Here is a 57,671-nt window from a genome sequence, read left to right as displayed (position 1 = left end):
TTTCACTCGGCACAGCTTCTGATGCGGCACAGCTTCGCTAGGCAAAAGAATAGACGACGTCGGACACAGACTTACGCAGGCCCGTCGCGTCATCCCCGTCCCGGCTGGGGTGCACGCGGTTAGACACTAGCGCAATCGCTACGTTTTTGTTCTTGTCCACCAACAATGAGGTGCCGGTAAATCCGCCGTGCCCGCGGGCTTGCGAGCCTAGGGCGCCCATCCACCGCTGCTGGTTGATGCGCAGCCCCAGTCCCTGGCCAAAACCGGGCTCGACGGGGTTGAAGTGAGAGCCCAACATGTCAGGTAACTGGTCTCGCCACATCTCTGCCGCAAGGGCGGGGGAGAGGATCCCCGGCAAGCCCGCGAGTACAGCGGCGCCAAAAACTCGCAGCCCGTCGGCGGTGGCGAACATCCCGGCGTTGCCGCTGAGACCACCCAACGACCACGCGGCCTCGTCATGGACAATCCCTTGCACCACCCCACGGCCCAGACCCGGCGCGAATTCGGTAGGGGCACACTGCTCAAGGCGGGGACTTCCCGTGATGTCATGCGTGGCCAGTCGTTCCAACACCCAGTACTGCACCAGTTCCGCCCACGGCGTGCCAGTGACGTGCTCGGCCAGAGCCATAACCGTGTTGAATCCCGCGCAAGAATACTCAAAGTGAGTCCCCGGGGCGGCGTCCAAATCCAGTGTCAGCAGATCGGCGACCAACTCTGTGCGTTGGAAGTCGCGCCCCTGCGACAAGCTCTCCTGCCAGCCTCTCCACTCCGACGGCAGCCCAGACGTGTGCGTGAGCAGATGCCGTAGCGTCACAGCGGACTTCTCCCCGCGGGAGTAAGAACGCAAGTGCCGCCCAAGAGGTGCATCCAGTGCAAGTACCCCGCTGTCCACCAGCGCCAACGCCGTGACGGTGGTGAAGAGTTTCGTGATCGAGGCAAGATCAAAGAAGGTATCCGGCCCGGCCGTTCCAGCCGTGAGGACAGGCAGGTCACTGCCGCCAAGCACGACGGCGCAGCTCACGGCAGGTGCAATACCGTCAGTGAGCGCCTCATCCAGCAGGCGCTGAAGAGCATCGCGCAACTGTGTCCGTGAGGAGAGCGTAGGAGCCAGCGTGGAAGAAAGGTGAGGGGAGCTCATGAGGGGAGATCCGTCGTCGTACTAGTGGGTGTCATGTTATTCGGTGCTGGCGTCAATGGCCACCGGGAGGAAGCCAGCTTTCTCGGCGAGCAGGGTGGCTGCCTGGTCGGCGGGAAGGCCGGTCATGATGGCGAGGATGGCAGTCTTGACGTGCCCGCCGGCTGCGGTGAGAGCAGTGGTGGCGGAGGCGGCGTCGCAGCCGGTGACGCGCATGAGGGTGCGTTCGCTGCGTGCGTGGAGTTTGGCGTTGGTGGCGCGCAGATCGACCATGACGTTTTTGTAGGTTTTGCCGAGGCGGACCATGGTGATGGTGCTGATCATGTTCAAGACCAGCTTTTGGCAGGTGCCGGATTTGAGGCGGGTGGAGCCGGAGAGGAATTCGGGGCCCACCTCGATCTCCAGTGCGGTGTCAGCTGCGGCGCCAAGGAGTGAGTTCGTGTTGCAGGAGAAGCCAACGGTGTAGGCGCCCTGTGAGCGGGCGGCCTTAATGGCGGCGATCACGTAGGGGGTGCGGCCGGAAGCGGCCATGCCTACCACGGAATCGTTGGCGCTCAGAGTGAGAGCGGCCATGTCTGCGGCACCGGCTTCCTCGCTGTCCTCGGCGTTTTCTACCGCTTGGTTCACGGCTGCTTGGCCGCCGGCGATCACGCCGACCACTAGGGACGGGTCGGTTCCAAAAGTGGGTGGGCATTCGCTGGCGTCCAAGATGCCCATGCGACCTGGAGTTCCGGCACCCACATAGATGAGGCGGCCGCCGCGTTGCATGCGGGCTGCGATCTGATCGATGATGGCGGCGATGGTTTCTTGGGCGCGTTCAATCGCGGCAGGGACCAGCGTGTCCTCGCTATTCATCCCGGCAACGAGCTCCTGCGTGGATAGGGCCGCGAGATCCGGATACTTTGGGTTGGCGGCCTCGGTGACGAGCGTGCCAATCTCGGCGCGGACGGAGTCGATGGTGGTTTCAGAGTTCTTGGGGGTGTTCATGGGATTCCTTCTGGACGCAGGTGGGGCGTGCATGTGGGGCGTGCATGTGGGGCGTTGGGCCGGGTCGGGACCTTGCTAGCTGGATTCCAGCACGCGGACCACGGCCTGGGCGGTGACGCGGCTGAATCCGTGAGCGTGAATGGTGGGGAAACGGGTGGGCGTGGATCCTGGTACCAGACCAGCGTTGATGCACACCGCCTGGGGTGCGGTGGCAAGGATCAGCTCAAGGGTTTCCAGCTGATCAGCCGAAGCCAACGAGTCAACTAAAACCAGCACCGCGCTGCTGCCAGCAGGGTTGGCCTGGGCCTGCATCAGGGCCACCTCAAGCTCGGCGCTGGAGAGCTCTGAGGCCTGCAGCTCCTCCACACCGTAGTTGTTCAACGCACGAGTCAAATAGTTTTCGGTGGGGCCGGCTGCCATATTATGACCGGTGCGAGCATCCACCAAGGTGACGGACCCAGCACCGGTGAGCACAGGCTTTTTGCCCGGCGTGTCAACGCGGCAGGCGCGCGCCGCAACCGAAACCCAATCGACGTCGTCGGACGCTTCAGTGACCTCCAAAGCTTCGGTAACTTCCTCCGCAGTCCACCGCGCCAGCGCCTGCACCCGAGCTGCGGCGCGGCGCAACGTCTCCACCGGCAGCCGGCCGGAGATGGCGGCAGCGAAGAGAGCATCGTACACCTCGGTATAGCAGGACTCGTCATCGCGGCCCGTGGTGTACGCGTTCAGTGGATTGCCCACGCAGAGCAGATCGTTGCCGGCCAAGAGCGCCAGCACACCGCCCTCGCCGGGGCCGACCGTTGCGCGCACGGCAGCCATGTCCAGCGCGTCGGTGATGAGCACGCCGTCGTAACCCATGGTGCGCAGCAGCGCGCTCGCAGCCGGGTTGAGGGTGGCGGGCGCCTCGCCGAGTTCGGGGATGATGATGTGCGCGCTCATCATGGCGGCCACCCCGGCGTCCACGGCTGCCTGAAACGGAGGGAGATGGAACTGGCGCATCTGCGCCATGGTCAGATCCACGCGGGCGGTGTCCATGTGGGAATCGGCAACGGTATCGCCGTGACCGGGGAAGTGCTTGGCGCAGGCGGCCACGCGCAGACTCTGGATGCCGGCGACCGCAGCTGCGGTGTGGGCGCTGACCAGCGCGGTGTCGGCGCCGAAAGCCCGCACCCCGATCACCGGGTTGAGCGGATTGGTGTTGACGTCGGCCACCGGGGCGATGGTCAAGTTGATCCCGGCACCGCGGCACAGCTGGCCAATGGCGCGGCCGGCGGCCTCGGTAGTGTCCAACTCATTCAAAGCACCCAGCGCTGCGGCACCGGGAATGGTGGAGCCGTCGCGAGACTGCAAACGCGTGACGTTGCCGCCTTCTTCATCGACCCCAATGACGGCGCTGGGGTTGGCGGCGCGGATGGCTGCGGAGAGCGCAGAGACCTGCTCCGGCGCGTCCGGGTCAATGTTGTGAGAGAAATAGACGACGCCGGCCAGCCCGTTCTCGAGGGCCGCTTCCAGCCACTGTGGCACAGTTGTGCCAAAAAAACCGGGAAGGATGACCGAATTGATCAGGCGGGGGAGATCTGCGGGAAGGGTTGCCTCTTTAGCTGGCGTCGCCGGATCCTCCGCGTAAGGTTCACGCGAAACTGCGGGGGAGCCGCTTTGGGCAGCGAAGGGCGCGTGGCGTAGATCACGGGATGTCATAAGGGAGATCATACCGGCGCTCTCGTGGCATAAACTTATGAGCGTCGCCACCATCAAGCCACCCTTGGAGATTTTCTGTGACCAGCGTTCCCGTTAACCGCGTTCCCCTTCGCCGAGCTTTGATCTCGGTCTACGACAAGACCGGTTTGGAGGAGTTGGCCACGGGCCTGCACGCCGCCGGTGTTGCCATTGTTTCCACCGGGTCTACCGCCGCCAAGATCGCCGCAGCGGGCATCCCGGTAACCGAAGTATCTGAGGTGACTGGTTTTCAGGAGTGCCTCGACGGCCGCGTGAAGACACTGCACCCGCTGATCCACGCAGGCATCCTGGCTGACCGCCGCCTGCCGGACCACGTGCACCAGCTCGAAGAAATGCACGTTGAGCCCTTCGATCTCGTAGTGGTGAACCTGTACCCGTTCGTTGACACCGTCAATTCCGGCGCCAGCCAGGACGCTGTTGTTGAACAGATCGATATTGGCGGCCCCTCCATGGTCCGCGCCGCAGCCAAGAACCACCCGTCCGTAGCGGTTGTTGTTGACCCGGCCAAGTACGGCTCCGTCATTGCCGCCGCTACCGAAGGCGGCTTCACACTCGGCGCCCGCCAGCGCTTGGCCGCCGCAGCTTTCGCTCACACCGCCTCGTACGACAACGCCGTGGCAGCCTGGACCGCATCCCAGTTCCGTGACGAAGACGGCGACGGAGTTATCGACTGGCCCGCCTACGCCGGCTACTCGCTGGAACGCTCCGAGGTGCTCCGTTACGGAGAGAACCCCCACCAGCAGGCAGCGCTGTATGTGGACAAGGGTGCGCCGTCGGGCATTGCCCAGGCAGATCAGCTCCACGGCAAGGCCATGAGCTACAACAACTTTGTTGACGCCGACGCCGCCCTGCGCGCAGCCTTCGATTTCGATGAGCCGGCCGTCGCCGTCATCAAGCACGCCAACCCGTGCGGCGTGGCCGTGGCCTCCCCGGATGCCGTGGACGCCATCGCCGACGCGCACGCCAAGGCTCACGCCTGCGATCCGCTCTCCGCCTTTGGTGGCGTCATTGCCGCGAACCGCACCGTCACCGCGGCCATGGCCCGCACAGTTGCCGGCATCTTCACCGAGGTGGTCATCGCCCCGGACTTTGAGCCCGAAGCAGTGGAGATCCTCTCCGCGAAGAAGAACATCCGCTTGCTCGCCCTGCCCGAGGGGTACGGCCGCTACCCGGCCGAGGTTCGCCAGGTTTCCGGCGGCATGCTGGTCCAGATGAGCGACAAGGTTGACGCCGACGGCGACGACACCGCCAACTGGACCCTCGCCGCCGGCGCGCCCGCCGACGCCGCCACTCTGGCGGATCTGAAGTTCGCCTGGACCGCTGTCCGCGCCGCCAAGTCCAACGCCATTCTGCTCGCCAACAACGGTGCCGCAGTGGGCATTGGCATGGGCCAGGTCAACCGCGTTGACTCCTGCAAGCTGGCTGTTGAGCGCGCTAACACGCTCGGCGTCACGGTGGAATCCGATGTTGACGCAGCCGGCGGCGCCTCAGGCACCACCGGTACCTCCGCACAGCGCTCCATCGGCGCCGTGGCTTCCTCGGATGCGTTCTTCCCGTTCGCCGACGGTCTGCAGATCCTGCTCGACGCCGGTGTTCGCGCCGTGGTCCAGCCGGGCGGTTCCGTGCGCGACGCCGAAGTAGTTGAGGCGGCAAACGCAGCCGGCATCACCATGTACTTCACCGGTGCGCGCCACTTCTTCCACTAATATGCGCGATGGGCTGCTGGGGGAGCCCGGCGTGCTCGCCAGGCTGTTCATCGGCGTGGCGATGCTAGCTTTTCTGGCCCTGTTGGTGGGCATCGTGATAGCGATGCGCCGCTAGTTTTTCCCCTGAAGTACGACGGCGGGAGGTCACCTTTTGTGAAAAGGTGACCTCCCGCCGTCGTTGGCTGTTGTTGGCTGTTGTTGGCTGTTGTTGGCTGTTGTGGGCTGTTGTGGGCTGTTGTGGGCTGTTGTGGGCTGTTGTGGGCTGTTGTGGGCTGTTGTGGGCTGTTGTTGGCCATGAGTGGCTGCGAGCTCCCCTCGACGGTGCGAGGGAACCAGCGTAGTCTTGTGAATACACGTATTCACGAAAGGAAACGGCTCATGCCAACCACGGTTCGGCTTCCACCAGAAACTGAAGACCGTCTTGACCGGCTCGCGGCGGCTACAGGACGCCCCAAATCGTTCTACCTGCGAGAGCTCATCACCTCCGGGCTGGATCGTCTCGAATGGGAATATGCGGTTGCCCAGAGGGCCACCGATCTTCGCGCTGGTAAACGTGACACGCTCTCCAGCGCTGAGGTAAGGCAAGAACTTGGCCTGGACGATTGAATATGACCGAGACGCTCTCAAAAGCCTAAAGAAACTAGACCGTCCTATTGCCGCCAAGATCGTCAATTATCTCGATGACGTTGCCGCATCGGATGATCCTCGCGTCCTGGGCAAGGGGCTGACTGGGAATCTTGCTGGTCTGTGGCGGTACAGGATCGGTGACTACAGGGTCATCTGTGATCTCCGCGATAACGAACTCATTATCGTAGCTGTGGATCTGGGCCACAGATCAGGGGTCTACTTTTAGCCCGGCTTCATGCTGCTTTGGCGAAGGTGCCCTCCCGCCGTCGTCCGTTTGGACCATGTTCTACGACTCGCGCCACAGCTTGAAATTCTCCTGCTGAGGCGGTGCCATACTCGAAGAAGAAGCAAAACTATTCAACTTTTTTGGGGTGAAGAATATGACTGATGCGCTGGGTATGACCATCGTGATCGGGGCGTTCGTGCTGATTCTGGTGGCCCTTGTGGTCTTGCTGATCGTGGGCCGTTTCCGCTCCGCAAAGCCTGAAGCGCTGCCGCAAGAACACGTGCCGCACCCCGGCGGCCAGGCCATCCCGCCCACCGGATCGCGCTAGGGGTTGCCGTGGAGGACTTCGAAGAAATTACCGTCACCACATCCAACGGCATGGGGAATTGGCTAGAGAACATGCTTTTCTCTGACACGTTCTTCACTATCTTCTTTGTTGTTGTCTCACTTCTGGTGGTTGCGGGCATTGTGACCACCGTTGTCATGCTGATCCGCGGGAAGAACCGCCGCTACATCCTCATGAGCGTTGATGACGACGGGACCATGCGCCCGGTCTCAACGAAGAATTCCGGTGGGGTGGGCGGGCCGGGCATGCATGCAGGCGATGCAGCCATGCACGCTCACAACGAAGCCCACCAACAGGCCCTGAACCAACAAGTCATAAACCAGCAAAACATTACTCAGCAGGGGCTCAACAACCCATAAAGTTCATAGCCCCAAAAAACGCTCCCGCATATCTGGGGGAGTTAAACGAAACGCTCGCTCATCTAATGAGCGAGCGTTTCGTTTAGCCTCTGGAGCTGAGGCAGAGCTGAGGGGGAGTGTGGCTGGTGAGAGTTACTCGCCGGAGGCGTCGCGGGCGCCGAGCTCGGCATCCAAACGCAACAGACCGTTGCCATCGGCGCCGATCAGCTTCACACGGCCAATAATCTCGCCGACGGAAGCTTCTTCCTCCAACTGCTCCTGGACGAACCAGTTGAGCAGGGGGATGGAGTCAATATCGCCCTCGGCCATGGCCAAGCGGTAAAGGTTACGAATGGACTCGGAAACCTTCTGCTCGTGGGCCAAGGAAGCCTCGAAGGCTTCCAAGACCGAGTTAATGATGACGTTCGGGGCCGTGATGGTGCCAATCTTGGGTGCAGCGTTCCGGTCAGTCATGTGGCTGGTGAATTTCTGTGCGTGCACCAACTCCTCGGCCGACTGGGCCAAGAACCAGCCCGAGATCCCGGGCAAGTCAAGGACTTCCATTTCGATGGCCAGCTGGCGGTAAACCACTGAAGCCTGGATTTCGAGGGTGATTTGGTTGTTGATGGCGTCTGCGAGTTTTCCTTTGAGTTCCATGACTTCTACGCTACGGCGAAACCCTCTCCCTCGCACAGTAAGCAAGGCTAAGTTCACTTCCAGCGTGAGTTGCTCTGTACGTCACCAAACGGCCCGATAGCGGCCAAAACCGCTCTCTCGGGTAAGTTAGAAGGGAAAGAAGATCACCAGATTCATAAGTAATCCACTGAATTTTCGCAGGAAAGAGGCTTCACCCATGGCCAAAATTATTTACACCCTCACAGACGAAGCGCCCATGTTGGCCACGTACTCACTGCTGCCGATTGTTGAGGCCTTCGCCTCCACCGCTGGCGTAGACGTAGAAACCCGTGACATCTCCTTGTCCGGTCGCATCATTTCCGTTTTCGGCGAATACCTCAATGAAGAGCAGCGCGTTTTGGACGCACTGGCCGAATTGGGTGCCCTGGCCAAGAGCCCGGATGCCAACATCATCAAGCTGCCGAACATCAGCGCCTCCATCCCGCAGCTCAAGGCAGCCATTGCCGAACTGCAGGGCCAGGGCTTCGCGCTTCCGGACTACCCGGACGATCCCTCCACCGACGAGGAAAAAGACGTTCGCGCGCGCTACGACAAGATCAAGGGCAGTGCCGTGAACCCGGTCCTGCGCGAAGGCAACTCAGATCGCCGCGCACCCTTGTCCGTCAAGAACTACGCCAAGGCCAACCCGCACAGCATGGGCGCCTGGTCCGCTGACTCCAAGACCAACGTTGCCACCATGGACGACGGCGACTTCCGCCACAACGAGAAGTCCGTTGTCATCGAAGCCGATGACAAGCTGAAGATCCAGTTCGTTGCAGCAGACGGCACCACCACGGTCCTCAAGGAATCCGTGCCGGTGCTGGCCAACGAAATCGTTGACGGCACCGTGATGCGCGCAGCAGCACTTGATGAGTTCCTTGCCGCACAGGTTGCTCGCGCCAAGGACGAGGGCATCTTGCTCTCGGCACACCTGAAGGCCACCATGATGAAGGTTTCAGACCCCATCATTTTCGGTCACGTGGTCAAGGCTTACTTCCCGGAACTGTTTGCCAACTACGGCGACGCACTGGCAGCTGCCGGTTTGAGCCCAGCCAACGGCTTGGCCTCCATCATCAACGGCTTGGGCGAACTGCCCAAGGACGTACGTGCTGGCGTTGAAGCAGCCATCAAGAGCGGCTACGAGAACGGCCCGGCCCTGGCCATGGTTGATTCTGACAAGGGCATCACCAACCTCCACGTCCCCTCCGACGTCATTGTTGATGCTTCCATGCCCGCCATGATCCGCACCTCCGGTCACATGTGGGGTGCTGACGGTGGCGAGCATGACACGCTCGCCGTTCTGCCTGACAGCAGCTACGCCGGTGTCTACCAGGCTACGATCGATGACTGCCGTGCACACGGTGCCTTCGATCCCACCACCATGGGTACCGTTCCCAACGTAGGTCTTATGGCTCAGGCAGCCGAAGAGTACGGCAGCCACGACAAGACCTTCGAGCTCAGCGAAACCGGTACCGTGCAGATCGTCAATGCTGCCGGCACCGTGTTGATCCAGCACGACGTTGAAGCTGGCGACATCTGGCGCGCCTGCCAGGTCAAGGACATCCCCGTTCAGGACTGGGTCAAGCTGGCCGTCACCCGTGCCCGCGCATCCGCCACCCCGGCCGTGTTCTGGCTCGATGAGACTCGCGCCCACGATGCCAACCTCATCGTCAAGGTCAACGAGTACCTCAAGGACCACGACACTGATGGCTTGGACATTCAGATCTTGTCACCGGAGAAGGCAACCGCCTTCACCCTTGAGCGCATCCGTCGCGGTGAAGACACCATCTCCGTCACCGGTAACGTCCTCCGTGATTACTTGACTGACCTGTTCCCGATCCTGGAACTGGGTACCAGTGCCAAGATGCTCTCCATCGTTCCGTTGATTGCAGGCGGTGGCCTCTTCGAGACCGGCGCCGGTGGATCCGCTCCTAAGCACGTGCAGCAGCTCGTGAAGGAAAACCACCTGCGTTGGGACTCATTGGGTGAGTTCCTTGCCCTGGCCGTCAGCTTCGAGCACCTCGCTGTTACTGAGGGCAATGCCCGCGCGCAGATCTTGGCCGATACCTTGGACCGCGCCACCGGAACGTTCCTGTTGCAGGACAAGTCCCCGAAGCGCAAGGTAGGCGAACTCGACAACCGTGGTAGCCACTTCCACCTTGCCAAGTTCTGGGCTCAGGAACTGGCAGCTCAAACTGTGGATGCCGAACTGGCAGCAGCCTTCGCCGCCGTGGCAGAAGAACTGACCAGCAACGAGGACGCAATCGTTGCTGAACTCGCACAGGTCCAGGGCTCTGCCGTTGATCTGGGCGGCTACTACCGCCCCGACGAAGCCAAGGTTGCAGCGATCATGCGCCCGTCGGCTTTGCTGAACAAGACCCTGGCAGCGCTGACCGTATAGTCTGCACAGCACGCCGCAAGAACCCGTCTCCTTCGTGGAGGCGGGTTTTTTGTTGCCTGGAACGCGAACGGGGCGGTTCGAAACAGCAGCTGATGCGTACCGAGAGTTTCGAAACAGCAGCTGATGCGAGGATTTCGGCGTTTTTCTAGCGTTATCTGCGATTTGGATTCCGGGTGGCGAATCCGGGTGGCGAATCCGGGGCGAAGCCGGCCAGGAACCGGGCCAGAATTCCGGGTGCGGGAAATCCCGAAGCTGGCTCGCACGAGGTGAGGGCACATTAAGGGTGAGAATAGGAACCTTGCGCAAGACACGCCGTCGTACGTCCTAGAAGGCAAGATAAATACGCGAATTGGCATCTGTTACCAGATCTTTACGCAAAAAATGTGCTGAGTATCACATACCGCGGAGTAGGGTCGAGATCATGTGAAGCCAGTATCACCCGGAACGACGGCGTTCTGAGGGTATTGGCGCTTACTTTGGAAGGCTAATTAATGACGCGCAAGAGAGTTATGACCACGCTGGCGGCCGCCGCCACTTTTGGGATGCTACTCGCCGGCTGTGCAAACACGGCGGCTCCTGAAGGTGGAAGCAGCTCGGAGGCTGGCGGCAGCAGTAACGCCATTGATATTCCGGCGCTGACCAGCATTGAGACACCTAAGGATGCGGTCCTGCCCGCCGGCGATGGTAAGGCCACCTGTGCCGACACCACCACATTGGCCTACGTTGGTGCACAAACCGGAGCCAACGCCCAGCTCGGTATCAACATCTTCAACGGTGTGCAGCTGGCCATTAACGAGCACAACGCGGCTAACCCCGGTTGCCAGGTGCAGTTCAAGAAGTTTGACACGGAAGGTGACCCCAATAAGGCCACCGGCCCGGTCACTCAGGCCACCAAAGAAGAAGGCATTATTGGCGTTGTAGGCCTACCGTTCTCCGGCGAATCCAAGGCTACGGGCAACATCTTCGAGCAGGTCAAATTGGTGCACGTCACCCCGGCGGCCACTGGCCCGGGTTTGACCGAGAATGGCTGGACAACATTCTTCCGCGGACTGGGCAATGACGCAGTTCAGGGACCGGCAGCAGCAAAGTTCATGACTGAAAAGCTGCAGGCCAAGAAGGTCTACCTCGTCCAGGATGACTCCGAATACGGTATTGGTCTGGGCAAGACCACCGAAGAAGGACTCGGCGATGCATTGGCTGGCATTGACAAGGTCACGCAGGGACAGAAGGACTTCTCGGCCACGATCTCCAAGATCATGAACTCCAAGGCCGACGCCGTCTTCTACTCCGGCTACTACGCAGAAGGTGCACCGTTTGACCAGCAGCTGGTCAACAAGGGCTACACCGGAACGTTCATTGGCCCCGATGGTCTCAAGGATGACCAGTTCATCAAGCAGGCTGGCGATGCTTCCAAGAACGCCTACTTCACTTGCCCGTGCATCCCCGGTGAGCTGATTCCGGAATTCGCCAAGAACTACAAGGCGCTGGCCGGCATTGACCCGGGAACCTACTCCATTGAAGGCTACGACGCCGCAACCGTTCTGCTCTCCGGCATCGATGCTGGAAACCAGGACCGCGCGTCGCTGCTGGAATGGGTCAAGACCTATGACAAGGACGGATTGAGCAAGCACTACAAGTGGGATGAGAAGGGCGAGCTTCAGGCCCCCACCGTTTACGGCTACAAGGTGGTGGACGGCAAGATCGTTCCCATCGGCGCCATCGGGGAGTAATCCACATGGCCAGTAATGCTGTGGGGTTGATTTTCGCCCCACAGCATTGCTGTGCAAGCACCCACCAGCCCACCTTTCAACTTGCTTCGGCCGCCATCATGATCTGCCGGCCGCCGAGCAAGGAAATGGAAACCTCCCATGATTCCAAGCATGCTTCTGGCGGCACCGCCAACCAGCGACTGGATTACGCTGGACTTCGTCGCACTGGGACAGAACTTTTGGTCAGCAACCTTTGACGGCCTGACCTTCGGCTCCATCTATGCACTTGTGGCCCTGGGCTACACGCTTGTTTACGGCGTTTTGAACCTCATTAACTTTGCCCATTCCGAAGTCTTCATCATTGGCTGTTTCGGCGTGTGGTTCACCCTTTCGTTCTTGGGCTTTGGCCCCTCAGCTCCAAACCTCGACGTCGGAGCTATTGTCGTCAACCTTCTGCTGGCACTGATTGTGGGCATCTTAGCCGCGGCCTTGGCAGCGTTTCTGCTGGAACGGCTGGCCTATAAACCACTGCGGAAGCGTAATGCGCCCCGCCTAGTCTTCTTGATCACCGCCATCGGCGCCTCCTTCACCATTCAGTACCTGATCTTCCTGTGGCGAGGACCGGTTCCGGAGCAGGCACTGACCATGTTCCAAACAAAACCGGTATTCGAAGTGTTTGGAACATACATCTACAACGACCAGATCCTGATCGTCACCGCCGCTGTCATTTTGATGGTGATCACCGAACGTTTCATCAGCAAGTCACGCACTGGCCGCGGTATCCGCGCGGTTGCACAGGATCCTGACACCGCAACGTTGATGGGTGTGAACAAGGAAAAGATCATCATCACCACGTTCGTGATTGGCGGCGTGCTCGCAGGTGCGGCCGCGTTGTTCTACACCATGAAAATTCCCTCCGGCGTTGTCTACAACGGCGGGTTTATCCTTGGTATCAAGGCCTTCGCAGCCGCCGTTCTTGGCGGCATCGGCAACGTCCGCGGTGCCCTCCTTGGTGGATTGCTGCTGGGTCTGATTGGCAACTACGGACAGATTCTGCTGGGCAACTCGCAGTGGACCGATGTTGTGGCATTCATGGTGCTGGTACTGGTGCTGTTGTTCCGGCCTCAAGGAATTCTGGGCACCTCGCTTGGAAGGAGCAAGGCATGAGTATGTCAGATGGACAAAAGCCGTTGCAGACCGCAAGATCCGCGCAGAGCACGGCCGCTTCCGATGCCAAGGGCGTGCCCCTTGGCGCCAGCGCCGCCGTTCCCCGCCACAGTATCTTCGGTGGATGGAGCGACCGCTGGCGGGAAATGACCCGTCAGAAGCAGTGGCTGTTTCTGCTCCCCGTGGTGGTTCTCGCGTTCTTCCTCCCGGTCCTGAACATTCCATTCATCACCACAGAACCCGGCAACGACTGGCCACTAGCATGCCAGCTCATGGCCGTTTACGCCCTCGTCGCCGTGGGCCTGAATATTGTGATTGGCTACGCCGGCCTGCTCGACTTGGGCTACATAGCCTTCTTCGCGGTGGGCTCCTACACAGCGGCCATGCTGACCAGCCCGGACTCGGCATTCATCAAGATTCCGTACCTGTGGACGCTGCCGGTAGCCATTGCTATCTCGATGCTTGTGGGCGTTCTGCTGGGCCTGCCCACCCTGCGCCTGCGCGGGGACTACCTGGCTATTGTTACCTTGGGATTCGGCGAAATTGTTCGTATTCTCGCCACCATCATCCCTGCGATGAAGGGGCAGCCCGGCTTCCAGAACGTGGGTCAGCCGCCCGGCGTTGGCGAGGACGGCATCCCCCTCTTCGCCAACTCCAACGGCACCCCATGGTACTGGCTGACCTTGACCATCTTGATCGTCATGCTCTTCCTTGTAGGCAATATGGAGCGCAGCCGCGTAGGCCGTGCATGGATTGCCATCCGCGAGGATGAGGATGCCGCCGAGACCATGGGCGTGCCAACGTTCAAGTACAAGGTCTGGGCGTTCGCGCTCGGCGCCGGTGTTGGCGGTCTGGCCGGTGCCATCATGGGTGGCCAGGTTGGCTTCGTCAATAATCAGAAGTTCGACGTCGTGACGTCCATTTTGTTTGTCGCGGCAGTTGTTCTGGGCGGCTCAGGCAACAAGGTTGGCGCCATCCTAGGTGGCGCGCTTGTGGCCTATATTCCGCTCCGGTTCACAGCCATTGCGGAGTACAAGTTCCTGATCTTTGGCATTGCCCTGATCCTGATCATGATCTACCGTGCTCAGGGTCTGGTCCCTGCCAGGCAGCGACTTCTTGCTTACGGCACCAAAGCCTACGCCGACGTCCGGCGCAGAGTTGCCACACGGCGTGGCGGTCCCGGCGCCCCGACAGGCACCGGTGGTTCAGGATCAGCCTCAACCCTGCCACCATCCGAACCCAACGCTGAGGGGGCAACATCATGAGTGAGGCACTCGACCCGCAAGCCTCGGTAGACACGGCGGCACTGGCCGCTGGCGGTTTTGATCTGGAAGTTGCAGAGGCCGTTGCACCTGAGCGGGAATTCGCTGTTGAGGTGGGCGATGACCTCGTGGAGGTGAAGAACCTGACCATGAAGTTTGGTGGCCTGGTGGCCATGGACGACGTCAGTTTCACCATCAAGCGTGGCGAGATTCTAGGCCTCATTGGCCCCAACGGAGCCGGTAAGACCACCTGTTTTAATGCCATGACAGGGGTTTATAAACCCACCAGCGGACAGGTTCTGCTAGAGGGCAAGCTCCTCAATGGCATGAAGCAACACAAGATCACCCGTGCCGGTCTCGCTCGAACATTCCAGAACATTCGTCTTTTTGGTGAGATGACAGCGCTGGAAAATGTCGTCGTCGGACTTGATGCGCGGCACAAGACCAGTGTTATGGGCGCTCTGTTGCGACTGCCTCGCCACATCCGTGAGGAGAAAAGTGCCATTGAGCGTGGCATGGCGCTGCTGGAATTCGTGGGCATTGCCGACGACGCCGCGACACTGTCCAGGCACTTGTCTTATGGCAGCCAGCGCCGCCTGGAAATTGCGCGCGCGCTGGCCACCGATCCTAAAGTGTTGTGTCTGGATGAGCCGGCAGCAGGCTTCAACCCGGCGGAGAAGGAAGAGCTCATGCAGCTCATCCGCACCGTCCGGGACGATGGCTACACGGTGCTGCTGATCGAGCACGATATGAAACTCGTCATGGGCGTCACGGACAGGATCGTGGTGTTGGAATTCGGCAAAAAGATCGCCGATGGCAAGCCGCACGATATCCGAGATGATCCACGCGTAATTTCCGCCTACCTAGGGGAGCCTGAAGATGACTTTGCTTGAGCTCGATGAAGTCTCCGTCCATTACGGCCGGATCCAGGCGATCCACAACATGTCCTTCACGGTTGATGAGGGGGAGATCGTCTCTCTTATTGGTGCCAATGGTGCTGGGAAAACCACCACCATGAAGACCATCTCCGGCATCCTCAACCCCTCCTCGGGTTCCATTAAGTTCATGGGGGAGGACATCACCAAGATGAAGGCTCATATCCGGGTGGTGCAGGGAATCTCGCAAGCGCCAGAAGGTCGCGGAATTTTCCCGGCTATGACGGTGCTGGAGAACCTGGACATGGGTACTTTTGGCCGCAAGGATCGCAGCGGGGTGTCCCAAGACCTGGAACGGGTATTCACCTTGTTCCCGCGGTTGAAGGAGCGCGAGAAGCAATTCGGTGGCACCATGAGCGGTGGTGAACAGCAGATGCTGGCCATTGGCCGGGCGCTGATGTCACGGCCCAAGTTGTTACTCCTGGATGAGCCATCCATGGGATTGGCACCGCAGTTCATCCGGCAGATCTTCAAGATCATCACGGAGATCAACGGCCAGGGCACCACGGTGCTGCTCGTTGAGCAGAACGCCAACCAGGCGCTGGCGCGTGCGCACCGGGCGTTTGTGCTGGAAACCGGTGCCATCACCCACAGCGGAACGGGCAAGGAACTGCTGGCCAATCCGGCCATCAAGGAGGCCTACCTAGGCGTAGGCTAGCCCGCCCATCCCGACGCTATCGCACGTATGGTGCGTTTTTGATGGACGCTATCCCACTCGAAGCCCTGTGCTTCAGATCGAGTGGGATAGCGTCCATGTTTTTTCAGCCATTGGTGCGATAGCGATGTGGGGGCGGGGGAGGGCGTGGGGGTGAGTGGGTGCGTCGGGTTAGAGATCGGTGCGGGAATCGTTCCAGTAGCTGACGCCGATCTGACGGCGGGTCTCATCGAACAGTTCCATGATGGCCAAGGAATCGGCCAGTGGCATGGTGGTGCTCTCGGTCAGCCCGGCCTGGATGCAGCGGGTTACTTCACGCAGCTGGTAAGTGTAGCCGCGGCCCGGGGACTCAAAGGTCTCGGTGCGCTTTTCGCCGTTGGGACCGGAAATGAAGATCTCACCAGGATTGTTCAGCGAATCCACGGTTTCCAGATAACCCAAGGTTCCCGAAACAGTGGCACGGCTGGGGCCTTGCGAGCCCAGGTAGCTCATCAGCTGGGCTTGTGCGCCGTTGGGGTAGCTCAACGTCAGGGTATTTTGCGCGTCGACTCCAAAGCTTGTGAGCTCACCCGTGGCTGCCAAAGATTCCGGTTTGCCCAACGCACCCCAGGCCCACAGCAGCGGGTAAACGCTCAAGTCCAGAAGGGCTCCGCCTCCGTTATCTGGTGCCCAAATACGCAACGTTTCATCCTTGGGTGCCACGAAGCCGAGATCGGCGCGGACCCACTTCACTTCGCCAATTTCCCCCGAGGCAATGATTTCCAAAGCCCGCTGGTAACCTGGTGCAAAGCGGGCCCAAACAGCCTCCATGAGAAACAGGTTCTTGGCTCGGGCCAACTCGATCAGGACGTGGGTCTCGGCCGCGGTGATGGTCAAAGCCTTTTCGCACAGCACGTGTTTGCCATGCTCCAAAGCGGCCCTGGCAACATCAAAATGCTGCCCATGAGGGGTGGCAATGTAAACCACGTCTACCTCCGGATCGGCCAGCAACTGAAGGTAGCCAGCCGTGGCCGAGCCATCTGTGTCAGCTGCCTCAGCTGGGCCGTCGCTGGGGGAGCCATCAAAATAGTGGCTGACAAAGCCAAACTTTGCAGCGAACTCGGCCGCGCTGCTCTCGTTACGCGAGCTGACCGCCTGCAAAACAGCATCCTCTAAGAGGGTCAGGTCGGCGGTGACGGTGTTGGCAATGCTTCCGGTGGCAATGACGCCCCAGCGCAGGGGTTTTCCTGTGGCTGCGAGGGTTTCGGGGTTGAACGTGGTGTACCAGTCGGGGCGACCGACAAAACGAGGAATAGTCATTCGGATATTCTGCCAGTATCGAAGCGCTTGCGTCCGAACATGACGTCATGCGCACATATGTAGCCACCGCCGGTGTTAGCGCCGAGGTCAGCGTCGATGTCTGAGGGTGCCGATAAGCTAACGGCATCAAGAACAAACAGGAGGTTGCAGTGGCGCAAACAACAGAGACCGTGACAGCGCTCATGGCCGAACTGGCCGCGCTTCAAGACCCCAAAGCTCGGGCCATCAATGAGAAACACGGCGATGATCACGGTGTGAATCTGGGCAAATTACGCGCCATTGGCAAACGGGTAAAAGCGCAGCCCGAACTTGCCCAGGAGCTTTGGGCTACGCGTGACACCGCTGCCAGGTTGCTCTCCTTGCTGATCTGCCGACCCAAGGTGTTTACTGCCTCTGAACTGGATGCCATGCTGCGTGCCGCTACCGTCCCCAAGGTCAATGACTGGCTGATCAACTATGTAGTGAAGAAGAGCGCTCACGCCGAGCAATTGCGGTTGCTTTGGTTCGCCGATCCAGACCCTGTGGTGGCTGCCTCTGGTTGGGCGCTGACCAGCGAACGCATTCTCAAGAACCCCGCAGGCCTAGATCTGCCACGTCTGCTGGAGATCATTGAAGCCAAGATGCGTGATGCCCCGGATCGGCTGCAATGGGCCATGAACAATGTCTTGGCGCAGATTGGGATCGAGAATCCGGATTTGCGGGCCCAGGCTCTCGATATTGGGGAGCGGCTTGAGGTCCTGAAGGATTACCCCACCCCGCCGAATTGCACCTCTCCCTACGCGCCGATCTGGATCAATGAGATAGTGCGCCGTCGGGAAGCCGAGTAATGCTCATGACACCCCCGCAACCTCAGGTTCCCCTGCTGGGAGGCGCGGGGCATGTGAAAAGGCCCCGCCCGGCGTCGTTCTTCTGAGAAGAAGTTCGACGCCGGACGGGGCCTTCGCGCTAGAGCTCAAAACGGTCTAGCTCAAAAACGGGTAGTGGCTACTTGGTCAGCGGGCCAAGCACCTTGTCATTGGCGAACTGCTCTGCAGCGTTGGCCTTGGTGACGATCTGGGGAACCAGCAAGAATGCCGGAACAACCTTGACGCCATTGTTGTAGGAAGTGGGATCGTTGACCTCGGGGGTCTTACCGCCCTGGAGGTCCTTTGCCATCTGGATCGCGTGCTCGACCAGTGCGGTGGTGTCCTTGTTAATGGTGGAGTACTGCTCGCCAGCCATGATGGACTTCACGGACTCAACTTCAGCATCCTGGCCGGTCACCGTGGGGGTGGGCTTGCCGGCGGCTTTCACCGATGTCAAGACGGCGCGGGCAAGGGTGTCATTGGGGGACAAGACGCCGTCGAGCGTGGCGCTGCTGTAGTTTCCAACGAGGAGGGAATCCATACGCTTCTGGGCGTTTTCTGCCTTCCAACCCTGAGTAACAGCCTGTTCGAAGGACTTCTGGCCCGAGACGATCTTGAGAGTTCCGTCGTCGATCTTGGGCTGCAGGACCTTCATGGCGCCGTCAAAGAATACCTTGGCGTTGGCATCGTCGGGGGAACCGGCGAACAGTTCAATGTTGTACGGGCCGGTGGCCTTCTTCGCCGCCATGCCGTCCAGTAGTGCCTGGCCCTGGAGCTCCCCAACCTTGAAATTGTCGTAGGCAACGTAGTAGTCAACGTCGGCTGTGTTCAACAGCAAGCGGTCATAGGCGATGACGGTAGCACCAGCATCTTTGGCCTGCTTGAGTTGTGTGCCTAGCTGGCCGCCGTCGATGGCACCAACAATGATGACCTTGGCGCCCTTGGTCACCATGGCGCTAATTTGGTTCTGCTGCTCGGAAACGCCACCGTTGGCGAACTGAACATCAGCCTTAAAGCCCGCGGTAGCCAAGCCGTCATTGAATAGCTGTTCGGCGAGGACCCAGTTCTCGCTAGTCTTTTGCGGCAAAGCAACACCAATGAGAGAGTCAGCGGCGAAGCCAGCTGCATCACTGCCGCCCTCCGAGGCTGCAGGAGTCTCAGCGCGGCCGCAACCGGTCAGTGCTAGGGACGATACGGCCAAGATAACGGCCATCGACTTGAGTGTTTTGTTGAACTTAAACATTGTAGTTCGCTTTCTGTTGGTAGTGCATAGGTGATGAGAAGGAGAGGAAGGTTAGGGTTCGTTCTTGATGGTGCCCTTGAGGGACTGGGCCGTCTCAAGGTCGGGGTTGGTATTGTCCCCGCCAAACTTCTTCATCATGAAACCGATGAAGGAGGGTTTGCCTTGGGATTTGTTGTAGACGTCGAAGACGACGGCGGCGAGCAGGACCAGTCCCTTGATGATTTGGGTCATGTCCGAACCGACGCCCATGAGCTGTAGTCCGTTGTTCAGCACGGCCATAACCAGACCGCCGATCATGGAACCCGCCACTGTGCCAACACCGCCGGTGACGGCTGCACCACCAATGAAGACAGCTGCGATGGCATCCAATTCCCAACCAACGCCGTCGGAGGGTCCCGATGCATTTGAACGGGCAACGAAGATCATGCCGGCCAAGCCGGCCAACACGGCCATGTTGAGAATGACCAGGAAGTCCGTGCGCTTGCTCTTGACTCCGGAGAGTGCGGCTGCGTGACGGTTACCACCCACGGCGTAGACGTGGCGGCCAAGGGTGGTGCGGGAGGAGATGAAACCGTAAACCAGAACTAAGACGCCCAGGATGATTCCGGGGATGGGGAAGGACGTGCCGGGGCGGCCGGTGGCGAAGAGGTAGGTTACGTAGAGGACCACGGCGCATAACAAAACTAGCTTGATGATGGTCACCCACAGCGGCTTGACGTCAGCTCCGAGCTTTACAGACTTGCGGCGCCCGCGTAGCTCGCCCCAAATGAAGGCGGCAACAACGATGAAGCCCAAGAGCAGAGTCAGGTTGTTGTAGCCGAAGTCCGGACCGATCTCAGGCAGGTAACCGGCGCCGATGAACTGAAAGTCGGTGGGGACCGGCACGGTGAGAGACTTGCCGAAGTACTGGTTAGCGCCGCGGAAGAGGAGCATGCCAGCCAGCGTGACAATGAACGCGGGAATACCCACGTAGGCAACGAAGAATCCCTGCCAAGCTCCGATGACAGCACCCAATATCAGCCCGATGACGATGCCCATGTACCAGGGCAGACCCCAGTCACGCATGGTCAGGGCAACCACAATGCCAACAAACGCGGCGACGGATCCAACGGAGAGGTCAATATGGCCGGCGATGATGACCAGCACCATGCCAATGGCCAAGATGAGAATGTAGGAGTAACCGTTCACCAGGTTGATGACGTTGTCTGGGGTAAGGATCACGCCTCCGGTCTTCCACTGGAAGAAAAGTACCAAGGCGACAAGGGCGAAGATCATCCCGAATTGGCGGCTGTTGCCGCCGAAGAGTTGTTTTATGGCGTTCATGGTGGGGGTCCTATTTCTTCCCTGTGCTTAGGCAGATTTCGCGACAGCGGTCATGCGCTTCATCAGCGTTTCCTGGCTGGCCTGGTCTTTATTGAGAACGCCGGTGATAGCGCCCTCGAAAATGGTGTAAATCCGGTCTGAGATACCCAGTAGCTCGGGAAGTTCCGAGGAAATGACGATCACGCCTTTGCCTTGGTTGGCGAGCTCTTGAATAATCCCGTAAATCTCATATTTGGCCCCAACATCAATGCCACGGGTGGGTTCATCAAGAATGAGAAGGTCCGGGTCGGTGAACATCCACTTGGCTAAGACAACCTTTTGCTGGTTGCCGCCGGAGAGTTTAGCGACGCCCTCGTCAACGGTTGGAGCCTTGGTCCGTAATTGCTTGCGGTACCTTTCTGCCACCGAAAATTCGTTGTCGCGATCAACCACTGTGTACTTGGAGATGGCATCAAGGTTGGCAGAAACCGTAGTGGTTTTAATGTCATCAAGCAGATTTAAGCCCAGCGTCTTGCGATCCTCGGTGACGTAACCCAGCCCGTGCTTGATGGCCTGCGGCACGTTGCGCAAGGTGATTTCCTTGCCGTCCTTAATGATTTGGCCCGAGAGGTAGTTGCCGTAGGAGCGGCCAAAGATCGAGCGGGCCAGCTCGGTACGTCCGGCACCCATGAGTCCTGCAATGCCAACAATTTCGCCACGCCGGACATTGAAGCTGGAGTTCTTACACACGAGGCGATCAGCGATCTGCGGGTGGGCCACGGTCCAGTTCTTTACTTCAAAGAACACTTCGCCAATCTTCGGCGTGTGGTCAGGGAAGCGGGATTCCAAGGTACGCCCCACCATGCCGCGAATGATCCTGTCCTCATCGACGCCGTCGGCCTTCACATCGAGGGTCTCGATGGACTTACCGTCACGGATGATGGTGATGGAGTCCGAGACCTGCTCAATCTCGTTGAGCTTGTGCGAGATCATGATGCAGCTGATGCCCTTGGACTTCAATCCTCGGATCAAGTCCAGCAGATGCTGTGAATCAGATTCGTTGAGGGCTGCCGTGGGTTCGTCCAGGATGAGCAGTTTAACCGATTTGTTGAGAGCCTTGGCAATTTCCACGAGCTGCTGCTTGCCGACGCCGATTTCCTTAACCGGAGTATCGGGATCCTCACTCAAACCCACCCGGGCCATCAGTTCCATGGTCCGCATGCGGGCTTCGCCCCAGTTGATGACACCGAACTTAGTTGGCTCATTGCCCAAGAAAATATTCTCGGTAATGGAGAGTTCGGGAATGAGAGCGAGTTCCTGATGAATGATGACAATTCCGGCATTTTCACTGGCCCGGATGTCCTTGAACTGGCAGACCTCGTTTTGGAAGACAATGTCTCCGTCGTAGCTGCCGTAAGGGTAAACGCCGGAGAGAACCTTCATGAGTGTTGATTTTCCCGCGCCGTTTTCGCCACAAATGGAGTGGATTTCGCTGGCACGGACGGTGATGGATACATCCGCGAGGGCCTTTACGCCTGGGAATTCCTTGGTGATAGAACGCATCTCGAGTATGACTGGGTTCGAGGACACCATATTGCTTACGCCTTCCGCAACTGACTTCATTGTCGATACCCCGCCAGCTTCAACACTGGACGGTGGGGCTTCATTGACCGCGAAAATACTTCGCTTCGCGGCATACCGGAATTACTAGTACTTGAAAAGTAAACTCGCTCACACGCTTGTGGTCAAGTCTTTAACGCTACGGGATGGTAACGGTTTAGGAAATGATGGAAGTGGACTCGTTTTGGAAGACCAAAGCAGTGGCACCTAGCGCTTCAGCGCGTGTGGATAATTGGGACATTTTGAGGATCAAGCTGGCACCAATGACTGGGACCGCGTGGCGGAGCAGTCCTCGGCGGATGGGCGCAAGGAATAGCTCACCCAAAGATGTTAGGGGCCCGCCGATGACAATGACATCGGGGCTGATCAGATTGGCCACATTCGCCAAAGCGCGGCCGATGGCCATTCCGGCGTCGTCGAGGACGCGAAGAGTGGCAGGATCGCCGGCGGCGGCTTGGTTAAGAATGTCCGCTGTAGAAATTAGGTTCGGGAGGCCCCTGCTGAGCAGGTCCACCATAGTGGCGGTGGATGCAACGGTCTCCAAGCATCCGCGATTGCCGCAGCGGCAAACGATGCCTTGGTCGTCAATGCTGACGTGGCCGATCTCTCCCGTCACGCCGAAGCTGCCGTGGAAGAGTGAACCTTGCAAGATGAGCCCCGAGCCAATGCCGGAACCAATCTTGATGAACATGAGGTTCGGTACTCCACCGTGGTCGCCCCAAGTGAGCTGAGCCAACGCACCCAAGTTGGCGTCGTTGTCGACCAAGACCGGAATTTGCAGCGCTTTTTCAAGTTCGTCGTGCAGATTAATACCCACCCACTCAGGCAGGATTGCGCCCCTAATGACCTTGCCATCGCGGCTATCGATGGGGCCGGGAATGCCCGCTCCGGCACCAATGAGCTGTGAACGTGAGATGCCAGATTCGCTTAACAATTTATCCAGCAGCTTAGCGGCGGCTTGGATGCCTTCAGCGGCCTGATGCCCACGGGGCAACGGGATTTCCTCTTCAGCCATCACGCGATAGGAGGTATTGGCCAGCACTACGCGCAAATGGGTGCGTCCAAAGTCGATGCCTGCCGCTATTGCGCTGTCACCGATGTAGCGAACGGACATGGCCCGTCTGCCGGAGCTCGTTACCGGGGTCAAAGTGACCAGACCCCCGGCCGCCATGCTTTTGACGATGTTTGAAACAGTGGCCGTGGAGAGTCCGGTGCTGCGCGCAAGGTCGGCTTGAGTTGCCGGCCCACCCTTGAGTAGCTGCTGCGTGAGCCGCTGTTGGTTGCGGCTACGTAGCGCCGTTTGCGAGCCTGGGTTTCGCGGGCGCCGACGGGCTGGGGCGGGGGCTTGTTCATCATCGAGCATATAAAGAACAGTGCACCATGTTGAGATTGGAGTCAATAAGTTAACACAAACTGGAGGCTTCAATTCATTCTATGAATGCGATGGTTGCGTTTTTCTTTGACTTGTTACCCTTGAGCGGCCTTGTGCTTGCGCGCCAGTGCCACATAATTACGGGCGTTGTCACGGACATGTTCGATCTCCTCGGCGCTCAATTCCCGCCGGACTTTAGCCGGGACGCCTGCCACGAGGGACCCGGGTGGAATGATGGCACCCTCAAGCACCACGGCCCCGCCGGCTACCAGTGATCCGGTACCGATGACGGCGCCGTTCATGATGGTGGCGCTCATGCCAATCAAGCAGTCATCCTCAACCGTGCAGCCGTGGACAACGGCTCCGTGTCCAACGCTGACGCCATTGCCCACCGTAGTGGGGAATCCTGGATCGGCGTGCAGCACCACGTTGTCTTGGAGGTTGGTACCGGAACCTACCGTAATGGAGCTGCTGTCGCCGCGCATCACCACACCGTAGAAGGCGCTGGAGTCTTCGCCCAGAGTTGCCTGTCCGATCAGCACAGCAGTGTGCGCAACAAATGCACTCTCATGGACCTTGGGTGTATTGCCGTCAAGGCTGATCAATTGATTCATGGTGGTTGAACTTCCAATCGGTAGGCGGCGCTGAGGAGCGGGTAATTCCGCATGGGCGCGAGGGTGATGCATTGCACCGTGCTTCACCTCGATGCTACCGAAAATAGGCAGAGGTGGCGCGATAACATTGGATGTTCACAAAATTCCGGAATAACCAATACCGGCTGCCCTTTCGGGTCCCCACAGAACGGAAATTACAGGATGTCACCTAGCGACCGCAAGGGTTCCATGAATGGATCTTCTGGCAACGCAGGAACCGGACCTGCCGTGACACTTGGCCGCCAGTTGACCCGTCGCAAGCCCTTTGGGCAGATGATCGACGAAGCCGGAAACGGCTCCGATGGCCGCACCTTGGTGCGCAGCTTTGGCGTCCTGCAACTGACCATGATCAGCGTGGGGGCAACCCTGGGTACGGGCATCTTCGTGATCCTGGGCGATTCCGTTCCGTTGGCCGGGCCGGCGATCTTCCTGGCCTTCGTGATTGCTGGAATCGCGGCCCTACTCTCGGCCATGTCATACGCTGAAATGGCTGGCATGGTCCCGGTTTCAGGCTCCAGCTACTCCTACACGTACGCCACCCTCGGTGAGGGCATGGCGTGGATCTGTGGCTGGTGTCTGGTTCTTGAATACGCTGTCTCCGTGGCAGCGGTGGCGGTCGGTGCCGGACAATACGTCAATGAATCCGTGGCGGGTCTGGGCTGGACACTGCCCGATTTCATCTCCCAACCGCCCGGAAGCGGGGGACTCTTGAATCTTCCGGCCATGGTGATCGTCCTATTCTCCATGGTGCTGCTGGTTCGTGGCGCCAAAGAGAGCGCTTGGGTCAACACGGTCATGGTCATGGTGAAGATCCTGGTCCTGCTGTTCTTCTGCGCCGTAGCTTTCACGGCCTTTAACTCCGGCAACTTCAGCCCTCTGTTGCCCATGGGTGCTGCCGGTGTTTCAGCAGCCGCATCCCGCGTGTTCTTCTCCTACATTGGCTTCGACGCCGCCTCCACAGCAGGCGAGGAAGCTAAGAATCCGCAGCGCGATTTACCCCGAGCCATCATGCTCTCCATGGTCATTGTCACCGGTATTTATGTCCTCGTGGCCGTCGCCGCCATTGGAGCCCGCGAGTGGACGTGGTTCGAGGGTACCCAGGCTTCGCTGGTCAAGATCCTGTTGGAAATCACTAACCAGCCCTGGCTGGCCTTGGTCTTTTCCTTGGGCGCTGTGTTGGCCATTACCAGCGTCGTATTGACCGTCATGTACGGGCAAACACGCATCCTGTTGGCCATGTCCCGCGACGGTCTGGTCCCGAAAATCTTTGGCCGCATTTCCGCAAAGCGCGGCACACCCGTGGCAGGCACGCTCATTGTGGGCATCGCCGTGGCGCTGACAGCTGGCGTGGTGCCACTGGGCGCACTGGCCGACGCCACCAGCATTGGCACGCTCTTCGCGTTCGCCCTAGTCAACGTGGCCGTCATCTACCTGCGCCGCAACCGCCCGAACGCCAAACGCAGTTACAAGGTCTTCCTCTACCCGGTCACGCCAATTCTGGGCGCCATGATGTGCGTTTACCTGATGGTCAACCTCGGCGGCATGACCTGGCTGGTCTTCATCGCCTGGATGATTGTGGGGATCGTGGTCTACTTCGCCTACGGCCGCCGCCACTCCCGCGTGGCCGCCTTATCCCAAGATGACTATGAGAAGCTATCCGCCGCAGACCTCGAGATGGAATCCGTCTCAGCATAGGACTGGGTTCGCCTTGATGCTCGGCGCCGACTGGCCGCGGCCGCAACCGTAGCTGTGCGTCGTACGTCTGTAGCTACAGACTTAGCTACAGACGTACGACGGCGGCCCCCACTACCAGCGCGGGTGGATGTCCGCGCGCAGCAGAGAATCGTAGATCTCACTCACGCCATCGTTGAACGTGGCACCAAGGTTGGGCAACGAACCGGCTGCGGCGTTGGCCCGCGCTTGCTCGATGGAGCGCGCCCCGGGGATCACCGTTGATACGCCGTCCAGTTGGGCCACCCACGCAAGGGCTGCTTGCGCCGTAGTTACCGCTCCGGTGGTTGCTTCCACTGCGCTGGCAAGTTCGGCGAAGCGTCCAGCAGCCTCAAGCCCCACGGTGTAATCCACACCGGAGAAGGTTTCGCCCACGTCGAAGTGGCTGCCATCGCGGTTGTAATTACGGTGATCGTCGGCGGCAAAGGCAGTGGCTGGCGTGTATTTTCCGGCGAGCAGACCGCTGGCGAGGGGAACGCGGGCAATGATGCCCACCCCTGCCTCGAGGGCGGTCGGCAACACAGCATCCAAAGGCTTGAGGCGGAATGCGTTCAAAATGATTTGGATGGTGGCCACGTTCGGGCGGGCGATCGCCGCAAGGGCCTGATCGCACGTTTCCACACTGAGACCGTAATTGGCGATTGCCCCCTCGGAAACCAGGGTATCCAGGGCGTCATAAACTTCATCGGAGAGAATAACGGCGGTGGGCGGGCAGTGCAGTTGCACTAGATCGAGCGTTTCCACGCCGAGATTCTTGCGGGAGCGATCGGTCCATTCCCGGAAGTTTTTCAGCACATAGTTTTCTGCCAGCTGATCCACACGCCGGCCCATCTTGGTGGCGACAGTGATGCCATGCACCGCGCCGCGCTCGCGCAGGAATTTGCCAATGATCTGCTCACTGCGGCCATCACCGTAAACATCGGCCGTGTCGAAAAACGTAACACCGGCCTCCGCTGATGCCTCCAGCACGGCCAAGGCATCAGCTTCACTGACATTGCCCCAGTCGGCGCCGAGCTGCCATGTACCTAGTCCGACGGCGGATATTGTGCGGTTAGTTTTTCCTAAGACGTTTTTGTTCATGACAACACACTAGGCCTTGGCGCTGCTTAGTCGAAGACTACGGTGCGGTGCCCGTCAAGTAGTACCCTATGCTCGGCGTGCCATTGGACTGCCTGGGCGAGGGTGCGGGCCTCGACGGCGCGGCCCATGGAAACAAACTTTTCCACCGAGTGGCCGTGCTCAACGCGGATGACTTCCTGCTCGATGATGGGGCCCTCATCGAGTACCGCTGTGACGTAATGGGCCGTGGCGCCAATGATTTTTACACCGCGTGCGTGTGCCTGGTGGTAGGGCTTGGCGCCCTTGAACGATGGCAAGAATGAGTGGTGGATGTTGATGGCCTTGCCGGCGAGGTGGTTGCACAAGTCATCCGAGAGGACTTGCATGTACCGGGCCAGGACCACCAATTCCACGTCGAGCTGCGCCACCAGCTCAAGGAGAGCTGCCTCGGCGTCGGCCTTGGTTTCCGGGGTGACTGGAATGTAGTGGAAGGGAATGCCATAGAAATCAGCCAACGGCTTCAAGTCCATGTGGTTGGAGACAATGGCCGGGATTTCCACCGGCAGCGTGCCAGAGCGCTGCAGGAACAACAGATCATTGAGGCAGTGTGCGGCTTTGGAGGCCATGATCAAGGTGCGGATCGGCGCACCAGCACGGTGCAGGGTCCATGTGAGATCAAACTGCGCGGCAACTGACTCGAGGTGCTCGCGGAGTCTGGAAAACGACGTCGTAGTTTCCACGGCAACACGCATGAAAAAGCTCCCGGTATCCGAGTTGCCGTACTGCTGGGAATCGGTGATATTGCAGCCTGCCTCCAGCAAGGAACCGGACACGGAATGGACAATGCCCGGCTGATCAGCGCAAGAGAGCGTCAGCACATACCCTTGCGAGGCGGCGTTCGTGGCGGCCTGTGAGGCGGCAGAAGCGGAAAAGGGCGCAGCAGCAGAATTCAAATCAGTCACCGTGGAAGTTTACCGTTCATTCGATGTGCTGCAGGACTGCGGCTGTATTACTATGGAGGGGTTGCAACTGGCGATGAGGTGGGACACCACCGGGGAGCAGCACGAATGAGAACTTTGCGATCGTACGCCTGGGACGTGAAGTCATCGATCGTCATCCACTTTGGGGATTGGCGATAATCTTTTCAAGAAGAGTTTTTTCGTGCTGACCACTCAGGAGTCTGTAGTGTCTTTTTCACCCACCCAGTCCGTAACTAATGCACCGCTCTCCGAGCTTGATCCGGAAATTGCGGCCGTCCTGAAGGACGAGCTCGCCCGCCAGCGCGACACGCTGGAAATGATCGCCTCGGAAAACTTCGCACCCCGCGCAGTGCTTCAGGCACAGGGTTCAGTGCTCACCAACAAGTACGCTGAGGGTTACCCGGGCCGCCGCTACTACGGCGGATGTGAAGCCGTTGACGTCGCCGAGAACCTGGCCATTGAGCGTGTCAAGTCCCTCTTCGGCGCAGAGTACGCCAACGTCCAGCCGCACTCCGGTGCACAGGCCAACGCTGCAGCACTGGCTGCAATGATCAAGCCCGGCGATAAGATTATGGGCCTGTCCTTGGCTCACGGTGGGCACCTCACCCACGGTATGAAGCTGAACTTCTCCGGCAAGCTCTACGAAGTTGCCGCTTACGAAGTTGAGCCCGATACCTTCCGCATCGACATGGACAAGCTGCGTTTGCAGGCCATCGCCGAGAAGCCTCAGGTCATCATTGCTGGCTGGTCCGCGTACCCTCGCCAGCTGGACTTTGCCGCATTCCGCGCGATCGCCGATGAAGTCGGAGCACTGTTGTGGACCGATATGGCTCACTTCGCCGGTCAGGTTGCCGCAGGCCTGCACCCGAACCCGGTGCCGTACTCCGACGTTGTCACCTCCACAGTTCACAAGACCCTTTCCGGCCCGCGTTCCGGGGTGATCTTGGCCAAGAAGGAATGGGCCAAGAAGATCAATTCCTCCGTGTTCCCGGGACAGCAGGGCGGCCCGCTCATGCACGTCATCGCCGCTAAGGCTGTGGCGTTCAAGATTGCTGCCGGCGAAGAATTCGCCGAGCGTCAGGCACGTGTACTCGAAGGCGCCAAGATCATCGCTGAACGTTTGAATGCTCCCGATGTTGCCGAAGCCGGCGTGTCCGTGCTGACCGGTGGCACCGATGTGCACCTGGTGCTGGTTGACCTGCGTAACTCGGAGATGGATGGCCAGCAGGCCGAAGATCTCCTGCACAGCGTTGGCATCACCGTTAACCGCAACGCTGTTCCGTTCGACCCCCGCCCCCCGATGGTCACCTCGGGCCTGCGCATCGGTACCCCCGCGCTGGCCACCCGCGGCTTTGGTGCGAAGGAGTTCACCGAAGTTGGCGAGATCATCGCAGAAGCGCTCAAGGGTGGTGCCGACGTTGACGCTCTGAGCGCCCGCGTCAAGGCCCTCGCTGCCGACTTCCCGCTGTACCCCGGTCAGGAAGAATGGTAGAAAGCATGACTGCTCAAATCCTTGACGGCAAGGCCACCGCCGCTGCCATCAAAGCCGAGTTGACCGTGCGTGTGGCTGCCCTCGCAGCCCGCGGCGTCACCCCGGGCCTGGGTACTATTCTGGTTGGCTCGGATCCGGGCTCTCAGTGGTACGTGGGCGGAAAACACAAGGACTGTGCCGAAGTTGGCATCAAGTCCATCCGCATCGATTTGCCGGACACCGCAACCCAGGATGAGGTCCTGGCCGCTGTCCGTCAGCTCAACGAAGATCCAACCTGCACCGGCTACATTGTTCAGCTGCCCTTGCCTGCGCACATTGACCAGGACGTGGTGCTTGAAGCCATTGACCCGGCCAAGGACGCTGACGGTCTGCACCCCATGAACTTGGGCCGTTTGGTAGCCAACGTGAACCGCCCCATGACATCCCCGCTGCCATGCACGCCCAAGGGCTGCATTGTGCTGTTGGAACGCCACGGGATTTCCTTGAACGGCAAGCGTGTTGTGGTGGTTGGCCGCGGCGTCACGATTGGCCGGCCCATGGGCTTGCTACTGACCCGCCGCGACATCAACGCCACCGTGGTTCTGGCGCATACCGGAACTCTCGATTTGGCTGCTGAGTTGCGCGAAGCCGACGTGGTGGTTGCCGCCGCAGGCGTGCCGCACATGATCAAGGCAGCCGATTTGAAGCCCGGCGTCATTGTCCTGGATGTTGGCGTTAGCCGCGTGGACGACGGTAACGGCAAGGCAGTTGTCACCGGTGATGTGGAGCCCGCAGCTGCTTCCGTAGCGAGCTGGATCTCCCCGAACCCGGGAGGCGTTGGTCCCATGACCCGCGCGATGCTGTTGGCCAACGTGGTTGAGTCCGCCGAGCGCGTCTAGCGTTTTGCTTGCCCGCCGTGGGAGGTCCGCCCCGAGGACCGAGCACGGGCCCCGATGCCGCTCATAATGCTCCCTGCCGCCGATATATCGACGGCGCAGCGCATTATGAGCGGCATTGCTGTTTCCGGTGGGGAGGGCGCCACACTAGTGTTCTAGCGACTCAACGCGTTCGGGCCGCCCATCCACCCAAGCCACGAGTAACCGAACATCCTCCGGAAGGCTCTGCTCGGTGTAGTGGACGTTGATGGTGGGGCCGGACCCTTCCAAGCAGATTTCGTAGAGTTGCGCATCCGGCCAAGGTTGCTGGGTCGGGGGAGGGGGAACATCGTGCAAATTGGCGCGAGCGATCTCGGTGGCGAACGTTTTAGCGTCGTCGCGCGGCAGGGATGTGGCGTCGAGTTCGGTGCGGGCCACCATGCCCGCGAAGCCCGCGCCGCGAGAGATGATCAGCTTCACAGGAGAACACCTACCTGCCTCCATGCGTCGTGGACTATGTCCTGCTCGGTGGAACTGAACAACGTTCCGGCGACATCTACTGTGGCTCGGGCGGCCTCGTCGAATTGGGAGTTGGCGCGCAGCCGGTTGGTTAGGACCGTGTACCAGATCTTCCCGGCCTTTTCCCACGCGTAACCGCCCATGGCGCGGGCGGCCAACGCGAAAGCGCGGTTGGGGATGCCTGAGTTAATGTGCACGCCACCGTTGTCATTGCGGGGATCGTTGTTGTCGGGCAGATCCTTGTAGTGGTCCATGTGGCCGGGTTGCTGATCACCCGAGTAAGCTGTGCCGGGATTGATCATGGAGCGTAGCGCAGTCCCCAACTCCGGGACCAAGACTCCTTCGCCAATCAGCCAATCGGCGTCGGCTGCGGTTTGTTTTAGGCTGTACTGCTTGACGAGGGACCCGAAGACGTCCGAGAACGATTCATTCAAGGCGCCCGGCTGCTTGCTGTATATCAGGGCCGCTGTGAGCTCGGTGATGCCGTGGGTTAGCTCGTGCCCGATGACGTCCACTGCCCGGGTCAGCCCACCAACCTGGAAAATCCTGCCACTGCCATCGCCGTAAACCATCTGGGCACCGTCCCAGAAGGCATTGTCGAAGGCGACGCCGTAGTGGACCGTTGAGATAAGTTCCAGCCCAGCGCCATCAAGAGAGTTGCGCTGATAGACGTCGCGGAAAAACTCATAGGTGGCACTGCTGCCGTCATAGGCCTGATTGACAGCAGCGTCCTTTACTGGCGGCTCGCCCCAGTCACGGACCCGCACGCCAGGCAAGAAAGTCCGGCCATTAGTCTTGTTGTCGTAAATGGTCAGACGCCGTTCGGGGATGACGCCAAAGCCCACCATTTTGCCAATGTTCACGTTCAACTGCCGATTCAGATAGCCCATGACGGCGCGTTGCGAGCGGATGGCGGCCGAGGTGGCGAGAGCGCGCACGGCAGCTTCCCGCTGGTGTGGATCTCCGTCAACGGCCAAGCGGCCCAATAAGTCCGGGGGAGCAATACTGCACAATGTCCTTCCATGACGTGACCCGTGGAGTGTTGACATGTTCCTGCCTCTTTCCCTGTTTCCCTGATCGGAGCAGCTTCTGGCTGAAAAGATGGGGTCAGGTTCGCAGCGACGGACGCAATTGCGGTTTGGGCGGCCACATGCTGGTGCTTCTTAGCCCGTTCCACCATGATGCCCCTGTTGGTCACGGGGGACAAGGAACCGAGGAGAAATTCTGTGCGCCGCCGAGTCAGACCGAAGCCCGCCGAGTCAGACGGGGCGCTGCGTCTGACTCGACGGCACCCCGTCTGACTCGACGGGCTGCTGCCGGTATACCAGCACGAACACCTACAGGCACCCGGCATGCTCGGCACCCGGGACCCACCCGACGGGCACCTCACCCGCTGCGTCGCGTCTTTCCTACTTTAGGGGCGCCGAAGCAGTGCCACTTGGACCCGAGATTGCAGGCCCAACTTCGCCAGCACCCGCGAGACATGGGTCTTCACGGTCGCTTCAGAAATGCCCAAGCGCCGCCCGATCGTGTAGTTAGTGAGCCCCTCACCCAAGCACTCAAAAACTTCCCGTTCTCTGCCAGTGAGTGTCTCCAGACCGGCCGGTACTGCGGACACTGATTGAGTGCTGTGGTTCCCTCCGGCCGATAGCGCGGCCGCCACAATCCGCGCCGTCACTTCCGGAGCAATGACCTGATCCCCGCTGTGGACACGGTAAATTGCATCCGTGATGGCCCCAGGCTCGGCCGTTTTGAGCAGAAATCCCGCGGCCCCGGCCTGCAGCGCACCAAATAAGTACGAATCATGATCAAAGGTGGTCAGCACCAGCACCTTCGCAAACCCGCCAGCACAAATCTGCCGAGTCGCTTCAACACCGTCCATGACCGGCATGCGCAAATCCATGAGTACGACGTCGGGCCGTAACGACCCTGCCATGCTCACCGCGAGAGCGCCGTCACCAGCTTCGCCTACCACTTCCATATCGGGGGCTGTGTCTACCACCATGCGCATGCCCAATCGGATGGCGGCGTGGTCATCGGCGAGCAACACGGTGATGGGACGGTGTAAAGGAGGCGTGCTCATGCCGGTGATCCTAGTCCTTTTTCGATCTGGATGAGCTGGGTAGTTCCTTGGTGTGGAGCATCCAGATCTGGAGTCAAAGCTGGTACTGAAGGCGGTGTTAAAGGTGGCGTCACAGGCAGCCTCAACTCCACACGCCAAGCACCGTTTACCGGCCCTGCTGTGACGGTTCCGCCGGCGTGGGCGGCGCGGAAATGCATGCTCGGAACGCCGGTTCCCGTCCCGGCCGCGGCTGGTGCGGTGCGGCCCGGGGTCGAAGTTGGGGTAGAGGTAGAAGTGGGCAGGGGAGTGGTGACCGTTAAAACCAGTAGTGGTGGGTCATCGTCCCTGCCACCGTGTTGGGTGAGCAGCATAGCCACTGGGGAGGAAGGGGCGTGCTTGGCCGCATTGACCAGTGCTTCTGAGGCCACTCGGTACACCGCGGTCTGAACGGACAGCGGCAGGGAGGTCCCGGCGTCGCGCAGGTCATTGGAGTATGAAAGGTCCATCCCGGCATCCCTGTGCCGGCCCGCCAAGGCGAGCAGATCGGAGAGTTTGCCGGTGGTCTCGGCAACAACGCCGGTGTGCAGGAGGCGGATCATGTCATTGAGCTCGGCCAGCCCCGCAACACTCTCCGAACGGATCTGGGTCAAAACATCCCGGTGCGCAGCAGGGGCGGTGGCGGCGTGCAGGGCGGCACCGGATTGCAGTGCGATGGCGGAAAGTCGGGCTGAGAGGACGTCGTGGAGTTCGCGGGCCATGTGCTGACGCTCGCGGTCCAGGGTGAGATCGTGAGCGCTGCGCTCTGCCAGCAGCCGCTGCCGACCTGCCTCCTCGACAGCATTGGCGCGGGCGTGCTCACTGTTGACCAGCTCTTGGGCCTTGCGCAGATTGCCGGCCCACTCGGCAGGGGTCAACAGCGTGACAACGGCAATGATGCCAACCGTGACGGTCAAAGCGCCGTTATAAGTGGTGGCAAAAGTAGCAACGACCGCCCCTACAGTCAGTACCCAAGCGATCTTTGAGGCGATCCGGGAAGCGCGGGGCGAGCCGAACAGCACCAAGGAAAAGAAGAGCTCAAAAGCTAAAACAAAGGCCCCGCTATGTCCGGCCAGCAGCAACCCCGCCACCGCAGCCCCGCACATCCACGCCATGGCCGTGGGGGAGGAGCGGCGAAACAGCACACCCATGCAACCCAACACCGCAATGGCTGGCCATGCCGATTCGAAAGGCGCCAATTGGAAGCTTCCGACGCCGTTGAGATTGACGGAATCGATCAGCCCAAACAATACGAAGTATCCACCAGCCAAGGCCATATCCTCGACTTTGATCTTGGCCAGATCGCGCACTTTGAGCTGCATGAACCGTTGACCCAGCCGACGCGGCAACCGCAGCAACCGCAACAACGGTGCGGGACGGGCCGGAGCCGCCGGAGCCGGTTGGTTGGGAGCTGTGGAGAATTCCATCTGCCCATCATTGCCTTGAAGAACTAGCGCAGGCAAGGCAAACCGCCACAAGTGCGACGAAGGTATGACACCGGTGTGCCACTCATGGCCGATGCCGCGCCCGGCCCCCGTTGACAGGCTGGAGACTTGACCACCGCACTGTATGCACAATTAGCGTTGCTGGCCCTCATTGACAGCACCAGCATCGGCACGCTCCTGATTCCGCTTTGGCTGCTGTTGCGTCCGGATGCGCGCCGCATACTCCCACGAATCCTGCTGTACCTAGGCGTGCTTGCCGGGTTCTATCTGCTGGTGGGCGTCGCCATTCTCAGCGGCGCCGGCTGGGCTATCAGCAGCATGAACGCCGGTTCGCTAACCCAGATCCCGGCCGTCCAGTGGGCCATGGTGATCGGCGGCGGTTCCCTGCTGGCCTACGCGTTACGGCCCGATCCCGCGAAAAAGCGTGCGAAAGTAGCGCTGTCTGCGGGGAAGTTCGACGCCGGTTCCGGAACCCAGGTGCCCGCTCCCGCTGAGCTCAAGTGGCAGAAGCGGCTCTCCACAGCCTTGTGCAGTCCGGGCGGCATGGTGGGTTTGGCCCTGGTTGCTGGCCTGTTGGAATTGCCCACCATGGTGCCGTATCTGGTGGCCATCGGATTCTTGTCCAACTCAACACTGCCACTGTTGGGGGCTATTGGTCTGCTCGTTGCGTACTGTCTTCTCATGCTGGTGCCCGCACTAATCCTGCTCGGACTGCGTGCCGCGGTCGGCACCAAGCTCGACCCGCTACTGCACCGTGTCAGCGCAAAAATGGGGAAATTCAGCAGCGAAACAGTGCTCTGGGTGCTGGGGATCGTGGGGTTCCTGTTGCTGCGAGGAGGATTATCCGCGTTGGCCCCAGCCGCCGCCTGGAATCCCTTCAAATAAGACGCTCGCCAGATGCCGCCGTCGATAATGCTCTGTGCCGTCGATATATTGGCGGCGCGGAGCAATATCGACGGCATAGTTGAAGGTGGCAGGCAGGATTGGCGGCGCGGAGCATTTCCAGCGGCATCCGCCACTCAGTTCCGGCGTCCACGGCACGCCACCCCACTCCCGCCGCCCCTTCGACGTGACCGCCGCCCCGCCTCTTCGCGGCCCGACGGCAGCGCCCACGTTCGCCGCTGGTGGAAGGCGGTCCCGGAGCGGCCGGGGATTTGAGAGAATGGAGTCATGACTTCTCCTGTATCCAGCAAAATGTCCAAACCCAGCAAATTTACGGGCCTTGGCACCATTGTGCTGGCGATCGTATTCCTCGTGGCCGTGGTGATGGCCGCCAACAACATGACCGTACTGGGCTGGGTCATCGCCGTCATCGCGTTCGGCTGGCTGGTGCTCTCCACCGCCGTCTACATGGGTGTGCACAAGGCCGCAGCATTTGGCGCCCGCCAAGTTGCGCTCGCACAGGCCCAGATGGCGCAGCAAAACAGTGCCAATGCCCCGTCCGACGGCGGCACTCACCTGGTAGCCCAGGACTCCGGCTCCCGCTCGGCGCAAAAGGCGCGCGAGTTGAAGTTGGACCACTCCTTCAAGATCATCAACGTCCAGGTGGGCGTCATTAAGGAGTACTTGGGTAAGGATCCTGACATGGTGGCACGCGCGTTGGACACCATTGACATCACTGCCGCCAACGGCCGTGGCATGATCAATCCGGACTGGGAAGAGCAGGAAGCGAAAATGGATGCCGCCATGCTCAAGAAGAACGCAGCTCGCCAGGGCGATACGGCCGGCAACGGCGACGAGCCGGTCAGTGGCGTCATCATCGACTAATAGCGGTCAATAGAAGTGCCGAAGATGGCATTAGCTGGGGTGGCATAGCAGGATTCCTGGGGTCTCTGCGGGTAAGGTGGAGCAAGTGAGCAACGGTATTGAAAACGGTCATTTGAGGATCGCAAGCGTCAACGTCAACGGCATCAGAGCCGCCTACAAGAACGGTATGGGCCCTTGGCTCGCGGACCGTGATGTGCACATTTTGTGCCTTCAGGAAGTCCGCGCACCCGACGCCATTGTGCAGGGATTCTTGGGCGATGACTGGCACGTGCTGCACGCTGAAGCCGAAGCCAAGGGCCGTGCTGGTGTTTTGATTGCCACGCGTAAGGATGTGCTGGAGCCGTTCGCCACCCGCAGCGGAATTGGCGATGATTACTTTGCCACCACCGGCCGCTGGGTTGAGGCCGACTACGTGATCCAAGGTGCCGATGGCACGCCCCAGACCTTGACAGTGGTTAGCGCCTACGTTCATTCGGGTGAAGTTGGCACCCCGAAACAGGATGACAAGTTCCGTTTCTTGGACACCATGATCGGGCGCCTGCCCGAACTCGCTGCAGCTAGTGATCACGCTTTGGTGGTGGGTGACCTCAACGTGGGCCACAAAACCTTGGACATTAAGAACTGGAAAGGCAACGTCAAGCGCTCCGGATTCTTGCCTGAAGAGCGCGCCTACTTTGACCGTTTCTTCGGCGAGGAAATCGGCTACAAGGACGTGGCCCGGGAACTTGCTGGCGAAGTGGATGGCCCCTACACCTGGTGGTCTAACCGCGGACAAGCTTTCACGAACGACACCGGCTGGCGGATCGACTACCACGCAGCCACCCCCGGCCTCGCGGCCAAGGCGCAGAGCTGTGTGGTGGACCGGGCGGCGTCCTACGAGGAACGCTTCTCAGATCATGCTCCGCTTGTTGTCGACTACAAGTTCTAAAGGACTTCTCAACCATCATGAGTGAAACCACAGCACGTCCCCGCGTCCTTTCCGGAATGCAACCCTCCGGCGACAGCCTGCACCTCGGCAACTATCTGGGGGCCTTGGTCAACTGGGTCAAAACCCAGGACGATTACCAGACGCTGTTCTTTATCCCGGACATGCACGCCATTACGGTGGAGCAGGACCCGGCAGAATTGCGTGATCGCACCCGCAAGACGGCGGCACAGTACATCGCCGGTGGCATCGACATTGAAAAGTCCACCTTATTTGTCCAGTCCCATGTACCAGAACACGCCCAGCTTGCCTGGGTCCTGAACTGTATTACGGGGTTCGGCGAAGCGTCCCGCATGACCCAGTTCAAGGACAAGTCGGCCAAGGGCGGCGCCGATTCGGCCAGCGTGGGACTGTTCACTTACCCGGTCCTGATGGCGGCTGACATCTTGCTCTACCGTCCTCAAGGCGTTCCGGTGGGCGATGATCAGCGCCAGCACGTGGAGCTCGCCCGGGATCTAGCCAAACGCTTCAACTTCCGTTTTGGTGACACCTTCGTGGTGCCGGAAGCCTTCATTCAGAAGGAGGGCGCACGCATTTATGACTTGCAAAATCCGACGTCGAAGATGTCCAAGTCTGCATCGGGTCCCAACGGTTTGATCAACCTTCTCGATGATCCCAAGGTGACCGCCAAGCGCATCAAGTCAGCGGTCACCGACGCCGATACGGTCATTGCCCACGATCGCGCAACGAAACCCGGTGTTACCAACTTGTTGGAAATTCTTTCAACACTGACGAACAAGCCTGTTGATACCTTGGTGACTGAGTATGAGGGCAAGATGTACGGCCACCTGAAAGTGGATGTGGCCGAGGCCGTCGTGGCTCGGTTGGAACCCATTCGGGCCCGCACACTCGAGCTGCTCGATGATCCGGCCGAACTGGATTCGCTGTTGGCTCACGGTGCTGCGAAAGCTCGCGAAATAGCATCGGTCACTCTCGCGGATGTCTACGCTAAGGTCGGTTTCCTTCCTCCGCTCGGGGCGGTCGGCTAACAGTGCCAGGTATAGGCCAGAGCGGAGCCACAGCAGTTCCGCACACCGACAGCTTGGGCGTGGTCATCTCGCTGCCGCCGTCCCTGGCTGAAGTTCTGGGTGCGAAGCGGGCCATGTACGCAGGGCCGGGAACCGCCGTCGTAGCTCCTCACATCACGCTGGTCTCGGGGCGGGCATGGGAATCATGGGCGGCTGCCGAGGCTCACGTGCGTGAAGTGGCGGCAGAGTCCGCACCGTTTAAGCTCTCGCTGCGGGGGACTGGGACGTTTGAGCCAGTCTCGCCCGTGGTGTTCCTCAACGTTGTCGATGGTGCGACGGAGTGTGCCGCCCTGCACGCCAAGTTACTCGAAGGCCCCTTGGAGCACCTGCTCGAATTCTCTTTCCATCCGCACCTGACCATTGCTCATGCTCTCGACGCTGAGACGATGGCGCGCTCAAAAGTAGAGATGGATGATTTCGAGGCCGAATTTGAGGTGACCAGCATTGGTCTCTTCGACTACATTGAAGGCACATGGGCGCTGCGGGAGGAGCTGAGACTTGGGGGAGCAACCAGAACATAGGTCGCCTAAAGAGGTTGGCCATTTTCCGGGATTCGTAGCTCCCGGCGTGGCTGCCAAACGCCCCATGGCCGCTCCCGAGAATCCTCCGCCCAGTCCGCTGGACCGTAGGGCTCTGGCCAAATGGACCGTCGGCAAGCGTGAAGATTTTGCCGCTGCGCGTGCAAACGGCGGCCCTTGGCGACAGCTCACCACAGGGTTTCTGTGGCTCAATGCCTGGGCCGCGCAGAAGTTTCCCCTGCGCGTGTGGAATCTTTACTCGCGCCGCCGTGGTCCTCTGTTGGCCGCGGGCAACGCCTACTTGATGTTTTTCTCAGTCGGCGCCATGCTCGTTGCGGGATTTGCCCTCTTTGGCATGTTCGCAGCGGGAAATGATGCGCTGCGTGACGCCGTGATCGAGCTGGTCGCCGAGAGCACTCCAGGCCTGATCGATACCGGCGACGGCGGCTTGGCTACCCCCGAACAACTCCTAGGCACCGAGGGCTTCGGGGCCACGCTTCTGATCTCCTTGCTCGCGTTAATCGTGACCGCCATGAGCTGGATCAATGGCCTGCGCGAAGGTATCCGTTCCATGCTTGGCTTGGCACGGGACCGGACCAACCCGGTACTCTCGAAGGTGCGCGACGGTGTGACGCTGCTGGTGCTGGCCGTGGCACTGATACTGACCAGTGGGTTGGGACTGCTAAGCACCGCGGCCATGGGAACCCTCAGCGACCTTCTGGGCTTGGGCAGTTTCCTGACCGGTGCCACAGCCCAATTAAGCTCCATCGTCTTGATGCTCATTATGGATGTTGCCGTGGCCATGATCATGTACAGCATCGCCTCTCGAGTGCACATGCGGCAACGAGTCCTCTTGCTGGCCGCCTTGTTCTCCGGGGTCGGAGCTACTGTGCTGCGGTACTTCAGCGCGTTGCTACTGAGCGGGATAACCAACAACACGTTGCTGGCACCCTTTGCCGTTATTTTGGGCCTGTTTGTCTGGTTCTTCTTGCTTAGCCAGGTGTATTTGATCTCCGCCGCGATCGCCGCCGTGCTGGCGGCAGATCTTCGCCCGCGCAGGAAGCGGTAACTACGCCGCCTTGCCTGACTGCCCCGTCCTTACCGACTTCGCCTCCGGCCCGGGCCATTCCTCGCCGAGTCAGAAGGAGCGGTGTCGACTTAGACGATGCGCAACGTCTGACTGGATGGCTCTCCGTCTGACTCGAGCTCAGCGGTTGAGGGCCGCTAGAACTTTCGCCTTGACGTAGGCCGCGTTGAACAGGTCTTTCCACTCGAGACGGATCACCGCCCACCCGGCCTCGACCAGTGCAGATTCACGTTGGCGTTCCAGCAGAACAGCCTCATCTGTTGGTCTGTAGTCGAAGTACTTGGCTTTGCCGTCGAACTCGAGAACTACACGCTTTTCCACCCAGGCGAAGTCGGCGCGGTGGTTTCCTTTTCGGGTGTGGATCCAGTGCTGAAGTGTTGGGGCTTCAATGTTCAGCTCTCGCAAAAGGTCACGAGTCAGCGTCTCACCGGGGGATTCAGAGAGCCCGTTGGCATGGGTCAATACCCGCCGCAAGGTTCGCACGCCACGGTGCTGTCCCAGCCGGTCTGCAGCTTCCAAGAGTCTCTGCAGGGAGGCGCCTTTGCGGAGTGCATGGTCGGTGAGAATGAGGGCTTGTTTGTACGGCATCGTGAGGCAACAGTCCACCACGGTCCGTTCCAGAGTTGTCACCTGCATCTGGTCAATCTCCGTGACGTCACTGCGGGGGAGTTTCCCCTTGTGAATACGGGTGCGCGAATCGGAACCCGCACTCGATGGTGTATTGGCTTGTGTCACGTGAATCAAGGTGTCAGGTCCCCACAGGGATAGGCGGTGAAGCCTGGCAGCGGGGGTGTGGCTGTAGACGAATCCGGCCGCGGAGGTTGCTTGAGTACCGTAGGAGTGGATGAAGATGACCGTCCGCTCACGCGCATTCTCGGACAAAGAGTTCCAGTGGGATGCCCGTAGGTAGGCGCCTTGGCGCATTCGCAACAACACCCCGCTGGAGACCAGCAGTTGCACTTGGCGCTGCCCGAAGCCGGCATCTAGCAATTGGGTGGTACGCCACGCAATTCTCTGGGAAGGAAATGCGGCGAGGAATCGTGCCGTGATTGGGCTCTGCGCCGGTACGATGCCCAGTACGGGGGCAATGTCGGCAGGCGTGCCCCCGGGGAGGCTCCGGCGTCGTGCTTGAAGAAACTTGATGACTGGCTCATATATCCAGCATGATACGAAAACCTGGCGCCGAACGGTTGACTTTCGAACCTGTGGATAACCTCGCCTGCGTCGAGTCAGACGGAAGGCCTTCGAGTCAGACGCTGCGGATCGTCTGACTCGACGTGTGTCCGTCTGACTCGGCAAAGACGGGGCGGGAAACGGCTAAATCGGGGCGGGAAACGGCAGGTGCCGGGGGCGGCGCAAGGGAGGATCCCGCCGTCGTCCATGAGAGGGAGGGGAGAGATGAGAGGGAGGAGCCGGTGAAGCGGGAGGGAACGGGGGAGACAACAGAAGCACCCGAACAGAACACAAAAGCGCCGCCCCCATCAGAGGAGCGGCGCTTTCGAGAAGAGCAGCAAACGCTAGATCTGGCGAGCCAAGATGGCTTGCTTGACCTCGGCAATTGCTTGGGTGACCTGGATGCCGCGGGGGCATGCTTCGGTGCAGTTAAAGGTGGTGCGGCAACGCCACACACCTTCCTTGTCGTTGAGGATCTCCAGACGCATATCGCCTGCGTCGTCGCGGGAGTCAAAGATGAAGCGGTGCGCGTTCACAATGGCTGCCGGGCCGAAGTACTGGCCATCGGTCCAGAAGACGGGGCAAGATGACGTGCACGCCGCGCACAGGATGCACTTGGTGGTGTCGTCAAAACGCTCGCGGTCCTCGGCAGACTGCAGACGCTCCTTGGTGGGTTCGTGATCGCGGTTGATCAAGAACGGCATGACCTCACGGAAGGACTGGAAGAAGGGTTCCATGTCCACGATCAGGTCCTTCTCGACGGGCAGGCCCTTGATGGGTTCGACCGTGATGGGCTTGGACGTGTCCAGGTCCTTGAGCAGAGTCTTGCACGCCAAACGGTTGCGGCCGTTGATGCGCATGGCATCGGAACCGCACACGCCGTGAGCGCAGGAACGGCGGAAGGACAGCGAACCGTCCTGCTCCCACTTGACCTTGTGCAGAGCATCCAACACGCGGTCGGTGCCGTACATGGTCATGGTGAAGTCTTCCCACTTTGACTCTTCCGAGAACTCGGGGTCATAGCGGCGAACACGCAAGGTGACGTCAAAGGTGGGGATCTCTCCGCCGCCACCGAGGTGCGCGGGAAGTTCGATCTTTGATGCCGGCTCCGGCAATTCAGTTTCTACGGCGCTCATTAGTACTTCCTCACCATCGGCTGGTAACGCGTGACAACAACAGGCTTGGTTTCCAGACGGATGCCGGCAATGCTCTCTTCGGAGCTTTCTACCGTGACGTTGGAATCCAAGTACGCCATGGAGTGCTTCATGAACTTCTCGTCATCGCGGTCCGGGAAGTCCTCGCGGTAGTGTCCACCACGGGATTCCTGACGGTGCAGGGCAGCAACCGTCATGACCTTGGCCAGTTCTAGCAGGAAGCCCAGTTCAACAGCCTCGAGCAGATCAAGGTTGAATCGCTTGCCCTTGTCCTGGACGGTGATGCGTGAGTAGCGCTCCTCGAAGGAAGCAATATCTGCCAGCACCGTATCAATGGAGTCAGCGGTGCGGAACACCTGCATGTTCGCGTCCATGGTGTCCTGCAGATCCTTACGGATCAGCGCAACCTTCTCGCCGCCGTCGGACGTACGGACGTGGTCCAGCAGAGCACGGGTGTCAGCTTCCGGGTTCTCCGGCAGCTCAACCCAGTCAGCGGTCTTGGCGTATTCAGCCGCGGCCACACCGGCACGCTTACCGAACACGTTGATGTCCAGCAGCGAGTTGGTGCCCAAACGGTTTGAACCGTGAACGGAAACGCAAGCAACTTCACCGGCGGCGTACAAACCGGGGATGATGGTGTCGTTGTCCTGCAGAACCTCGGTAGTGATGTTCGTAGGAACACCGCCCATGGCGTAGTGAGCCGTGGGGAATACCGGGACCGGCTCCGTGTACGGCTCCACACCGAGGTAGGTGCGGGCAAACTCGGTGATATCCGGGAGCTTGGCGTCAATGTGCGCCGGCTCCAGGTGAGTCAGGTCAAGGAGAACGTAGTCCTTGTTCGGGCCACAACCGCGGCCTTCACGAACCTCGTTAGCCATGGAACGAGCCACGATGTCGCGCGGAGCCAAGTCCTTGATGGTGGGGGCGTAACGCTCCATGAAGCGCTCACCCTCAGAGTTACGCAAGATGGCACCTTCACCACGGGCGGCCTCGGAGAGCAGAATGCCCAAACCGGCCAGACCTGTCGGATGGAACTGGAAGAACTCCATATCTTCCAGGGGGATGCCCTTGCGGAACGCGATGCCCATGCCGTCGCCGGTCAGGGTGTGCGCGTTGGAGGTGGTCTTGAAGACCTTGCCTGCTCCACCGGTAGCCAAAATGACGGACTTGGCCTGGAAGACGTGCAGTTCGCCGGTGGCCAGATCGTAGGAGACCACGCCAGCAATCTTCTTCTGCAGGTAGATGGTGCCGTCCGCGCGGGTGGCTTCCTCTTCCACTGTGAGCAGATCCAAAACGTAGTACTCGTTGTAGAACTCGACGTTGTGCTTGACGCAGTTTTGGTACAGGGTCTGCAGAATCATGTGACCGGTGCGGTCTGCGGCGTAGCAGGCACGGCGAACCGGGGCCTTACCGTGATCGCGGGTGTGGCCACCGAAGCGGCGCTGGTCAATGCGGCCCTCGGGCGTGCGGTTGAACGGCAGGCCCATCTTTTCGAGGTCGATCACGGCGTCGATGGCTTCTTTGGCCATGACCTCCGCAGCGTCCTGATCAACTAGGTAATCGCCACCCTTGACGGTGTCAAAGGTGTGCCACTCCCAGTTGTCCTCTTCCACGTTGGCAAGGGCTGCACACATGCCGCCCTGTGCTGCACCGGTGTGGGAGCGGGTGGGGTAGAGCTTGGTCAGAACGGCGGTGTGGGCACGCTGTCCGGATTCAATGGCGGCACGCATTCCTGCGCCACCGGCCCCGACGATTACGACGTCGTATTTGTGGACCTGCATACTGGATGCTCTTTCTCTCATTTACTGCATTAAACGCTGGTGTTCACTTCTTGCCTATGCCGGACCCTCAAGGACTGGGCAGTTCCCTAGTTAGGGGACGGGGCAGAAGGACGGAAGATCAATAACTGCACCGGGAGGGCAAGGATCAAAGGTGAAGATGACCAAGGTGCCCAAAACGATGATGACCGCGGTGGCGATGTAGAGGATGGTTTTGAGGGCCATCCGGGTGCCGTCGCGCTCTGCGTAGTCGTTGATGATGGTGCGGACACCGTTGGTGCCGTGCAGCAGAGCCAGCCACAACATAGCCAGATCCCAGATCTGCCAGAACGGATCGGCCCACTTACCAGCCACAAAACCGAAGTCGATGGCGTGGATGCCTTCGCCGACCATGAGGTTCACGAAGAGGTGGCCGAAGATCAGCACGATCAAGATGACGCCGGAGAGGCGCATGAACAACCAAGCGAACATTTCAAAGCTTGAATTGGTGCCCTTGTTGCGCTTGTACTTAGGCGAATGCGCGCTGTTAGAGCGCGGTGCTGCGATGGAGTCGGTACTCATTTAGTGCCCCCCGAAGAAATTGGAGAAGACAATGGTGAGGTGACGGATCAAGAACGGAATCATCGTCACAGCCCACAGGGCCAAGACACCCCAGAGCAGCTGACGCTGGTACTTGGGGCCCTTCTTCCAGAAGTCGATGGCAATAATGCGCAGGCCGTTGAAGGCGTGGAACACGATTGCGGCGACCAGACCCGCTTCACCCAAACCCATAATGGGGTTTTTATACGCCCCAATGACTGCTGTGTACGCCTCAGGAGAAACCCTCACCAATGAGGTATCGAGGACGTGCACCAACAAGAAAATAAAAATCACTACACCGGTAATACGGTGTCCCACCCAGGACCACATGCCTTCTCGGCCGCGATACAGAGTGCCAGCTGGTTTTGTCGGCACTGATTAAACCTTCCCTGCGTCACCGTTGCGCTGGCGTGGTTCCACGCGGGGAAACGCACACGGCGTGAGCACTCATACTTGAGCCTAAATTTAGGCTTAGCTAACAGCATATTCAACTTAGGCACTCCTTGCTCTATGCATCAAATCACAGTGGGAGCGAAAAATGGCGGAATGTGGCTCTTTTGGCGCATCGTGGATGCCGTCATCTTCCCGTTTGCCTGTCTCCACTTCGACCGTCTTCAGGGCGACCCGAAGGACGATCTTTAGGACGATCTGAGGTACGACGCCGGTGTGCCCGGCTAGCAGTGAAGCCTCCTACCCTGGGCGGACCTTTCAAGATCACACAGTGTCTAAAGCGCTTCTGAGCCCGTCACTACGGGCCCATCGCCTATGGTGGTCTTGATGAATACGCAAAATGTGAATTACCCCGGGCAGTCCGCTACGGATCCCCTGGACAGGTTCTACGCAGTCATTCCGGCCGGTGGCGTCGGCACCCGGCTGTGGCCGCTTTCTCGCGCAGCAGCGCCTAAATTCCTGCATGATCTGACCGGCAGCGGCAGCACCCTGATCCGCGCCACGTACGATCGCTTGGAACCACTCAGCGGCGAAAAGATACTGCTGGTTACGGGGGAAGCTCACCGCGAAGCCGTGTGCCGTCAGCTGCCGGAAATCCTTGACAAAAACCTAGTCCTAGAAACCGAGCCTAAGGACTCCGGGGCCGCCATTGGGCTAGCCGCCGCCATCCTCTATACCCGCGATCCGGCCACGATCATGGGATCCTTCGCGGCCGATCAAGTCATCAGCCCGGTGGAGAAGTTCCAAGAGACCGTGCGCGAGGCCATATACACAGCGGCCACGGGCAAGATTGTCACCATCGGCATTAAGCCCACTCACGCATCCACCGGATTCGGATACATCCGCACCGGTGAGCCGCTGGAGATTGCTGGTGCGCCCAGCGCCCACACCGTGGTCAAGTTCGTAGAAAAACCTAGCGAAGAAATCGCCGAGACCTACCTTGCCAGCGGTGAGTACAACTGGAACGCCGGCATGTTCGTGGCTCCGGTGGAATTGATGCTGCGCCACCTTAAAGCCAACGAGCCCGAGCTATATGCCGGGGTGATGGAAATTGCCGCCGCCTGGGACACCCCGGACAGGATTGCCGTCAAGAACCGAATCTGGCCCACGCTGCCCAAGATTGCCATTGACTACGCAGTAGCGGAACCCGCCGCTGATGCTGGAGATGTCGCTGTTATTCCCGCCGACTTCAGCTGGGACGATGTGGGAGACTTTGCCGCGATCGCCCGGCTCAGCAGTGCCAAGGAAAACAAGAACGTGAAGGTCATCGGTGAAGGCGGCCGTGTCTTCACCGAGGACAGCACCGGGATCGTGGTGACCGACACCAAGCGCGTCATCGCCCTGATCGGTATCCAGGACGTGGTGGTCGTGGACACCCCGGACGCGCTTTTGGTCACCACCCGCGCACATTCCCAGTTGGTCAAAAAGGCCGTGGACGGACTCAAGGCGCGCGGCGACACCGACGTGCTGTAGCGCCGGGTGGGGCGCCCGCGTAACACCCGGTGGGGCGCCCGCGTAACGCGAGGAAGCTAATAGTACTGCCTGGCGCCGACACCATTAGAGTGTGAAAGGTGCGCAATTACTCGATGGAAACAGATGCAACTGAGCTGGTAGGCCCCTGGCTGGAGCCGCTCCTGGCCCAAGTCATCGAGTTCCGCCGAGACATTCACGCTCACCCGGAACTGTCCTTTCAGGAGTTCCGCACCTCAGAGAAAATCTATGAACACCTCTTAGCAGCGGGCTTGGCCCCCCGCCGGCTGGAAGGCACAGGGGTGATTGTCGACGTCGGCGAAGGTCCCATTGCGACGGCGCTACGCGGCGACATTGACGCCCTGCCTATCATCGAAGAAACCGGGCTTCCCTTCGCCTCCCGGAACCACGGAGTCACCCACGGCTGCGGCCATGATTTCCACACCGCGACCATGCTGGGCATCGCTCTAGTGCTTGCACGGATGCATGCGCAGCAGCCGCTGGGAGGCCGGGTTCGCATCATTTTCCAGCCCGCCGAAGAAACCATGCCCGGTGGCGCCCTGTCCTGCATCGACCAAGGAGCGCTCGACGGCGTCCCCCGCATCATGGCGCTGCACTGCGACCCGCGCATCGAGGTGGGCAAGATCGGTACCCGTATTGGGCCCATCACCAGCGCCTCGGACACCATCAAGATTGAACTTTCCGGACGTGGTGGCCATACCTCACGCCCCCACCTGACCGAAGACCTCGTATTTGCCCTCGCGCAGATCGCCATTAGCGTTCCCGCCGTGCTCTCTCGCAGGGTGGATGTCCGCAGCGGCGTCTCCGTGGTGTGGGGTCAAATTCACGCCGGATCGGCCCCGAACGCAATTCCCGGGCACGGCGTTATGAGCGGCACCATGCGCTGCCTAGACCGCGAAGCCTGGCATGCTGCCGGGGAACTCCTTGATGATGTGGTGCAGCAAGTTGCCGCACCTTTCGGTGTGGATGTTTTCCTTGAGCACACCCGAGGTGTCCCGCCCGTGGTCAACTCCGAGCATGAAACCGCCGTGATCGAGGCTGCCGCCCGGGCCGAACTGGGGAATGAATCAGTGGTGCTGGCACCCCAGTCCATGGGAGCCGAGGACTTTGCCTGGTTCTTGCAGGGCATTCCTGGATCGCTCATGCGTTTGGGTACGCACGTGCCCGGCGGCGAAGAATACGATCTTCACCGCGGCGATTATATTGTCGACGAGCGGGCACTGTCAGTGGGTATCCGCGTTCTGTGCGCCGCAGCTCTGCGCACGCTGCGCGAATCCAGTAACTAGAGCAACTAAATAGCAGTTTCTCGCGCCGAACGCTATCTGGGCGTGTCATGGTTTGTAACGGTTGACCAACGATGGACCGCGCTAGCCCGTTCTGGGTGGTTGCGCGTGAGCCATGACACTAAGGTATTGTTAGCGCCGCAACACTGGGGTGTGGCAAGGTAAACAAATTCGCTTCATCAGCTGGGCCAGCGTTGTTCCGGACACAGGTGGGGTTGGATAAGTGTCTACAGTGCCCACCAAGGCTCCAGTGAGGCCACCAACCGATGGAGGAACCTTGAAAAACATGCTCGTGAGCACCACCAAGACGTTTAAGCGCGGAGCCCTAGTTGGCACCATTGCACTGAGCGCAACAGCTCTGCTACTCACCGGCTGCGGTGAGGCCCCGCCGGCTCCCGGTGGCGATAGCGCAGCCAGCTCGGAGAACCCGGCAGCTGCCGACTTCCTCGGCTGCATCGTCTCCGACTCCGGCGGCTTTGATGACCAGTCGTTCAACCAGTCCTCTTACGAGGGCTTGGAGAAGTCCGTTGCTGACTTGGGCATCCAGATGAAAGAAGCCCAGTCTTCCACCACGGCAGACTTTGCTCCGAACCTAGCCCAGATGGCAAGCGCCGGCTGTGACCTGACTGTCACCGTTGGCTTCCTCTTGGCCGAGGCCACCGGGGAAGCAGCCAAGGCTAACCCAGATCTGAACTACGCCATTGTCGATGACAACTCCATCACGGCCGATAACGTCAAGCCCATTGTGTATGACACGGCCCAGGCCGCTTTCTTGGCCGGCTATGTTGCGGCGTCGGCATCCAAGACCGGCAAGGTAGGCACCTTCGGCGGTATCAACATCCCCACCGTCACCATCTTCATGGATGGCTTCGCCCAGGGCGTTGACTACTTCAATGAGAAGCAGGGCAAGGACGTCCAGGTTCTGGGTTGGGACGTTGCCAGCCAGCAGGGTTCCTTCGCTAACACCTTTGAGATCATTCAGGAAGGTACCAAGACCACTAACAACCTGATCGCTGAAGGCGCCGATGTCATCATGCCCGTGGCTGGCCCGTTGGGTAAGGGTGCCGGCGACGCCATCTTGGCTGCCAACGGCAACGGCAAGGACGTCAAGCTGATCTGGGTTGATGCCGATGGTTTCCTGACCGCTCCCACGTACAAGGATGTGCTGCTGACTTCGGTCATCAAGACCATGGGTGAAGCTGTGGAGTCGGTGATCAAGGATGATCTGGACGGAAAGTTTGACGCTACTCCCTACATTGGCACCTTGGAAAACGGTGGCGTGTCGCTAGCACCGTTCCACAACTTCGATGCGGAGATTTCCGCCGAAACCAAGACCCAGCTTGAGGACATCAAGAAGGGCATTATCGACGGGTCCATCAAGGTCGAATCCGCGGCCAGCCCTAAGTAGTAATCGCAAGCGGGTATTGGGGGTCGCCATCGGCGGCCCCCACTGTCCGTTGTACGAGCCGTGATCAATACATTCGCAGACGGGCTAAAACGTTGAAATTAGAACTTCGGGGCATCACCAAGAGCTTTGGTTCCCTGGTGGCGAACGACCACATTGACCTAGTAGTGGAATCGGGGGAGATTCATAGCTTGCTGGGCGAAAATGGGGCAGGAAAATCTACCCTCATGAACGTCCTCTACGGGCTGTATTCACCCAGCTCAGGACAAATCCTTGTCGATGACGTTCCCGTGAACTTTTCCGGCCCAGCTGATGCTATGGCGGCCGGTATTGGCATGGTGCACCAGCACTTCATGCTGGTCCCGGTGTTTACCGTGGCCGAAAACGTGGCGTTGGGGGCCGAGTCGACCTCCTTTGGCGGCGTCCTTAACTTGGCAAAAACACGGAAGAAAATTCGCGAGATTTCCGCCAAGTTCGGTTTCGATGTGGACCCGGATGCGCTGGTTGGTGACCTTCCCGTAGGTATTCAGCAGCGCGTGGAGATCATCAAGGCGCTGGTGCGGGAGTCTAAAATTCTGATTCTCGATGAGCCCACTGCCGTCCTCACCCCACAGGAAACCGATGAGCTCATGGACATCATGGCGCAGCTGAAAGCGGGTGGAACCTCCATCGTTTTCATCTCGCACAAGCTGCGTGAGGTGAAGGCCGTTTCTGACACCATCACCGTGATCCGCCGCGGCAAAGTGGTTGGTTCAGCCAGCCCGGATGCCTCCACTACCGAGTTGGCCGAGCTGATGGTGGGCCGTGCCGTCAACTTGACGCTGAACAAGGCTGATGCCACCCCCGGTGCAGAAACGTTCAAGATCAAGAATCTCACCGTCATGAACGACGCCGGCCAGAGACTTTTGGACGACGTCACCTTGAGCGTGTCCCAGGGTGAGATTCTCGCCATTGCCGGTGTTCAAGGTAACGGACAGAGCGAATTGACCGAGGCTGTGTTGGGCCTGCACAAGCATGTGCGTGGATCCATCACCTTGGATGGAAAGGAGCTGGTGGGCAAGAGCGTCCGTCAGGTTCTGGATTCCGGTGTCGGTTTTGTCCCCGAGGACAGGCAGGATGACGGGCTGGTGGGAGAACTTTCCATTGCCGAGAACCTGATCCTTGATCTGTATAAGAGCGCTCCTTATTCGCGTCTCGGGACCTTGAACCGTGCTGTCATTGCCGAAAATGCGGTTAAGAAGGTGGCGGAGTTTGACGTCCGTGCACAGACCTCCCAAGATGCCGCCAATACGCTCTCCGGCGGTAACCAACAAAAGGTTGTCCTGGCCAGAGAACTCTCCAGACCTCTGAAGCTTTTCATTGCCTCCCAACCAACTCGTGGGGTGGATGTGGGTTCTATTGAGTTCTTGCATAAGAGAATTGTGGCCGAACGCGACTCCGGCACTCCGGTGCTGATCGTCTCCACCGAATTAGATGAAGTTCTCGAGTTGGCCGACCGGATCGCGGTGCTATTCGCTGGTCGACTCATGGGAATCGTGCCAGGAAAATCCAGCCGCGCACTGCTTGGTCTCATGATGGCCGGGTTGCCCGTGGCAGAAGCACAGGAACAAATGGAATCTCAACGTGAACCCGGCACTACTTTGGACACTCCCAAGGACACCCCTTCGGAGACCACCGGGGAAGGGGTGCAGCCATGAGCGACCCGAAGAACAACGGCCCGGCAGACAATGCCCCAGAGACAACGGTGCCAACAGAACCAACAGAGCCAACAGAGACAACAGGAACCCCGGGCGCTCCGGGCACCCCTGGTGCCCCCAACATTCCGGGAGCCACCGGCACCCCAGGTGCAACGGCAACGGCCACAGCCGTTAAAGCTGGGAAAGAAGGTAATGCCAGTCAAGTGGTTCGCGAGATCATGAGCGGCAGCGCCATGATCTCGGTCCTAGCCGTGGTGGTGGCTCTTGTTGTTGGTGCTATCTTGATTGCCGCTACCGACGCCCGCGTCACGGCGGCAGCCGGATACTTCTTTGGCGATCCCAGCGCCACGTTCAAAGCCATTTGGGCCTCTATTTCTGAAGCCTACGGAGCGTTGTGGCGAGGCGCCACCTACGATCCGGGCTCACGTACCTGGCAGGGACGTTTGGGTATTTTTGAAACTCTGACGTTTGCTACACCCTTGATCCTCTCCGGACTATCCGTGACGCTGGCCTTCAGGGTTGGCTTGTTCAACATTGGCGCCAAGGGCCAAATCATCCTCGGTGCCACCTTTGCCGGCGTCGTTGGTTTCATGATTGAACTTCCTCCGGGAATCCACCTGTTGGCCGTCATGCTGGCCGGCGCCATTGGTGGTGCACTGTGGGGCGGTATCGCTGGATTCTTGAAGGCGAAGAGTGGCGCGCATGAGGTGATCGTGACGATCATGCTCAACTACATTGCCGTTTCGTTGGTGCTGTACCTGCTCAAGAATCAACTCCGCGATCCCAACAGCAGCAACCCGATTAGCCCGCGCATGCATGAAAGTGCCATGTTCCCGCTACTCCTGGGCCCCAACTACCGCCTCCACGCAGGTCTCATTGTGGCTGTTTTAGCAGTGATCTTCGTATCCTGGCTGCTGAACCGTTCCACGCTGGGCTTTGAATACCGGGCCATTGGCGCCAACCCCAAGGCCGCACGAACCGCTGGCATGTTGGTGTCCCGCGGCTACATTACGGTCATGCTGATCTCGGGTGGTCTGGCGGGCCTGGCTGGCGTCACGCAGCTGGCAGGTACTGAAAAAATACTTGATGCAGATATTGCCGGCAGCATCGGCTTTGACGCCATTACCGTGGCGCTGTTGGGCCGTTCAAAACCGTGGGGGACCTTCTTCGCCGCCATCTTGTTTGGCGCCTTCAAAGCGGGTGGAACCTCCATGGCGATCAACGCCAACGTCTCCATTGACATCGTGGCCGTGGTGCAGTCATTGATTGTGCTCTTCATTGCCGCACCACCACTGGTCCGATCCATCTTCCGGATTAAGGACGTTCGCCGTGAAGGAGTCTCAGCATGAGCATCATCACCAAGGGTGAGACGCCCAAGGTTGCCGATGCGGTAGCCGTTAGAAGCTGGAAGCTACCCATCCTGCTTGGAATTTTGGCCCTGTTCGCGGTGCTGATATTTGTTGTCCTCGGGCCCAGCGGCACGGCGACGTTCCGGATTTCCCAAGACACAGATGCCTGGCAGGTACCGAACCTGGTGGTGCCGGCCAAGGGCATGGGTGTGCTGGTAGCTATCATCTCGGTGGCGTTGGCCTATCTGGCGTGGCGCCAGACCCGAGACACTGGAAAGGTCGCTAAGTGGGTCCTGGTGACCTTCGCGGTGGCCTTTGTGGTGGGCCTGATGGTGTGGATCATCGGCGGGACCACTTCACAGAACATCACTCTGGTGGGCTTGTTCGCCGGTGCCATGCTGATCACCACCCCCATCTTGTTCGGTTCCATGTCTGGTGTGCTCTCCGAGCGTGCTGGTGTGGTCAATATTGCCATCGAAGGCCAGCTGCTAGCGGGCGCCTTCACAGCAGCACTAGTTGCCTCCATCACCGGTAGCGCCTATGCGGGACTCTTTGCCGCGGCAGTGGCGGGTGTGCTGGTGTCCGCGTTGCTGGCAGTTTTTAGCATCAAGTACGTGGTTAACCAGATCATTGTTGGTGTGGTTCTGAACGTGCTGGTCTCCGGTCTCACCGGGTTCCTGTTCGAGAAGATCATGAAGACCAAGGTGGACGGCCTCACCATTTACAACCAGCCGGCGCACCTGCCCAACATCCCCATCCCGCTCCTTTCAGAAATCCCCATCATTGGCCCCACCCTGTTCCGGCAGTCCATCATTGGCTACTTCATGCTGATCCTGGTGGTGGCCCTCTGGTTCGGTTTGTTCCGCACCCGGTGGGGTTTGCGCGTGCGTGCCGTGGGCGAACACCCCAAGGCGGCCGACACCGTAGGCATCAACGTCAACCGCACCCGCGTGCTGAACGTTTTGGCCGGCGGTGCCGTGGCCGGCATTGGTGGAGCGTACTTCACGCTGGTTGCCGTGAGTAGCTTCAGTAAGGACATGACCGGTGGGCTGGGCTTCATTGCGCTGGCCGCGCTGATCTTTGGCCGCTGGAACCCCATTGGCGCAGCCTTGGCGGCGCTGCTGTTCGGTGTGGCAGGCAACTTGCAAAGTATCCTCTCGCTCGCTGGCACCCCGATCGATGGCCAGTTCCTGGCCATGCTGCCGTACGCGCTGACCATCTTGGCAGTCTCCGGCTTCGTGGGGCGGGCACTGGCCCCGGCCGCCGATGGCGAACCCTACATCAAGGAGTAATACATGCCTGATACCACGAACGACGGCGGCTGGGAGCCTCTGCGCCTAGCCGCCACCGCGGCCATGAATCACGCCTACGCCCCCTACTCCAACTACCCTGTGGGGGCAGCGGCCCGGCTTGCAGACGGCAGCATTGTGTCCGGCTGCAATGTGGAGAACGCCAGTTTTGGGCTGACGCTCTGCGCCGAATGCACCATGGTGGGTGCTGCACGGATGAATGGCGGGGGACTCATCACAGAGTTCTACTGCGTTGATGGCAAGGGAGAAATCCTCATGCCGTGTGGCCGCTGTCGGCAGCTCCTCTTTGAATTCAGCACGGCGAGCACCCAGATCATGACATCCTCCGGTATCAAAACCATGGATGAGATCCTGCCCGACGCCTTTGGCCCCGAGAACTTGAAGGAGTAGCTTGTGACATCGCTAGGTAACTTCGCTGCCGTTGACATCATTGCCACCAAGCGCGACCGTGGCAAACTCAGCCCGGAACAAATCGCCTGGACCATTGCCGCCTACACACGCGGTGAAATAGCCGAAGAACAGATGGCCGCTTTGAACATGGCGATCCTGCTCAACGGCATGGATCGGGAAGAGATCTCTCAGTGGACGGCGGCCATGATCGCCTCGGGGGAGACGTTGGATTTCAGCGGGCTGCGCAACAGTGCCGGTGCCCCCATGCCCACCACAGACAAGCACTCCACCGGCGGGGTGGGGGACAAGATCACCCTTCCGCTGGCACCACTAGTGGCCGTATTTGGCGCAGCTGTGCCACAGCTATCCGGTAGGGGATTGGGCCACACCGGCGGCACCTTGGACAAGCTTGAGGCCATTCCCGGATGGCGTGCAGATGTCAGTCATGATCAGCTGCTGCGCCAGCTCTCCGATGTGGGTGCGGTGATCTGTGCTGCTGGCGGAAACCTGGCCCCGGCCGATAAGAAGTTGTACGCCCTACGTGATGTGACTGGAACAGTTGAGTGCATCCCGTTGATTGCTTCCTCCATCATGAGCAAAAAGATTGCCGAGGGCACCGCTGCCTTGGTCTTGGATGTAAAGGTGGGTTCAGGGGCATTCATGAAAACCGTGGAGCAAGCCCGGGAGCTGGCGCAAACCATGGTGGCCTTGGGCAAGGACGCCGGAGTCAACACCGTGGCGCTCTTGACGGACATGTCCACACCTCTGGGGTTGACCGCCGGTAATGCCATTGAAGTACAGGAGTCGGTAGAGGTGTTGGCTGGCGGTGGTCCGGCTGATGTGGTGGAACTGACCGTGAAGCTGGCGCAAGAGATGTTGGACGCTGCTGGCATTCGCGGTGCCGATCCGGCGGCTGCACTCAAGGACGGCCGCGCCATGGATGTGTGGCGGCGCATGATCCGCGCCCAGGGTGGGGATCCCGACGCTGCACTGCCGGTAGCGCGGGAATCTGAGGTCATTGTGGCCCCGGCCGACGGCGTATTAGTGGGCTTGGATGCCATGGCTGTGGGCGTTGCCGCCTGGCGTCTAGGAGCAGGGCGGGCCCGCAAGGAAGACGCGGTGCAAGCCGGGGCCGGAGTGCGCATGCACGCCAAACCAGGAGACGTGGTGCGCGCCGGTGAGCCGCTCATGACCCTGCTGACTGACACTCCGGAGAAGTTCGCCGGGGCCAGAGAAGCACTCGAAGATGCAGTAGCCATCGCCCCCGACGGCGAAGGTACCCGCACAGCACGAAAGCTCATCATCGACCGCATCGCCTAACCGCCCGAACTACAGACACTAGCGCAGCAATTACCGTTTTTTCGGTGACGCTAGCGCAGTCAACGCGGCACATGGGACGGGCGGCCAAGACAATGTCCTGGCCGCCCGTCCCATGTCTTTGGGCCGTGCGGCGGCGGGCGGTGCGGCATCCGCTGTCGCTCTTGGTATGTGTTGCCAGCGGTAGGTCCTTAGCCCAAAGGCGTACACCTCGCGTGAAAATATCCTCCGCTGGGTTGATTCCTCAGCTCGTTGTGCGTGGGAGGCTTGAACGAGATACCCACCACAGAAGAGGAAGAAACTCACGGTGGACTTTTTGCACCTCATAGACCAGATCAACATCATGATCGAACACTCCGCTGCTCAATGGTGGGTTATTCCACTGGTGGCGCTGTTCTGCCTGATCGATGGTTTCTTCTTGTTCTTGCCCAGCGAAACAGCCCTTGTGGCGCTGGCATCCATTGCATCCCGGACCGGTTACCCCAATATTTGGCTGCTGATCCTGGTCGCCTCGGTGGGTGCCATGATTGGTGACAACATCGCCTATTGGTTAGGGCGCAAACTGGGAGTTCGACGCTTCGCGTGGATGCGCCGCCCCCGCATCGCGAAGGCCTTTGCGTGGGCGGGCATGGAATTAGATAAGCGCGGAGCGGTTCTGATCTTTACCGCCCGATACGTCCCCGTGGGGCGGATCGCGGTTAATTTCACCACCGGAGCCACCCAGTTTCCCTGGCGAAGGTTTGCGCTTTTGGATGGAATCGCCGTGGTGACGTGGGCTAGTTACTCAGTGGCCGTGGGCACTTTCGCCGGACGATGGGTCCACGATAATCCCCTGCTTGGGGTGGGCATCGCCATCGTTTTTGCCGTTGTGATTGGCATCCTGGTGGACCACGTACTGAAGTGGGTGCATCGCTACCTGGATCGCCGCAGCCACAAGGATTCCGCCGTTCTGTCAGCTACTACGGATGAGTCCGCTGAGCCCATCTTTGATGAAGCGTCCGACGCCGGAGAAGGTGACGGACACGCTGTGGAGGTGGCCGGCGTCGGACGTTAAGATGACCCACGTGCCACTGTGGGGCCGGAATTCACTGGCACTAAGCCCGCGTCCAACTAGCGCCGGGCCCGGCTCATCCCTAGAGTGGGTTTGTGACTAACTCAACTTCAGAACACCCAGGCATTTCCATTCCCGTTGTGGACCTTAAATCATTGCCCAAAGTGTCCCTGCACGATCACCTTGATGGCGGGCTCCGCCCCGAAACCATCATTGAGTTGGCTGCCGAGGCCGGGCATACCTTGCCCGCCACCGAGGCTACGGAACTACGCAATTGGTTCCTGGAATCGGCCGACTCCGGCTCGCTGGAGCAGTACCTCGAAACGTTCGAGCACACCGTTGCCGTCATGCAGACGCACGATGCGCTGGTCCGGGTCGCCAAAGAATTCGTAGAAGACCTCGCCGAAGACGGAGTGGTGTACGGCGAAGTTCGTTGGGCTCCGGAGCAGCACCTGACCGCCGGACTTTCCCTGGATGAGGCCGTAGAAGCCGTCCAAGAAGGCCTGGAAGAGGGCATGGATTCGGTGGATGAGGCGGGCGGCTACATTGAGGTCGGCCAGATCCTCACAGCCATGCGCCACGCCGATCGTGGCGCTGAAATCGCCCAGCTGGCCGTGCGCCACCGCGACAACGGCGTGGTGGGCTTTGACCTGGCCGGTGCGGAAGAAGGCTTCTTGCCCTCCCGCTTCGCCGAGGCCTTCACCTACCTGGCGGAGAACAACTTCCCGGCCACGGTCCACGCCGGTGAGGGTGCCGGGCTTGAAAGCATCCAGGACGCACTGGTCCACGGCCGCGCGCTGCGGCTGGGCCACGGGGTGCGCATCGCCGAGGACATCCACCTCGATGTTCAGGAAGAAGACGGGCACGACGTCGGCACGCTCACCTTGGGCGATCTGGCGCAGTGGGTCCGAGACCGTCAGATCCCGTTGGAGATGTGCCCATCCTCGAACCTGCAGACTGGTGCCAGCGCCGCATTTGGCAGCACCATTTCCGAACACCCCATTGAGCTGCTGCATCAGCTGGGCTTCAACATCACCGTCAACACCGATAACCGGCTCATGAGCGGAGTGACCCTGACCGGGGAATTTGGGCTCCTCGTGGAGACCTTCGGCTATGGTTTGGACACCGTTCTGGAAATGACGCTGAACGCCGTTCACGCATCATTTTTGCCCATCGAATCTCGTGAGCAGTTGGCCGAGTTCATCATTGAGCAGTTCGAAGACGCCATGGAAGAAATTGACGGCTACGAAGACTCCGAGGGCTTCGAAGCCTTCGACGCCTCCGATCTGGATGAGTCCGATCTGGACGAATCTGATGAGGGTGCCTCTGCTGAGGGCGCCTCTGCTGTGGACGAATCCGCTGAGAATGAATCCGGACGTGACAACTAGTTCCATGCCGGAGATCAACGGGCGGGCCAGCTCCACTACTGTGGAGCTGGCCC

Annotated in this window: 54 protein-coding genes and 1 riboswitch; of the genes, 33 read left to right on the top strand and 21 right to left on the bottom strand. The window is 59.9% G+C overall.

All coding sequences use genetic code 11. The features are described from left to right. Nucleotides 1-37: 37 nt before the first annotated feature. From ACX80D_RS13790 to ACX80D_RS13780, 3 genes are all read right to left on the bottom strand, one after another. The gene (locus ACX80D_RS13790; RefSeq protein WP_459323407.1) at nt 38-1,138 is read right to left on the bottom strand and encodes a serine hydrolase domain-containing protein; all 1,101 of its coding nucleotides are present in this window, start codon (nt 1,136-1,138) and stop codon (nt 38-40) included. 36 nt (nt 1,139-1,174) lie between these two features. Further along, on the bottom strand, nt 1,175-2,122 hold the full coding sequence (gene murQ / locus ACX80D_RS13785) for an N-acetylmuramic acid 6-phosphate etherase (RefSeq protein WP_459323405.1): 948 nt from the start codon (nt 2,120-2,122) through the stop codon (nt 1,175-1,177). A 75-nt stretch (nt 2,123-2,197) separates the two neighbouring features. Further along, entirely contained in the window at nt 2,198-3,820 is a 1,623-nt protein-coding gene (locus ACX80D_RS13780) for a glycoside hydrolase family 3 protein (protein WP_459323403.1), read from the bottom strand. A 77-nt stretch (nt 3,821-3,897) separates the two neighbouring features. Between ACX80D_RS13780 and purH the strand changes: the two genes are divergently transcribed. From purH to ACX80D_RS13750, 6 genes are all read left to right on the top strand, one after another. Beyond that, nucleotides 3,898-5,565 (top strand): bifunctional phosphoribosylaminoimidazolecarboxamide formyltransferase/IMP cyclohydrolase, encoded by a 1,668-nt coding sequence (gene purH / locus ACX80D_RS13775; RefSeq protein ID WP_459323401.1) that lies wholly within the window; start codon nt 3,898-3,900, stop codon nt 5,563-5,565. Further along, the gene (locus ACX80D_RS13770; RefSeq protein WP_459323400.1) at nt 5,543-5,680 is read left to right on the top strand and encodes a hypothetical protein; all 138 of its coding nucleotides are present in this window, start codon (nt 5,543-5,545) and stop codon (nt 5,678-5,680) included. The genes purH and ACX80D_RS13770 overlap by 23 nt, the downstream gene beginning before the upstream one ends. Nucleotides 5,681-5,943: 263 nt before the next feature. Further along, nucleotides 5,944-6,171, top strand: coding sequence for a type II toxin-antitoxin system RelB family antitoxin (gene relB, locus ACX80D_RS13765; protein ID WP_459323398.1), 228 nt, complete (start codon nt 5,944-5,946; stop codon nt 6,169-6,171). Continuing rightward, on the top strand, nt 6,155-6,418 hold the full coding sequence (locus ACX80D_RS13760) for a type II toxin-antitoxin system RelE family toxin (RefSeq protein ID WP_459323396.1): 264 nt from the start codon (nt 6,155-6,157) through the stop codon (nt 6,416-6,418). Before relB ends, ACX80D_RS13760 begins: the two co-directional genes overlap by 17 nt. 154 nt (nt 6,419-6,572) lie before the next feature. Continuing rightward, entirely contained in the window at nt 6,573-6,746 is a 174-nt protein-coding gene (locus tag ACX80D_RS13755; protein ID WP_459323394.1) for a hypothetical protein, read from the top strand. Nucleotides 6,747-6,754: 8 nt separating this feature from the next. Beyond that, entirely contained in the window at nt 6,755-7,123 is a 369-nt protein-coding gene (locus ACX80D_RS13750; RefSeq protein ID WP_459323392.1) for a hypothetical protein, read from the top strand. 132 nt (nt 7,124-7,255) lie between these two features. Here the strand turns inward: ACX80D_RS13750 and ACX80D_RS13745 are convergent, their stop codons facing one another. Continuing rightward, entirely contained in the window at nt 7,256-7,759 is a 504-nt protein-coding gene (locus ACX80D_RS13745; protein WP_459323390.1) for a ferritin, read from the bottom strand. A gap of 196 nt (nt 7,760-7,955) precedes the next feature. Here ACX80D_RS13745 and ACX80D_RS13740 point away from each other — a divergent pair, with 196 nt between their 5' ends. The 6 genes from ACX80D_RS13740 (at nt 7,956) to ACX80D_RS13715 (ending at nt 15,909) form a co-directional block, all read left to right on the top strand. After that, complete coding sequence (locus ACX80D_RS13740) at nt 7,956-10,178, top strand: NADP-dependent isocitrate dehydrogenase (protein ID WP_459323389.1); 2,223 nt, start codon at nt 7,956-7,958, stop codon at nt 10,176-10,178. Between the two features lie 491 nt (nt 10,179-10,669). Then, entirely contained in the window at nt 10,670-11,908 is a 1,239-nt protein-coding gene (locus tag ACX80D_RS13735; protein ID WP_459323387.1) for a branched-chain amino acid ABC transporter substrate-binding protein, read from the top strand. Between the two features lie 138 nt (nt 11,909-12,046). After that, nucleotides 12,047-13,054 carry a branched-chain amino acid ABC transporter permease gene (locus ACX80D_RS13730; protein WP_459323385.1) on the top strand — a complete coding sequence of 336 codons (1,008 nt, stop codon included), beginning with the start codon at nt 12,047-12,049 and terminating at the stop codon, nt 13,052-13,054. Beyond that, entirely contained in the window at nt 13,051-14,319 is a 1,269-nt protein-coding gene (locus ACX80D_RS13725; protein ID WP_459323383.1) for a branched-chain amino acid ABC transporter permease, read from the top strand. Before ACX80D_RS13730 ends, ACX80D_RS13725 begins: the two co-directional genes overlap by 4 nt. Continuing rightward, complete coding sequence (locus ACX80D_RS13720; protein WP_459323381.1) at nt 14,316-15,209, top strand: ABC transporter ATP-binding protein; 894 nt, start codon at nt 14,316-14,318, stop codon at nt 15,207-15,209. Before ACX80D_RS13725 ends, ACX80D_RS13720 begins: the two co-directional genes overlap by 4 nt. Next, complete coding sequence (locus ACX80D_RS13715; protein ID WP_459323379.1) at nt 15,196-15,909, top strand: ABC transporter ATP-binding protein; 714 nt, start codon at nt 15,196-15,198, stop codon at nt 15,907-15,909. The genes ACX80D_RS13720 and ACX80D_RS13715 overlap by 14 nt, the downstream gene beginning before the upstream one ends. Before the next feature lie 168 nt (nt 15,910-16,077). Here the strand turns inward: ACX80D_RS13715 and ACX80D_RS13710 are convergent, their stop codons facing one another. Beyond that, on the bottom strand, nt 16,078-17,205 hold the full coding sequence (locus ACX80D_RS13710) for a Gfo/Idh/MocA family protein (protein WP_459323378.1): 1,128 nt from the start codon (nt 17,203-17,205) through the stop codon (nt 16,078-16,080). Between the two features lie 182 nt (nt 17,206-17,387). Between ACX80D_RS13710 and ACX80D_RS13705 the strand changes: the two genes are divergently transcribed. Further along, nucleotides 17,388-18,032: a DNA alkylation repair protein gene (locus ACX80D_RS13705; protein WP_459323424.1), complete on the top strand. Its 645-nt coding sequence runs from the start codon at nt 17,388-17,390 to the stop codon at nt 18,030-18,032. A 157-nt stretch (nt 18,033-18,189) separates the two neighbouring features. On the opposite strand, the gene ACX80D_RS13700 is transcribed toward ACX80D_RS13705, so the two are convergent. From ACX80D_RS13700 to ACX80D_RS13680, 5 genes are all read right to left on the bottom strand, one after another. Beyond that, nucleotides 18,190-19,263 carry a substrate-binding domain-containing protein gene (locus ACX80D_RS13700; RefSeq protein WP_459323376.1) on the bottom strand — a complete coding sequence of 358 codons (1,074 nt, stop codon included), beginning with the start codon at nt 19,261-19,263 and terminating at the stop codon, nt 18,190-18,192. Nucleotides 19,264-19,344: 81 nt separating this feature from the next. Next, nucleotides 19,345-20,616 (bottom strand): multiple monosaccharide ABC transporter permease, encoded by a 1,272-nt coding sequence (gene mmsB, locus ACX80D_RS13695; protein ID WP_459323375.1) that lies wholly within the window; start codon nt 20,614-20,616, stop codon nt 19,345-19,347. A gap of 27 nt (nt 20,617-20,643) precedes the next feature. After that, on the bottom strand, nt 20,644-22,218 hold the full coding sequence (mmsA, locus tag ACX80D_RS13690) for a multiple monosaccharide ABC transporter ATP-binding protein (protein ID WP_459323373.1): 1,575 nt from the start codon (nt 22,216-22,218) through the stop codon (nt 20,644-20,646). Nucleotides 22,219-22,372: 154 nt separating this feature from the next. Continuing rightward, nucleotides 22,373-23,578, bottom strand: a complete 1,206-nt coding sequence (locus tag ACX80D_RS13685; protein WP_459323371.1) for an ROK family transcriptional regulator — start codon at nt 23,576-23,578, stop codon at nt 22,373-22,375. A 104-nt stretch (nt 23,579-23,682) separates the two neighbouring features. Next, nucleotides 23,683-24,201, bottom strand: a complete 519-nt coding sequence (locus ACX80D_RS13680; RefSeq protein WP_459323369.1) for a gamma carbonic anhydrase family protein — start codon at nt 24,199-24,201, stop codon at nt 23,683-23,685. Between the two features lie 228 nt (nt 24,202-24,429). On the opposite strand from ACX80D_RS13680, the gene ACX80D_RS13675 reads away from it, so the two are divergent. After that, nucleotides 24,430-25,935, top strand: coding sequence for an amino acid permease (locus ACX80D_RS13675; protein ID WP_459323368.1), 1,506 nt, complete (start codon nt 24,430-24,432; stop codon nt 25,933-25,935). Between the two features lie 111 nt (nt 25,936-26,046). Here the strand turns inward: ACX80D_RS13675 and ACX80D_RS13670 are convergent, their stop codons facing one another. Together ACX80D_RS13670 and purU are read right to left on the bottom strand one after the other, a co-directional pair. Beyond that, a complete protein-coding gene (locus ACX80D_RS13670) occupies nt 26,047-27,051 on the bottom strand; it encodes an aldo/keto reductase (RefSeq protein WP_459323366.1) in 1,005 nt (334 codons plus the stop codon). A 26-nt stretch (nt 27,052-27,077) separates the two neighbouring features. Continuing rightward, entirely contained in the window at nt 27,078-27,908 is an 831-nt protein-coding gene (purU, locus tag ACX80D_RS13665; RefSeq protein ID WP_459323422.1) for a formyltetrahydrofolate deformylase, read from the bottom strand. 137 nt (nt 27,909-28,045) lie between these two features. After that, nucleotides 28,046-28,133: riboswitch (ZMP/ZTP riboswitch) on the top strand. 82 nt (nt 28,134-28,215) lie between these two features. Between purU and glyA the strand changes: the two genes are divergently transcribed. After that, the gene (gene glyA, locus ACX80D_RS13660) at nt 28,216-29,502 is read left to right on the top strand and encodes a serine hydroxymethyltransferase (RefSeq protein ID WP_459323364.1); all 1,287 of its coding nucleotides are present in this window, start codon (nt 28,216-28,218) and stop codon (nt 29,500-29,502) included. Nucleotides 29,503-29,507: 5 nt separating this feature from the next. Beyond that, complete coding sequence (locus tag ACX80D_RS13655; RefSeq protein ID WP_459323362.1) at nt 29,508-30,380, top strand: bifunctional methylenetetrahydrofolate dehydrogenase/methenyltetrahydrofolate cyclohydrolase; 873 nt, start codon at nt 29,508-29,510, stop codon at nt 30,378-30,380. Nucleotides 30,381-30,524: 144 nt separating this feature from the next. Here ACX80D_RS13655 and ACX80D_RS13650 read toward each other — a convergent pair whose 3' ends face one another. The 4 genes from ACX80D_RS13650 to ACX80D_RS13635 form a co-directional block, all read right to left on the bottom strand. Next, on the bottom strand, nt 30,525-30,836 hold the full coding sequence (locus ACX80D_RS13650) for a protealysin inhibitor emfourin (RefSeq protein ID WP_459323360.1): 312 nt from the start codon (nt 30,834-30,836) through the stop codon (nt 30,525-30,527). Further along, nucleotides 30,833-31,924, bottom strand: coding sequence for a M4 family metallopeptidase (locus ACX80D_RS13645; RefSeq protein WP_459323358.1), 1,092 nt, complete (start codon nt 31,922-31,924; stop codon nt 30,833-30,835). The genes ACX80D_RS13650 and ACX80D_RS13645 overlap by 4 nt, the downstream gene beginning before the upstream one ends. Before the next feature lie 365 nt (nt 31,925-32,289). Beyond that, the gene (locus ACX80D_RS13640) at nt 32,290-32,958 is read right to left on the bottom strand and encodes a response regulator (RefSeq protein ID WP_459323357.1); all 669 of its coding nucleotides are present in this window, start codon (nt 32,956-32,958) and stop codon (nt 32,290-32,292) included. Continuing rightward, the gene (locus tag ACX80D_RS13635) at nt 32,955-34,400 is read right to left on the bottom strand and encodes a sensor histidine kinase (RefSeq protein ID WP_459323355.1); all 1,446 of its coding nucleotides are present in this window, start codon (nt 34,398-34,400) and stop codon (nt 32,955-32,957) included. Before ACX80D_RS13635 ends, ACX80D_RS13640 begins: the two co-directional genes overlap by 4 nt. Nucleotides 34,401-34,526: 126 nt before the next feature. Here ACX80D_RS13635 and ACX80D_RS13630 point away from each other — a divergent pair, with 126 nt between their 5' ends. The 6 genes from ACX80D_RS13630 (at nt 34,527) to ACX80D_RS13605 (ending at nt 39,785) form a co-directional block, all read left to right on the top strand. Then, nucleotides 34,527-35,303 (top strand): GAP family protein, encoded by a 777-nt coding sequence (locus ACX80D_RS13630; protein ID WP_459323353.1) that lies wholly within the window; start codon nt 34,527-34,529, stop codon nt 35,301-35,303. Between the two features lie 285 nt (nt 35,304-35,588). After that, nucleotides 35,589-36,185 carry a hypothetical protein gene (locus ACX80D_RS13625; RefSeq protein ID WP_459323352.1) on the top strand — a complete coding sequence of 199 codons (597 nt, stop codon included), beginning with the start codon at nt 35,589-35,591 and terminating at the stop codon, nt 36,183-36,185. Between the two features lie 97 nt (nt 36,186-36,282). Further along, nucleotides 36,283-37,113: an exodeoxyribonuclease III gene (locus ACX80D_RS13620; protein WP_459323420.1), complete on the top strand. Its 831-nt coding sequence runs from the start codon at nt 36,283-36,285 to the stop codon at nt 37,111-37,113. A gap of 17 nt (nt 37,114-37,130) precedes the next feature. Beyond that, the gene (gene trpS / locus ACX80D_RS13615) at nt 37,131-38,159 is read left to right on the top strand and encodes a tryptophan--tRNA ligase (RefSeq protein WP_459323350.1); all 1,029 of its coding nucleotides are present in this window, start codon (nt 37,131-37,133) and stop codon (nt 38,157-38,159) included. Between the two features lie 2 nt (nt 38,160-38,161). Beyond that, nucleotides 38,162-38,719: a 2'-5' RNA ligase family protein gene (locus tag ACX80D_RS13610; protein ID WP_459323348.1), complete on the top strand. Its 558-nt coding sequence runs from the start codon at nt 38,162-38,164 to the stop codon at nt 38,717-38,719. Then, nucleotides 38,697-39,785, top strand: a complete 1,089-nt coding sequence (locus tag ACX80D_RS13605) for a YihY/virulence factor BrkB family protein (protein WP_459323346.1) — start codon at nt 38,697-38,699, stop codon at nt 39,783-39,785. Before ACX80D_RS13610 ends, ACX80D_RS13605 begins: the two co-directional genes overlap by 23 nt. Before the next feature lie 138 nt (nt 39,786-39,923). Here the strand turns inward: ACX80D_RS13605 and ACX80D_RS13600 are convergent, their stop codons facing one another. The 5 genes from ACX80D_RS13600 to sdhC all read right to left on the bottom strand — a co-directional run bounded on the left by ACX80D_RS13600 (nt 39,924) and on the right by sdhC (nt 44,862). Continuing rightward, nucleotides 39,924-40,685 (bottom strand): type IV toxin-antitoxin system AbiEi family antitoxin domain-containing protein, encoded by a 762-nt coding sequence (locus ACX80D_RS13600; protein WP_459323344.1) that lies wholly within the window; start codon nt 40,683-40,685, stop codon nt 39,924-39,926. Between the two features lie 635 nt (nt 40,686-41,320). Further along, nucleotides 41,321-42,112, bottom strand: a complete 792-nt coding sequence (locus tag ACX80D_RS13595; RefSeq protein WP_459323342.1) for a succinate dehydrogenase iron-sulfur subunit — start codon at nt 42,110-42,112, stop codon at nt 41,321-41,323. Beyond that, complete coding sequence (gene sdhA / locus ACX80D_RS13590; protein WP_459323340.1) at nt 42,112-43,911, bottom strand: succinate dehydrogenase flavoprotein subunit; 1,800 nt, start codon at nt 43,909-43,911, stop codon at nt 42,112-42,114. Before sdhA ends, ACX80D_RS13595 begins: the two co-directional genes overlap by 1 nt. A 90-nt stretch (nt 43,912-44,001) precedes the next feature. After that, a complete protein-coding gene (locus ACX80D_RS13585) occupies nt 44,002-44,469 on the bottom strand; it encodes a succinate dehydrogenase hydrophobic membrane anchor subunit (RefSeq protein WP_459323338.1) in 468 nt (155 codons plus the stop codon). Continuing rightward, nucleotides 44,470-44,862, bottom strand: a complete 393-nt coding sequence (gene sdhC, locus ACX80D_RS13580) for a succinate dehydrogenase, cytochrome b556 subunit (RefSeq protein ID WP_074711603.1) — start codon at nt 44,860-44,862, stop codon at nt 44,470-44,472. A 135-nt stretch (nt 44,863-44,997) separates the two neighbouring features. Between sdhC and ACX80D_RS13575 the strand changes: the two genes are divergently transcribed. From ACX80D_RS13575 to ACX80D_RS13525, 11 genes are all read left to right on the top strand, one after another. Next, nucleotides 44,998-45,129, top strand: coding sequence for a hypothetical protein (locus ACX80D_RS13575; protein ID WP_459323336.1), 132 nt, complete (start codon nt 44,998-45,000; stop codon nt 45,127-45,129). Nucleotides 45,130-45,264: 135 nt separating this feature from the next. Next, the gene (locus ACX80D_RS13570) at nt 45,265-46,410 is read left to right on the top strand and encodes a mannose-1-phosphate guanylyltransferase (protein WP_459323334.1); all 1,146 of its coding nucleotides are present in this window, start codon (nt 45,265-45,267) and stop codon (nt 46,408-46,410) included. A gap of 98 nt (nt 46,411-46,508) precedes the next feature. Beyond that, nucleotides 46,509-47,714, top strand: a complete 1,206-nt coding sequence (locus ACX80D_RS13565) for an amidohydrolase (protein WP_459323332.1) — start codon at nt 46,509-46,511, stop codon at nt 47,712-47,714. Nucleotides 47,715-47,997: 283 nt separating this feature from the next. Continuing rightward, nucleotides 47,998-49,119: a BMP family lipoprotein gene (locus tag ACX80D_RS13560; protein WP_459323418.1), complete on the top strand. Its 1,122-nt coding sequence runs from the start codon at nt 47,998-48,000 to the stop codon at nt 49,117-49,119. 92 nt (nt 49,120-49,211) lie between these two features. After that, complete coding sequence (locus ACX80D_RS13555; protein ID WP_459323330.1) at nt 49,212-50,813, top strand: ABC transporter ATP-binding protein; 1,602 nt, start codon at nt 49,212-49,214, stop codon at nt 50,811-50,813. Further along, nucleotides 50,810-52,162 (top strand): ABC transporter permease, encoded by a 1,353-nt coding sequence (locus ACX80D_RS13550; protein ID WP_459323328.1) that lies wholly within the window; start codon nt 50,810-50,812, stop codon nt 52,160-52,162. The genes ACX80D_RS13555 and ACX80D_RS13550 overlap by 4 nt, the downstream gene beginning before the upstream one ends. Further along, nucleotides 52,159-53,454, top strand: coding sequence for an ABC transporter permease (locus tag ACX80D_RS13545; RefSeq protein WP_459323326.1), 1,296 nt, complete (start codon nt 52,159-52,161; stop codon nt 53,452-53,454). Before ACX80D_RS13550 ends, ACX80D_RS13545 begins: the two co-directional genes overlap by 4 nt. A 3-nt stretch (nt 53,455-53,457) precedes the next feature. After that, the gene (locus ACX80D_RS13540) at nt 53,458-53,862 is read left to right on the top strand and encodes a cytidine deaminase (protein WP_459323324.1); all 405 of its coding nucleotides are present in this window, start codon (nt 53,458-53,460) and stop codon (nt 53,860-53,862) included. A gap of 3 nt (nt 53,863-53,865) precedes the next feature. Next, nucleotides 53,866-55,182 carry a thymidine phosphorylase gene (locus ACX80D_RS13535; RefSeq protein ID WP_459323323.1) on the top strand — a complete coding sequence of 439 codons (1,317 nt, stop codon included), beginning with the start codon at nt 53,866-53,868 and terminating at the stop codon, nt 55,180-55,182. A gap of 304 nt (nt 55,183-55,486) precedes the next feature. Continuing rightward, on the top strand, nt 55,487-56,233 hold the full coding sequence (locus ACX80D_RS13530; protein WP_459323321.1) for a DedA family protein: 747 nt from the start codon (nt 55,487-55,489) through the stop codon (nt 56,231-56,233). 92 nt (nt 56,234-56,325) lie between these two features. Beyond that, on the top strand, nt 56,326-57,618 hold the full coding sequence (locus tag ACX80D_RS13525; RefSeq protein WP_459323320.1) for an adenosine deaminase: 1,293 nt from the start codon (nt 56,326-56,328) through the stop codon (nt 57,616-57,618). The last annotated feature ends 53 nt before the right edge of the window (nt 57,619-57,671 follow it).

It is taken from the genome of Arthrobacter sp. Sr24, from assembly GCF_054511175.1.
The sequence above is the reverse complement of the archived record's forward strand: the minus strand, read 5'-3'. Positions and strand labels throughout refer to the sequence as shown.

Excerpts from the sequence above, each read along its gene's own strand:
- ACX80D_RS13790 (WP_459323407.1), bottom strand. The coding sequence starts at position 1,138 with ATGAGCTCCCCTCACCTTTCTTCCACGCTGGCTCCTACGCTCTCCTCA.
- murQ (WP_459323405.1), bottom strand. The coding sequence starts at position 2,122 with ATGAACACCCCCAAGAACTCTGAAACCACCATCGACTCCGTCCGCGCC.
- ACX80D_RS13780 (WP_459323403.1), bottom strand. The coding sequence starts at position 3,820 with ATGACATCCCGTGATCTACGCCACGCGCCCTTCGCTGCCCAAAGCGGC.
- relB (WP_459323398.1), top strand. The coding sequence starts at position 5,944 with ATGCCAACCACGGTTCGGCTTCCACCAGAAACTGAAGACCGTCTTGAC.
- ACX80D_RS13755 (WP_459323394.1), top strand. The coding sequence starts at position 6,573 with ATGACTGATGCGCTGGGTATGACCATCGTGATCGGGGCGTTCGTGCTG.
- ACX80D_RS13745 (WP_459323390.1), bottom strand. The coding sequence starts at position 7,759 with ATGGAACTCAAAGGAAAACTCGCAGACGCCATCAACAACCAAATCACC.
- ACX80D_RS13740 (WP_459323389.1), top strand. The coding sequence starts at position 7,956 with ATGGCCAAAATTATTTACACCCTCACAGACGAAGCGCCCATGTTGGCC.
- ACX80D_RS13735 (WP_459323387.1), top strand. The coding sequence starts at position 10,670 with ATGACGCGCAAGAGAGTTATGACCACGCTGGCGGCCGCCGCCACTTTT.
- ACX80D_RS13730 (WP_459323385.1), top strand. The coding sequence starts at position 12,047 with ATGATTCCAAGCATGCTTCTGGCGGCACCGCCAACCAGCGACTGGATT.
- ACX80D_RS13725 (WP_459323383.1), top strand. The coding sequence starts at position 13,051 with ATGAGTATGTCAGATGGACAAAAGCCGTTGCAGACCGCAAGATCCGCG.
- ACX80D_RS13720 (WP_459323381.1), top strand. The coding sequence starts at position 14,316 with ATGAGTGAGGCACTCGACCCGCAAGCCTCGGTAGACACGGCGGCACTG.
- ACX80D_RS13715 (WP_459323379.1), top strand. The coding sequence starts at position 15,196 with ATGACTTTGCTTGAGCTCGATGAAGTCTCCGTCCATTACGGCCGGATC.
- ACX80D_RS13710 (WP_459323378.1), bottom strand. The coding sequence starts at position 17,205 with ATGACTATTCCTCGTTTTGTCGGTCGCCCCGACTGGTACACCACGTTC.
- ACX80D_RS13705 (WP_459323424.1), top strand. The coding sequence starts at position 17,388 with ATGGCCGAACTGGCCGCGCTTCAAGACCCCAAAGCTCGGGCCATCAAT.
- ACX80D_RS13700 (WP_459323376.1), bottom strand. The coding sequence starts at position 19,263 with ATGGCCGTTATCTTGGCCGTATCGTCCCTAGCACTGACCGGTTGCGGC.
- mmsB (WP_459323375.1), bottom strand. The coding sequence starts at position 20,616 with ATGAACGCCATAAAACAACTCTTCGGCGGCAACAGCCGCCAATTCGGG.
- mmsA (WP_459323373.1), bottom strand. The coding sequence starts at position 22,218 with ATGAAGTCAGTTGCGGAAGGCGTAAGCAATATGGTGTCCTCGAACCCA.
- ACX80D_RS13685 (WP_459323371.1), bottom strand. The coding sequence starts at position 23,578 with ATGCTCGATGATGAACAAGCCCCCGCCCCAGCCCGTCGGCGCCCGCGA.
- ACX80D_RS13680 (WP_459323369.1), bottom strand. The coding sequence starts at position 24,201 with ATGAATCAATTGATCAGCCTTGACGGCAATACACCCAAGGTCCATGAG.
- ACX80D_RS13675 (WP_459323368.1), top strand. The coding sequence starts at position 24,430 with ATGAATGGATCTTCTGGCAACGCAGGAACCGGACCTGCCGTGACACTT.
- ACX80D_RS13670 (WP_459323366.1), bottom strand. The coding sequence starts at position 27,051 with ATGAACAAAAACGTCTTAGGAAAAACTAACCGCACAATATCCGCCGTC.
- ACX80D_RS13655 (WP_459323362.1), top strand. The coding sequence starts at position 29,508 with ATGACTGCTCAAATCCTTGACGGCAAGGCCACCGCCGCTGCCATCAAA.
- ACX80D_RS13645 (WP_459323358.1), bottom strand. The coding sequence starts at position 31,924 with ATGTCAACACTCCACGGGTCACGTCATGGAAGGACATTGTGCAGTATT.
- ACX80D_RS13640 (WP_459323357.1), bottom strand. The coding sequence starts at position 32,958 with ATGAGCACGCCTCCTTTACACCGTCCCATCACCGTGTTGCTCGCCGAT.
- ACX80D_RS13635 (WP_459323355.1), bottom strand. The coding sequence starts at position 34,400 with ATGGAATTCTCCACAGCTCCCAACCAACCGGCTCCGGCGGCTCCGGCC.
- ACX80D_RS13625 (WP_459323352.1), top strand. The coding sequence starts at position 35,589 with ATGACTTCTCCTGTATCCAGCAAAATGTCCAAACCCAGCAAATTTACG.
- trpS (WP_459323350.1), top strand. The coding sequence starts at position 37,131 with ATGAGTGAAACCACAGCACGTCCCCGCGTCCTTTCCGGAATGCAACCC.
- ACX80D_RS13595 (WP_459323342.1), bottom strand. The coding sequence starts at position 42,112 with ATGAGCGCCGTAGAAACTGAATTGCCGGAGCCGGCATCAAAGATCGAA.
- sdhA (WP_459323340.1), bottom strand. The coding sequence starts at position 43,911 with ATGCAGGTCCACAAATACGACGTCGTAATCGTCGGGGCCGGTGGCGCA.
- ACX80D_RS13585 (WP_459323338.1), bottom strand. The coding sequence starts at position 44,469 with ATGAGTACCGACTCCATCGCAGCACCGCGCTCTAACAGCGCGCATTCG.
- ACX80D_RS13575 (WP_459323336.1), top strand. The coding sequence starts at position 44,998 with ATGCATCAAATCACAGTGGGAGCGAAAAATGGCGGAATGTGGCTCTTT.
- ACX80D_RS13570 (WP_459323334.1), top strand. The coding sequence starts at position 45,265 with ATGAATACGCAAAATGTGAATTACCCCGGGCAGTCCGCTACGGATCCC.
- ACX80D_RS13560 (WP_459323418.1), top strand. The coding sequence starts at position 47,998 with ATGCTCGTGAGCACCACCAAGACGTTTAAGCGCGGAGCCCTAGTTGGC.
- ACX80D_RS13550 (WP_459323328.1), top strand. The coding sequence starts at position 50,810 with ATGAGCGACCCGAAGAACAACGGCCCGGCAGACAATGCCCCAGAGACA.
- ACX80D_RS13545 (WP_459323326.1), top strand. The coding sequence starts at position 52,159 with ATGAGCATCATCACCAAGGGTGAGACGCCCAAGGTTGCCGATGCGGTA.
- ACX80D_RS13540 (WP_459323324.1), top strand. The coding sequence starts at position 53,458 with ATGCCTGATACCACGAACGACGGCGGCTGGGAGCCTCTGCGCCTAGCC.